The following is a 55,515-nucleotide window of genomic DNA, read 5'->3' on the forward strand; positions in this document are numbered from 1 at the left end:
TTCACATTGGCGATATCCACACCAGTCTGATCAGACTTGACGCGCACCTTGACGTTGTAGTCAACGACGCGCTTGACCGGCACCAGCACTTTCATGCAATAGCTCCTTGCTCAAATGAAACCCTGCCGTCACGGCGGCAGGGGGTAATTCCTCGATGCCGTTACCGGCATGCACACGGCGGGGCTAGGCCTCGCCTTCTTTCGATTCCGCCTGAAGCTCGGCCTGGATATCGCGCACCGTATTGGTCAGTATCTCGATCTTCTCTCGAAGAAAACTGCCTGCAAGACGCTTTCTCAAGGCCGAAATGCTCAATGCTCCGACGGGCAAGCCATGCCGGTCGAAGATCGGCATCGCCAGCGACAGGATTTCCTGCACTTCGAGCACTTCATTGATGAAGTAGCCCTTCTTGCGGGCATGCGCGATGTGCTCCCACATGGTGGCGACATCGAACCTGGGATAGTCGCGTTCCAGCCTTACCCTGTTGGCCTGGTAGATGCGTTCGATCTCGTCGTCCTCGAAACAGCTCAACAAGGCAATCGCCCCGCCGCCTATGTTCAAGGGCCGATGCCGGCCGACGTCCGTAACGAAGGCCTTGACCGGGTACGCGCCTTCGGCGCGCGCCGCGCAGACCCCGTCGAAGCCGGACCGTATGGTCAGGAAGACCGTATCGCCCGTGGCTTCGGCCACCCGTTGCAGGTAGGGAAGGCAGACGTCCCGCAGGTCGAACTGCGGCGCCGCCGCCAGACCCATTTCGTAGACGAGCGATCCCAGGAAGTACTTCTTGGTCCGGCTATCCTGGCGGACCAGGCGTTCGGTCACCAGGGCCTGCAAGATCCTGTGCGCGGTCGGACGCGAGAAATCCGCGGCCTTGTACAGATCCACCAGTCGCATTCCCGCGCGATTGTTCGTGGTGATCAGCGTCAGCAGCTTCGCGCAGCGATGAATCATCTGCGTGCCGGTGCGTCCCTCATCGGTGACGGCATTATCCTCGAACCTTGCCTCCATTGCACTCTCCTGAATCTCACTTTGTAGACTTTCGCTTGTGGTCAAAACCCGCGAAGCGCCTAGATAATGGTGGAACGATATCCAGTTTTCAAAAAATAGTCCACATTGAGGGAGATTGATCAGGTGGCAACCGATACCTTGGACACCAGCACATCCGGCATTTCAGCCGTGGTGGGGATAGGCCACACCGATTGGGTGGAAGACTACAAGCGCGTGCGCAACGGCGAGAAGCCGCATGACTCCTATGGCTACGCCGCCCAGGCGTTCAAGCGGGCGCTGGAAGACGCCGGCATTTCGCGCGACGATGTCGATGGTCTGATTGTCGGCCCCACGACGGCCTACGAGCGCATGGGAGAGATCCTGAACATCGATCCCCGTTGGGGTGGGCAGGCGGACGCCGTCCAGGCCGTGTTCCAGGCGGTCATGGCGATCAAGTCGGGCATGGCCGAAGTCGTGGCCCTGGTATACGGCAACGACCAGCGCTCGGCCGCGGTCCAGTACGGCGGGCCGGAAGCGATGGGCGGCGGGTCTTTCCTGTCGTACGTCTATCACAGCCCCTGGGGCCTGACGTCGCAGGGCGCGCTGTACGCGCTGATGTTCCAGCGCTACAAGCAACTGCACGGAATCGGCGACGGCGATCTGGGACAGGTCGCCGTGGGCCAGCGCCAGTGGGCCAGCCTGAATCCGAACGCGATCATGCGCAACAAGCCGCTCAGCCTGGACGACTACCTCGCCGCGCCGTACATCGCCGAGCCGCTGCGGATGAACGATTACTGCCTGATCAATGACGGCGGCGTCGCCCTCATCATCATGGAAGCGAGCCGCGCCCGGCGCCTCGCCAACAACAAGGCGGTGACGATCCATGGCCTGGGCCGCAGCGATCTCAACCATCATGCCACCAGCCTGGGCCCGCGCCTGATGGACTTCTATCTTCCCGCGCAACGCGGCGCGGCCGAGCAGGTGTACGCAGCGGCGGGCGTGGGTCCCAAGGACATCGATGCCCTGATGGTGTACGACAGCTTCAGCCCGCACATCTTCTTCGCGCTGGAGGGCTTCGGCTTCTGCAACCCCGGGGAGGCGGCCAGGTTCATCGCCGACAACGGCATCGGCGTGGGCGGCAAGCTGCCCGTCAATACGCACGGCGGCCACATCTCGGAATCGTACATGCAGGGCTGGAATCACCAGATCGAGGCGGTGCGGCAGGCGCGAGGAAACGAGGGAAAGCGGCAAGTGCCTGACTGCCGCTTCGTGCAGTATGTATCGGACGTCGCTGGCAAGGCCATGTCCATTATCTATGGACAGTGAAGGAGGCCCGTAGCATGAAAAAGAATCCCCGCTTGTACTCCCCCTACGACGCGCCCATGTGGGAAAGCATCGCCGAAGGCCGGATGAAGCTGCAGCGCTGCCCGGAATCCGGCGTATTCCGCTACCCGCCGGGCCCGATGTGCCCCGTCAGCCTCAGCATGGAGTATGAATGGACGCCCATCTCGGGCAACGCCAAGATCATCGCCTGGACGGTGTTCCATCGGCAATACCTGCCGGCTTATCCGGCGCCTCACCTGGTGGTCGCGGTGCAGCTCGAAGAGGGGCCCATCATGGTGTCTTACATGGACCATGCCGATCTGGACAGGATCAAGCTCGATGCCCCGGTCAAGATGATCTATGCCGACCATCCGGACGGCTACCGCGTGCCGAAGTTCACGCTGAACTGAGGGCGCGCCTCCAAACAAAAGCCCGCCACGCGTTTCGAACGCGTGGCGGGCTTTTCTTTCTTGCATGGAGGCGCCGGTACTCCTGCATGACGCCGCGGGATCAGGTCGATTCCAGAAGAATGGCCTGCAGCCGGTCCCGGTGCAGGCCGAGTTCGCGCTTGCGGTCGGCATTGAAGTTGAACAGCGAGGATGCCAGGGCCTGTTCGCGGTCCTGTTCCGACACGCCTTCCAGCCGATGGGGCAGGCCAAGCTCTCGCGTCAGCGATTGCAGCGCTTCGATCGCGCGTTCGGGCCGGGCAGCCTCGGCCGCCGGCAGGCCCAATGCCACGCCCATCTGTTCGATGGCATCCGGGCACAGGGCGGCGAAATGCCGGATCGCGGAAGCCGTCATCAGTACGTGGGTGGCGCCCTGGTCCAGGTGGGGAGCGCAATTGAACAGGGCCGCGCCCAATGCATAGACGGAACGGGCGACCCAGTGCGCGTCGAAAGGGCGTCCGCCGTCGTCCTCGTCCCGGTTCTGCAGCAGGGCCGCGGCGCACATGTCCAGGCGGGCCTGGACATCGGCGGGGTCCCGCAGGCGCGGCAAGGCGGCGCGGGACAGGGCGTACGCGTGCAGGCGCGAAGCCTGGACCAGCGGATTGGCCTGGCGGACCGCCCCGATATTCATCAAGGCGCGCCAGTAGACGCCCAGTCCGGTCGACAACGCCAGGGAGGGCGGCGCGCTGGACAGGGCCTGCGAGTCCCAGAAGATCGCGGCGGGACGGGTCTTGGGGTCGAAAAATTCCAGGCGCGGGCCGCCGTCGCCGCGCCGCAAGGCGGCGCCGGCCCGATTCTGGGCCGAGGTTGCGGCGGTCAGCACGTTGAAGATCGGCGGCTTGGGGCGCCGCAGCCGCGGGCTCACGGGCGCGCCCTGTTCGGGATACTGCGTGGCGAGCTGCGCGAGTTCTCCCCCTTCACCCAGCGCCATCGCGATAACCCGGGTGCCCTTGAGGACGCTGCCCGCGCCGATGGCGATGAGCAGGTCGGCCTGGCAGGCGGCGGCCTGCCGGACCGCTTCCTGCACGTCTTCCAGCGGCGCGTCCTTGCCCATCCGGGGGTATGCCCCCGCGTAGCGATCGCCCAGCAGGTCGCGGATCCGCGCGAGCAGGGGCGTGCGCGTCGCCACGGAGTTGCCGCACACGATGAAGGCGCGTTGCGCGCCCAGCCTGGCGGCCTCGCGCGGCAGCAAATCCAGCGCGGCGTCCCCCGCGTGGATGCGGACCGCGGGAGAAATGGAAGAAAACTCCGCCATGGCCGCCCCTTTTCCTATCAAGCCGCGGGAATGCCGTTGCGCAGCAGTTCGCGCGCCACCACCCAGCGGTGCACTTCGCTGGGACCTTCCACGATACGCATGACCCGGCACATCCGCGAGATGTATTCCAGCGGCAGCTCCTTCGATACGCCCATGCCGCCGAACAGCTGCATGGCGCGGTCCACCACCAGGGTGATCATCTCGGTGCCTTGCACCTTCACCATCGAGCCATCGAGGCGCACGTCCTTGCCGGAATCCATCTTCCAGGCCATCTGGTAGACCATCAGGCGGACCATCTCGATTTCCTGGTAGCTGTCCGAGATCCACCACTGCACGGCCTGCCGGTCGGCCAGCGGCGCGCCGAAAGTCTGGCGTGTATTGGCCTGCTCGATCATCATGTTCAGGCACCGGGTGGCCAGGCCCAGGCAGCGCGAGGCGATTTCAAGGCGGCGCACGCCCAGGCGCTTGGACAAGGGAGCGAACCCCGCGCCCACGTCGCCCAGCACCTGGCTGTCGTCCAGTTCGACGTTGTCGAACACCACCTCGTAGGGGTGGTATTCGCCGATCATCGGGAACGACGTCGGGATGCTCAGGCCGGGCGTGCCCTTGTCTACCAGGAATGCCGTGAACTTGGCGCGCTTGTCGGCCGCCGCGTCCGTCACGGCCATCACGATCATGAAATCGGCCCGGCGCGCGCCGCTGATCCACAGCTTGGTGCCGTTGAGCACCCATTTGCCATTCCGGCGCTCGGCGCGCGTCTTGATGGCGGCGGCGTCGGAGCCCGCTCCCGGTTCCGATAGGGCCAGGCAGCTCTTCTTTTCGCCACGCGAATAGGGCAGCAGATAGCGGTCCACCTGATCGCCCTTGCACAGTTCCTTGAGCATGAACAGATTCGGGCTTTCCGGCGGCAGCACGAACGGCACGATGCTGTTCTTGAGTTGCTCGATCACCAGGCACTTGGTCAGCATGCCGAGGTCCTGGCCGCCGAATTCCTCCGGCACGTCGATGCCCCAAAGGCCGATGTTGCGCGCCTTTTCCTGCAGCGATGCTTCGAGCTCGGGCGGAATGAGGGCGGTGTCGGCAAAGCCGCGTTCGGCTTCGCGGCGGATGATCAATGCTTCGTGGGGAACCAGCTCTTCCTGGACGAAGCGCGCGACGGTATCGCGCACCATGCGCGACGATTCGGGTAATTCAAAATCCAATTTCTTCTCCTGGTGCTCGTTGTTCTAGCGGCCTTGGTAGACGGGCGGGCGCTTTTCCTGGAAGGCGCGCCGTCCTTCGATGCGGTCTTCCGTATCGCGCAGCAGGCCAAAGACATAGCGTTCGTTGTCCAGCGCGGCGGGCAGGGGCATGTCGGCGCCGCTGGTGACCAGGCGCTTGATCGACCGCACCGACAAGGGCGCGTTTTGCGCAATGCGCAGCGCGATCTCGCGCGCCGTGGGCAGCAGTTCCTCGCGGCTGACCACCTTGCTGACCAGGCCCGTGCGCAGGGCCTCGGCCGCATCCACGCGGTCTCCGGTCAGCAGCATCAGCATCGCGTTGGACGCTCCGATCGCCCGCGGCAGGCGTTGCGTGCCGCCGGCCCCGGGAATGCTGCCGATGCGGACTTCGGACAGCGCGAAAACCGCGTTGTCCGAGGCGACGCGGATATCGCAGGCCAGCGCAAGCTCCATGCCGCCGCCCATCGCATAGCCGTTGATCGCGCAGATCAGGGGCTTATCGGTATCCAGGCCTTCCAGCAGATGGTCGGAGTACGCGCGGCCGAAGGTCAGCTCGGCGAAGCTCTCCTTGGGCGGCATGGTTTTCTTCAGGTCGGATCCGGTGCAAAAGGCCTTGTCTCCGGCGCCGGTCAGGATGGCGACCCGGATGTCATCGTCTTCCTTGATGCGTTTCCAGGCGGCATGCAACTGGTTCCGCATCTCCGGGTCGATGCTGTTCATGGCCTCGGGGCGATTCAAGGTCAGCGTGGCGACATGGTCCTGGACGGCAATATCTAATGCCATGGTCTATCCTTTTCGTGTGTGCGTTCAAATTCGGGGCGAGGCCTCAGGCCAGCACGCCTTCCGCGCTCAGTTTCTCGATCGTCGCGTCGTCCAGCCCCAGCAGGTCCCGGCAGATTTCGGCCGTGTGCTGGCCCAGCAGCGGGGCGGGCGACGACGGCTCGGAATGGGCGTGCGAAAAGCGGTAGGGCGGCGAGTTGTAGGTGCTGGGCCCCATTTCAGGATGGTCCAGGCTCACCCAGTGGCCGCGGGCCTCCAGCTGAGGGTCGTTCACCACATCGCGGGCGTCGTAGACCGCGCCGGCCGGCACGCCCGCGTCCTGCAGGGTCCGCATGAGAGCCGACATGTCGTGCGTCGCGGTGCGCTTCGCCACTTCGGCGTCGATGGCTTCGCGCTGCCGCAGGCGCCCCTGCATGGTGGCCCAGTCGGCCTGCGCGGCAAGGCCCAGCACCGTCGCCAGCTTTTCCCACTGGGCGTCGTCGCAGACCTCGATGGCGATCCAGCGATCGTCCCCCGCGCACGGATAGACGCCGCTGGGGGCATGGCCCGGCCTTGTATTGCCATGGCGGGAGTCGATGACGCCATTGACCAGGTAGTTCATCAGGGAAGGCCCGATGAACGCCAGGGTGGGCTCCATCTGCGCCAGATCTATGTACTGGCCGCGTCCGGTCCGGCGCTGATGGCGCAGCGCCGCCAGGATCGCGAACGCCGTGTGGCCGGGGTTGGGAATGTGGTCGGGATAGTTCGTGCCGGTTCCCGCCGGCTCGCGGTCGGGCAAGCCCGTCATATGCTGCAACCCCGTCAGCGCGGCGATCGTCAGGCCATAGCCCAGATCGGCTTTCTCGGGGCCCTCGGCTCCTTGCATGGACATCGAGGCGTAGACGATGCGCTCGGACAGCGACCGGACCGCGTCGTAGCCCAGTCCGAGCTTGTCCATTACGCCCGGGGTGAAATTGTTCGTCACCAGGTGGGCGTCGGCGATCAGGCGCTTGGCCATGTCCAGGCCGCGCGGGTCCTTGACGTTCAGGGTGATGCTGCGCTTGCTGGAGTTGCGGTCCGCGAAATAGCCGCTGCGGTTGACGCCGGGCTTGCCGTCCTTGAACGGCTTCGTGACCCGCAGCGTATCCAGGCGCTGGGAGGATTCGATCTTGATCACGTCCGCGCCCAGATCGGCCAGGATCTTGGTCGTATATGAACCCGCGCCTATCCACGAAAAATCGATGACGCGCACACCTGCCAATAACGATCTCATTGCACTGCTCCTTGCTGCCGCAGCGCCTGCTGCTGGTCCTGGGTGAATCCGGCCCAGGCCAGGACCTCCTGGGTATGCTCGCCAAGCCGGGGCGCCCGCTTGCGCAGCGCCCAGGGCGTTTCGGACAACTTATAAGGTGCTCCGGGCATGCGCAGCGTGGCGCCTTGGGCGTCCTTAACGTCCACGAAGTACCCCCGGTACTCGCGTTGCGGGCTCTGGCTGATATCCCGGGTATCGGAGATGGGCGCCAGGGGGATGCGGCGCTCACGTCCCTTGGCATGGAGTTCGGATTTCGTCAGCGAGCGCGCGAAGGGCGTGAAGATCGCGCCAAAGCGCTGCTTGGCTTCTTCCGTGACGAGGAACGCCTGGTCCAGCCAGCAGGGCTCCCGGAACTGTTCCGCGCCCGCCACGCCCTCGGCGACCAGCCAGTCTGTCGTCACGGCCCAGAACTTGTTGCTGCCCACGCCGCCGGCCATCAGGTAGATATAACCATCGCGGCATTCGAATACGCCGGTCCCCGCCAGGCGTTGCGTGCCGGCGTTGCGCTTGCGGATGGTGCCCTCCAGGTCATAGAACTGCACCGCGTTTTCCATGCCCAGGACCACGCATTCCTGCATCGACACATCGACGTGCTGGCCGGGGTTGCCCGCCTCGGCGTCGTACACCGCGGCCATCGAGGCGACGCCGGCGAAGACGTTGGCCGCGCCCACGGCCTGTTCGCCGCAAGCCACCATCGGCGCCGTGTCGGGGTAGCCGGCCAGGTACATCATGCCGCCCATGCCCATGGCGGTGAGGTCGGTCGCCAGCCAATGCGAGAACGGCCCCGACTGCCCGAACGCCGTAATGCTGGTCAGCGTCAGCGATGCATTGAGCTTGCTCAGCGCGGCAAAGTCCAGCCCGCGGCGGGCCATCACGCCGGGCTGCTCGCTTTCGATCACCAGGGAAGCCTGGCTGGCCAGCTTGCGGAATATTTCCTGGCCGGCTGCGGTGTCCAGATCGAGGGCGATGCTTTCCTTGTTCGTATTCTGGTACTGGAAGGTCAAGCTGGAATCCGGGTCGTTGCGGCCGGCGATCCGAGGCTCCAGGTGCCGGGTGGGCGCGCCTTCCGGCGGTTCGACCAGGATGACCCGGGCCCCCAGGTCAGCAAACAGCTTGCCGCAGTAATTCCCCAGGGGGCCCGCGACGTCAAGTACGGTGATGCCCGCCAGCGCGGCGGCATTTGGCGTCGATGTCATGTGATGTGTCCAGCTATGCGGAGGTCGTGCTTAAGCGCGTGGAATGAATCATTGAACGTGGTAGATGCCGGCCTTCTTGGCGACGTCCGCCCATTTCGTGAGGTTGGTCTGGATGTTCTTGCGCTGTTCCTCGGGCGAGCTCGCAACGACGTCGTAGCCCAGTTCCTCGAGTTGCGTCTGGCGTTTCTTCAGGGACCTGACGATGGCCGCGCTCAGGGTGTCGACGATCTTCGGATCGGCGTTGGCGGGCATGTTGAAGCCATACCAGGTATCGGAGTCGTAGCCCTTGAGGCCGATTTCGTCGAGGGTGGGGACGTCGGGGAATTGCTTGTTGCGCTGCGGGCTGCCGATGGCCAGGATGCGGATTTTCCCGGCGTCGACGAGTTGCTTGGCGGAGGCGGACTGGACGAACATCATGCTGATCTGACCGCCGAGCAGGTCCGTCATGGCGGGTTCGCCGCCGCGATAGGGCACGTGGAGGATGTTCACGCCGGCCATGCTTTTCAGCAGTTCTCCCGCCATGTGCTGGGAGCTTCCCAGGCCGGCCGATCCATAGCTCAGGCCTTCGGGGTTCGCCTTGGCGTGGGCGATCAGCTCCTGGGCCGTCTTGAAGGGGGAGTCCGAGCGGACGACCAGCACGATGGGCGCGTTGACGGCGATCGACAGCGGTGTGAAGTCCTTCAGCGAGTCGTAGTTCAGCTTCTTGTAGATGGCCGGATTGACCGCCATGATGCCGTCGGTCGTGAATCCGAACGTATAGCCGTCGGCGGGCTGGCGGCGCAGGAAGTCGGCGGCGATCGTTCCGCCCGCGCCGGGGCGGTTCTCGATGATCACGGGCTTCTTGAATTCCTCGCCCAGATCCTTGCCCACCATGCGCGCAAGAGAGTCGGTGCTGGCGCCCGCGACGTACGGCACGATCAGTTTGATCGGTTCGGTGGGATAGGCGTCGGCCGCGACAGCCTGGGCGGCGGACGCCAGGCAAACCGATCCGAACAAACATTTCATCCAGTGCTTGATGGAAAACATCAATGTCTCCTGTTTTTCTGTTGAATTCACAAATCCACTGCTTATGACGATTGCACGCTCAGGCGCGAGCCGCGAAGCGTATAGATGTTAGGTAGACATCAACCCACAAGCAATGATTAAACGACCACAATATGAACTAACGGCTAAGCGTTGCGACAGCGGCATAGGAGAGGAACGGGTTTTTAATCTCACATAGCAGACTAAATAAGCCGAAGGAAGATGGACTCCGGGACGGGTTCTCGCTCAGAATCGAGGCCTTCTCCATCAAGACTTCCACCACGGAAACAGACATGCCCAAGCCCGTCCTCTCCTCGAAATCCCGTGTGCTGGTTTCGGCGCACATCAAAGACAGGGAGGGCGAGGCGATTGCCGCGCTGGCCGCCGCCAATGGTGGCGAGATAACGCTCGTCGCGGCGGCGCCCGACCTCGGGCCGCAAGAACTGGACGGCATCGACGCGGCTTTTTTCAGCCGGGATATACACGCGATGCCCGGACGTCCGCCGTCCAATGACGACACCCGCATTTTCTTCCGCCTGCTGGATGCGTGCCCGAACCTGAAATGGCTGCATATTTTTTCCGCCGGTTCGGACGGAAAGGCATACCGGAAACTCCAGGCCCGGGGCGTGGCGGTATCGACCAGCCCGGCCGCCAGCGGCACGGCGGTGGCCACCAGCGCCCTGGCCGGCATCCTGGCGTTGAACAAGCGCTTGCCCTGGCACCATGCCAATCAACAGGCGCGGGCGTGGCGGGCCATGCCGGACGAACTCAGCCCTCTTGCGTTGGACCGCCAGACCGCCGTGCTCGTCGGCACGGGGCACGTCGGCGCGGCGCTGGCCTCGTGCCTGCAGGCGCTGGGCATGCGCACCGTCGGCGTCAACCGCAGCGGCAGGGCGGTGGCGGGGTTCGACGAAACAATGCCTCTGGCACAGCTGGACGGCCTCATCGGCCTGGCGGACTGGCTGGTCATCTGCTGCCCCTTGACGGACGAAACGCGCAACCTCGTCGACGCCCGCAGGCTGGGCCGGCTGCGGCGCGAGGCGCACCTCGTCAATGTCGGACGAGGCGGCATCGTGGACGAATCCGCGCTGATTGCCGCCTTGCGCGAGAAGCGCATCGCGGGCGCCTATCTCGACGTTTTCGAGCACGAGCCGTTGCCGGCCGAATCCGAAATCTGGACGTTGGACAACGTCATCGTGACGCCGCATTCCGCGGCCCGGATTTCGGACTTCAACGACCGGGTGGTCTCCTGTTTCCTGGACAACCTGCAGCGCTGGCTGGCCGGTCGGCCGCTGGCGAACATCGCGGGCTGAGCCGGGAACGCAGGGACGCGAAAGGCGCGGCCGCCTTCCGGCCCGGATCAGTTGTCCAGCGAGATGTTCTTGAGCTTGATCACGTCGGCCCACATCTTCCGGTCGGCCTGGATCAGCGACGCATAATCCTGCGGGCTGCTCTTCTGGGGAAGTACGAATCCCAGGTCGCCGAATTTCTGCCGGAACCCCGGATCGGCCAAGGCCTTGTTCATCGCGCCCGACAGGGTGGAGATGCGGTCGGCCGGCGTTGCCGCGGGCGCCATGAACCCGTAGCGGACCGTCACGACGAAGCTGGGATAGCCGAGTTCCGCGAAGGTCGGGACATCCGGCAACAGGGCCAGCCTTTCCTTGGATGCAACGGCCAGGGCCCGCACGTTGCCGGCCTTGATCTGCGGCAGCGCCGACCCGACCACGCCGAACAGCGCCTGCACCTCCTTGGACACCAGAGCCTGCATGGCGGGCGCCCCGCCCTTGTAAGGCACGTGGGTCATCTGCACGCCGGCCATCTGGCTGAACAGCTCGCCCGATAGATGGAACGTGCCGCCGGTGCCCGTGGAAGAGAAGTTCAGCTTGCCGGGATGCGCGCGCGCATATTCCACGAACTCCTTGAGATTCTTCGCCGGCAGCGCAGCGTTGACCAGCATCACCAGCGGCAAGTCGCTCACCAGGCCGATGGGCGTCAGGTCCTTGTCCGGGTCGTAGGAAAGCTTTTTGTATAGCAAGGGATTCAGCACCGCCGTGGAATCCGAGGCCAGCATGAACGAATACCCATCGGGTTTGGAACGTGAAACATGGAGCGCGGCGATAATGCCGTTCCCTCCGGTTCTGTTTTCCACCACGACGGGGGAATCCAGTTCGCGCGCCATGCGTTCGCCCATGGCGCGCGAGATCAGGTCCGTCGTCGCGCCCGGTTCGTAGGGCACGGTCAACGTTATGGGACGGCTGGGGAACGTGTCGGCGATTGCCGAGGCCACGCACCCATATCCAAGCGCCACGCCGGCGGCCACGCCCGCCAGCCGCCGCATCCCCCGGGATTGCCAGGACCACTTCTTATGCATTGTTGTCTCCTTCAAAACGTGGCCGCCGCAGGCCTGCGCCGCGGAAGGCCGCCAAAAAGCCGCGAGGCGAGAGGCCCGTCTTTATTGTTGGGGAAGGCCGTTACGCAGCAGGTCCCGCGCAATCACCCAACGATGCACTTCGCTGGGCCCTTCGACGATGCGCAACACCCGGCACATGCGGGCGATGTACTCCAGCGGCAGTTCCTTGGACAGGCCCATGCCGCCGAAAAGCTGGATGGCCCGGTCGGAAACGCGCTGGATCAACTCGGTGGCCTGCACCTTGACCATGGAACCGTCGCGCCGGAAATCGGCCACGCCCTGATCGATCTTCCAGGCCAGGCGGTGGATCAGCAGGCGGACCATCTCGATTTCCTGGTAGCTATCGGAGATCCACCATTGGATCGCCTGCTTGTCCGCCAGGGGAGATCCGAAGGTCTGGCGCGTGTTGGCCTGTTCGATCATCATTTCCAGGCAGCGGCTGGCCAGTCCCACGCAACGCGACGCGATATCCAGGCGGCGGATGCCCAGCCGGTTGGTCAGCGGCACGAATATGTTCCCCACGTCGCCCAGGACCTGGCTGTCTTCCAGCTCCACGTCATCGAAGAACACCTGGTAAGGATGGAATTCGCCGATCATGGGATAGGACACCGGGATGCTGACCCCGGGAGTCCCTTTATCGACCAGGAAGGCCGTCATGCCGCCCCGGGATCCGAGCTTCGGATCCGTGACGGCCACGACGATCATGAAGTCGGCGCGGCGAGCGTGGCTGATCCACATCTTGGCGCCATTGAGCACCCACTTTCCGTTCTTCCGTTCCGCCCGCATCTTGATGTTGGCCGCGTCGGAGCCGGCGCCGGCCTCCGACAACGCGATGCAGCTCTTTTTCTCGCCGTTGGCGTAGGGCAGCAGGTACTTATCGATCTGCGGGCCTTTGCACAGCGCTTTCAATAGATGGAGGTTGGGGCTGTCGGGGGGCGGCACGAAAGGCACGATCGAATGCTTGAGCTGTTCGATCACCACGCACTTGGCCAGCATGCCGAACTCCTGGCCGCCGAATTCCTCGGGCACGTCTATGCCCCACAGGCCCACCTCGCGCGCCTTCTGCTGAAGCGTGGCTTCCAGCTCGGGCGGGATCAGCGGATCGTCTCCCATGCCGCGCTCGGCTTCGCGGCGGATGATCAGGGCCTCATGCGGGATCAGTTCGCGCTGGGTAAAGTTCCGGACCGTTTCTTGAATCATCCGGGTGGTGTCGGGCAACGTGAAATCCATATTCGTTCCTAGCTCCATGCCTCATGCTTGAATGGGTTCTTCGCGGCGCCCGATCGAGAGAAAATCCTCGATCCGCGCCTTCGGGTCCGATGCGATCGCCAACTGGGACTCCGCATCGGCTTGCACGCCCGCCCAGCCGTAGCAGTCCCTGGCCTTGGCCACGAGCGCCCCGTCAGTCAAAGGCAGCGCCGCCGAGCCGCGCAACGCCTCGACTTTGCGTTCGATGCATTTGCCGTCGCGGGTGTAGAGGCGCACCAGCGCCCAACGCGGAAGGATCGAGTCGCCAGGCGTGCTGCATCCCCGCACGTGGGGCAGGAATTCCTGGATCGCGGGGCGCCGCACGCTTTCGTCCGTGAACGTGGCCAGGCCGATGCGGCCGTCCAGCAGCGCCGCGGCAACGGCGTATTCGAGGCTGAACTTGCCCTGCAGCCCCGTCGTGGGCCGATGGTGGATAAGCGGGACCAGCGCGCCAGGGCTGGTTTCGATTTCCACGCGCTCCACGTCCGGCAGCGTGATGCCAAGCTCGGCATGCAGATCGAGCAGGCCGTCCAGCGTCCTGTGGGTCGCGTAGCACAAGGGGTACTTCTTGACCTCCAATCCGCTGGAAGCCAGCTCCAGCGGCGCCTCGCCGAGCGCCGCCAGCGCCGTCGAGAGATCCTGCCCCTGTCCGTAGAGCGCGGCATAGCCCTGCTGGGCGTCCATGGCGTCGGGCGACGAGGTGAAGCCCGCCTGCGCCAGCCGGGCGGCGCGTATCGCGGCCGCGTTGGCGTGCCCGGCCTGGAAGGATTTCGCATCCGAGCCGAAATTCGCGCGCGTGCCGGCGGCCTGGGCGACCGCGATGCCGATGGCGTGCGCCGTCTGTTCCGCGTCCAGCCCCAGCAGATGGGCGCACGCGGCCGCCGCGCCGATGACGCCGATGCTGGCGGTAACGTGCCAGCCCTTCGCGTAGGCGTCGACGGCGGCGGCCTTGGCCAGCTTGCACATCACTTCGAAGCCCACCACGTAGGCGGCGTGCAGGCGTCCCATGCCGATGCCATCGGCTTGCGCCAAGGCGGTCAGCGCGGGCCACAGGACCACGCTGGGATGGCCGCGCAGAGGCGAGGTCACATCGTCGTAATCCAGCACATGGGCGGCGACGCCGTTGTAGAACGCGGCCGCTTCCGGATTGGCGCGTCCGGCGCATCCCCAAAGCGATGCGCCGTCGCCTGATCCGAGCGTCGCGAGATACGACAGGGCGCGCACAGAGGCGGGCTCGTTCCTGCCGGCCACGCCCACCGCATAGGTGTCCAAGAGGGAGCGCGCGCAATCATGGCGCAGCGCCGGGCTCAGGGCTTCGGCGTCGAAGGCCGCGGAAAATGCCCCAATCTGTTCAGAAGGCGTCATGCAGGTCTTCCTGGTGTTCAAGCTTCCGGCCGGGGCTGGGCTTGTTTGAAAAGTCCATAATTTGGACTTCTTTCGCGTGTCAAAGCATTTACTCTACCCAATCCCTGCATATCGGTCGCATAATTGCTTCGCCATAAGGTCCATATAGTGAAAAATGTCGAACCGTACCGAGCGCGGCGCCAGCAGTGGAACCCAGGTCCTGCAACGGGCCGCCTCGCTGTTGCGCCTGATCGCGGCGAATAACCGCCTGGGAATGCGCCTGACGGATCTGCATGGCTTGAGCGCGATAGAAAAGCCCACGGCACATCGCATCCTGCAGGGGCTCATCGCCGAACAGATGGTGCGGCAGGACAACACGAATAAGCGCTACTACCTGGGCCCGGCCATGTATGAAATGGGGCTCGTCGCGGCTCCCAGGGTGGCGCTGCGCGACATCTGCCTGCCCCATCTGCAGGCGATCGCGGAGCAGACCGGCGACACGGCGTTCCTGACGATACGTTCGGGATTCGATGGCTTGTGCATCGATCGGGCCGAAGGCGGCTTTCCGATCAAGGCGTTCGTGCTGGACATAGGCCGGCGGCGTCCCTTGAACGTGGGCGGAGGCAGCCTGGCCATACTGTCGACGCTGCCCGAGGCCGAAATCCAGCGCATATGCAGCGCCAACGCCGATCGCGTCAAAGCGAACTTCCCCCGCTACAGCACCGCGGATCTGTTGCGCGACATCGCCGCCTCGCGCGCGCGCGGCTACGCGCTCAAGGATGTGCTGGAAATACCCGAGGTGCGCTCCGTCGCCGTGCCGATCTGCGGGCGGGATGGAGAAGCGATCGCCGCCATCAGCGTGGCCACCCTCAGGGCGCGGCTCGACGATGCCCGCGCTGCCACCGTGGCGGCCTGCATTGCGCAGGCCGTCGCGCAGATCGAAAGGCGGCTAGACGACAGGCACGCATGAAACGGCGAAAAAATGGCGCGGGCGACCGTGCTGAATTCGCACTATTTATTTCGTAGTTTTGTTAATTGTGACGACTTTGCAATTGTTTGCATTGTCTGAGGAAGTAATCCTAGCGTTTTAAGAATAGTCCTATGGTTTGCGTACTACGCGGCCAGCACCATGAAGACTACTGCAACGTACTGCTGCCATCCGGTACGTACATAGTCCATCTCAGGTTGTTCTGGATTTGTATGGGCACGGCTCGGATGGGAGCCAAGGAAACCCTCCATGCAAATCAAGCTCAGCCCCATCATGATGGGCCTGCTCGCTGCTGCGCTGCCTTCGGCGCTCTGGGCGGCGGAGCGAGGCCAGATCGTTGTTTCGGATCCCGCCGGCGCGGCTCACGTCACGCTGGACCCCGGCGATACCGTCACCTACGCCGACACCGGCGCGGCCATCGACGTCTCCGTGGCCGGCAATACCGTGAGCGGCGACCAGGTCACGATCACGGCCGGTTCGGCATCGAAAAATACCGTGGGCGCGCGGGCGACGTCGGGGGGATCCATCCGGCTGACGAAGAGCGTCGTCAAGACCCTGGGCACCGGCCAGTATGCTCACGCCCTGCACGCCAAGGGGGCGGGCAGCCTGATCGAGGCCGTGGATTCCCGGATTTCGACGCAGGGCCAATACTCCTACGGCGCCTATGCGCAGGACGGCGGCCAGATCGTCCTGGATGGAGGCAGTATTACGACGGCCAGCCTCGGTGGCTATGGCCTCAGCGCCGACGGCGCGAACGCCGCCATCACGGCCAGGAACTTGAGCATTACCGCAGGCAAGAACGCCAATGCCGTATACGTGGGCAAGGGCGGAACCGTGACGCTCGAGAATTCCACGGTCAAGTCGGATCCCGCCGGGTCCGGAGCCGGCTTGTATGCGTCCGGAGCGGGCTCGCTCATCTCCATCCGCAACACCGACGTCGAGGTCGGCACGGGCATTGCCGCCAACATCAATGGCGGGCGCTTCGAAATGGACGGCGGTTCGTTACGGGTCAATGGCGGATACGCCGCCGTCCAGCTCGGCGCGCTCTACGGCGCGCCCGCGTCCACGGCGGACATCCGCAACGCCACGCTCACCACCACCGGAACCTACATCTACGGCATCAACATCAATACCGAGAACACGTCCGCCGTGCTGGACAACGTTTCCATCGACGTCCGGGGCACCACGGGCGCCACCGGCGTCTGGCTGCCTTCTGTCGGCACGTCCCTGACGGCGCGGCATTTCGATATCTATTCCTCCGATCTGGGCATCGACACTCGCGCGGGAAAAGTCGTGCTTGAGGACGGAACCGTCACCACGAAAAACCACCACGGATTGTATGTGTCTCGCGAATACGGCAGTTCGGCGTCGGTCAAGGCCACCAGGGTGCAGGTCGAAACCTCGGGCGCGGGCGCGGTCGGCGCGCTGGCGCGCGCTTCGGGCGCCGAAATCGTCCTGGAAGATTCGTCCGTGAAGACGCACGGCGACACGGCCTATGGATTGTTCGCCAGCGGCAGCGGCGCCCGGTTGTCTACGATCAACACTTCCGTCACCACCGAAGGCGCCTCCGCGACCGGTCTGTCGATGAGCAACCGCGCGGCGGTTACGCTGGACAACACCCGCGTTTCCGTTTCCGGCGCCGACGCGCGCGGCATCTGGAGCTACACCACTGGCGCGGGCATAAGCAATGCGGTCACGCTGAAGAACGGCACGCAGATCAGCACCCAGGACGGCGCGGGCCTGCTTGCCAGCGGCGGCGCGCATACGTTCACGATCGAGAATTCAGGCGTCACCGCGCGCGCGGGCGGCATGGAGGAAGGCGGCATGCTGTTGCACGGGCGAGCCGTCACCATCACCAGCGGCGGCGTTTCCACCGTCCTCGAAACCGAGCAGGTCAACCTGGATGCTACCCGCTCCGTGCTGACGGGCGACGTCGTCATGGATAGCGGCATCGCGGACATCGCCCTCAAGAGCGGTTCGGTGCTGACCGGCGCCACGCTTGAACGCGGCGCCGGCCGAGTCAACAGCCTGTCGCTGGATGGCTCCAGTTCCTGGAACGTGCGCGGCGATTCGTCGCTGGGCACGCTGAACAATGCGGGCACCGTGGCGTTTTCCGCGCCGGCGGGCGGCGTCTTCAAGACACTGACCGTCAACAACTATGTGGGCGGCGGCACGCTGGTGCTGAACACGCGTCTGGGCGACGACAGCTCGCCCACGGACAAGCTCGTGATCGACGGCGGATCGGCCACCGGCAATACCGCGCTGCGCATCCTGAACGCAGGCGGCGCGGGTGGGCAGACCCAGCAGGGCATTCGCGTGGTCGAGACCATCAATGGCGGCACCACGGCGTCGGACTCGTTCCGGCTGGATGCGGGGTCGACCGGCTACCGTTCCAGCTCCGCCACCCTGGCCCTGAACGGCTACGACTACAGTCTGGTGCGCGGCGGCAACGGCGGAGCGGAACCCGACTGGTACCTGACGTCGGAATACACGCCGCCCGTGGAACCGCCGGTAGAGCCGCCGGTGGAACCGCCGGTGACGCCTCCGGTGAAACCTCCCGTCACGCCTCCGGTCGACCCCATCGCTCCGCCGGAAATCCTGCCGCCGCCGGTGGCGCCGGCCTTTCAGAACGTGTCGCCGGAAAGCGGCGCCTATCTGGGCAACCAGCGCGCCAGCACCCGCCTGTTTACGCACAGCCTGCGCGACCGCGCGTCGGCCTATCGCGCCGCGCCCGATGCGGCGTCCGACGGGCGGGGCGTCTGGGCGCGGGCGGAAGGCCGTCATGACGGCGGGATGAGCATGCGGCAGGGCAAGGTCGATATCGATACCGACAGCGGCATCCTGCAACTGGGCGGCGATTTGTTGCGGGCGCCTGTCGGGCAGAGCGGCGCGGCTTACGCGGGGGTCATGGCGGGCTATGGCGAAGCGCGCAGCCGGTCCACGTCCACGCTGATGCTGCCGGGTTCGGGCGTCAAGACGCACGCCCGGGCGCGCGGAAAGGTGTCGGGATACTCCGTGGGCGTGTACGCGACCGTATACCAGGATGATGCGAGCCGCCTGGGCGCCTATGCGGACACGTGGCTGCAGTACGGCCGCTATTCCAACCAGGTCAGCAGCGAACTGGGCTCCGCGCGCTATCACTCCGATGTGTGGTCGGCGTCGCTGGAATCGGGCTACGCGCTGGCTCCCTTTCCCAAGGACTCCGCCCTGGGCGGCCTGGTGGTGGTGCCCAACGCGCAGGTGGTCTATAGCCGCTATGACGCGAACGACGCCACGCTCCAGGGCACGCGCATGCGCAGCGGCAACGACAACGCCTGGACCACGCGGGTGGGCGTGCGCCTGACCCCGGGAACGAAGCCCGGCGAGGCCCCGCCCGCGGTGCGCCCGTTCCTGGAAACCAACTGGCTGCATAGCAACAGCGGCGCGTCGGTCCGCATGGGAACCAGCACGCTGGACGCGGTGCCGTCGAGAAACGCGCTGGAGCTCAAGCTGGGCGCGGAGGGCCAGGTCGGCAAGGCGGTGCAGGTGTCGGGTCACATCTTTGGCCAGGCCGGCAATGACAGCCAGCGCGGCTATGGCGGCATGTTGAACGTGCGCTACAGCTGGTAGCGCGGGCTGGCGTCGGCCCCGCTAGGGATAGCGGGCGCCGACCCGGAACGCGCGCCAGTTGTCTCCGCCGAGCGTGAGCAAGGCCTTCAGGCTGTTTGCGCCCATCGCTGGCGACAGCACGCTGCCCTGGAAGCGCAGGTCCGGGAACACGCGCATCCAATGCAGGTCGTGCGCGTGGTTCACGTTGGAAACCAGCACGGGAAGCTTGGCGAGTTCGGCGCGTTGCACCAATTCGATGAAGCGGCTGCGCAAGGAGGAGAACTCGGAAAAATCCGAAGGGACCTTGATGTGCAGGCCGGTGACCTGCACGGCGCCGTGCGAGCTCGGCCCGCCTCGGGCCATAGTGGGAGTGAGCCTGACCCGCAGGCCGATATTGAATTCGGCGTAGCAGGAAAACAGGTGCGCGCGCGCATGCAGATGGGCAACCAGCGGCGCATGGAAGGTGACGAGCCTTGCGGGATACGCGGTATCGAAACCGCAGCGTTCCGTCTGCGCGGGGTCGGGAGTGGCAAGAAGTTCGGTGCCGTCGAGCACCAGGCCGCTCGATGCACATAGTTCGGCCGCGGACCAGCCGATGCTGGGAAGATCGGTGCCGTAATCCAGTGTGAAGGGGATGTGTTCGCGGAAAGGCCGAAAGAAGGCGAGGGCCTCGCGCGTGAGGCGGGCGGGCCTGCCGGGGGCATGGCGCCGCAACGCATGGCGGCCAGGGCCGGCGACCGCGTATTCGAGCACCAGGCCATCGGCGGAGAATATCGGTTGGAAACTCGGCCCTTCCGTGGCCGGGCGTGCCGGGGGCTCCGCCGTGGCGGCATTGTGGTGCACTAGGGATTCCATTGATCGCATCTGTCAGCAACCGATCGGTTATGGACGATGCCGCTACCGCGGCACGCATGCGAGACAGGAGGCTGAGCAATTGGCAAATGAAAATTCTAGTGACCGTGAGATTGTCCTTCTATGGGAATATTCTCAATCTGATGCCGGGCATGACGGCGCGCGGGATCAAACCGCCGCCAGCATGGCTTTCATGTCCGCGATCAGCGCCGCCAGGTTCTGTTGTGCCGCGGCGCTCAGGCCGTCATTGCGCAATTGATTCTCCACGCGCTCGGACTGGTTCTGCAATTCGGTGAGCTCGACCGCGGCCAGGCCGCCGCGCATGCGATGCAGCACGGCGCGCAGATCGCGTTCGCTCGCTTCGCGGGCCGCCTTCTCCAGCTTGTCCAGATCCTGGTTCATGGTTTCGAGGAAGATCGCCCGATATCTGGCGGGGATGGCGGGCGCCTTGCCCGGGGCGCCGCCGGCGGGCGTCTCGGACGTTTCCGCCGCCTGCGGCGGCGCGGAGGGCTGGGGCTGCGCATCGGCGTGCGGGCGCAGGCGGCGCCACAGCGCGCGCAGTTCGATCGGCTTGACCAGCCAGCTGTTCATGCCGGCCGCCATGCAGCGCGTTTCCTCTTCCTTCATGGCGTTGGCCGTCACGCCGATGATGGGCACGGTGACGCCTCGCGAGCGCAGCGTGCCGGCCAGGTCGTAGCCGTTCATGCGGGGCATGTTTACGTCGGTCAGCACCAGGTCGAACGGCTCGATGCTCCACATGGCAAGCGCCTCGGCCCCGTCCGGCGCGATCACCACCCGGCAGCCCAGCTGTTCCAGCTGGTCGCGGATCGTCACCTGGTTGATGGGGTTGTCCTCGGCCACCAGCACGCGCAGGTTGAGGGCCGTGTAGGCGGCCGGACCGGAATCCTGCGGCACCTCGGCGGCGCCGGACATCAGGCGTTCGATGGCCTGGCCGATGCTCAGCATCGAGTGCCGGTCCACTTGCGGACGGTGCTTGGCCAACGTATCCGCGCCGCCCGCGACGATGAGCGGGCCCGCCCAGTCCGCGGGCTTGGCGTGGCTGGTCAGGAGCACGTCGACGAGCACGCCGTCCAGGCCGCCGTCGGGGTGGCCGTCGGCGGGCACGATCGTCGTGTGCGCTCCCCAGCATGCCAGCCATTGGCAGACGTTCTCGCTCAATTCCTTGCGAGGGCTGCGCACGTGGACGTTGAGGCCTTGCAGCTGGGGCGGGGTGGCGGCGGGCGCCTCCGCTTTTTCCAACTCGATGTCCACGGAGAAGCTGCTTCCCAGTCCGGGCTCGCTGGTGACGTGGATCGTGCTGCCCATGAGTTCCGCCAGCTTGGCGCAGATGGACAGGCCGATGCCGGCCCCCCGGACGGTGTGCGAGCCGCTGTCGATCTGGTAGAAGGGTTCGAACAGGCGGACCTGCTCCGCGGGGCCGATGCCCACGCCGCTGTCGACCACCTGCAGCGCCAGCCGGACCTTGCCGCCGGGACGGTCCTCGGCCCGCAGCCGGGCAATGACGTGGCCGGATTCCGTGAACTTGATGGCGTTGCTCAGCAGGTTGCTGAGGATCTGCCGTATCCGGCCGCCGTCGCCCTTTACGCATTCCGGCACCGCGGTGTCCACGCAGCTGTAGATGATCAGGCCTTTCTGCTCGGCCATGCTGGCATAGGACGCGACCGTGCCCTGGAAGAGCTCGCGCGGGTCGAAGGTATCGATTTCCAGGGCGAGCTGGCCGGATTCGATCTTGGTGATGTCCAGGATGTCGCTGATGAGTTGCTGGAGGATCACGGAGGATGTCTGTATGCGGTCGACGTGACGGCGCTGTTCGTCGCTCAGCGGCGTCATGGCCAGCACCTCCAGCGTACCCAGCACGCCGTACAACGGGGTGCGGATCTCGTGGCTCATCGTGGCCAGGAACGTGGATTTCGCCTCGCTGGCCTTATCGGCCTGCTCCTTGGCCAGAGCCAGGGTGCGCTCCATTTCGGCGCGCGCGCTGATGTCGGCGAACGCGCACAGCACCACGTCCTGCTTCTTGTAGCGGGTGGGCGCGAAGGTGACGAACAGCGGCCGGCCGTCGTATGCGAGAAAGGTTTCGATGGTGCCCGCCGCGCCGGATCCCAGCGCCTGGCGCAGCAGCTGGTTGGCGTCGGGCGAATTGTGCAGTTCTCCGCCCGGCTCGATGCCCAGCCATTGGGAGGCCAGCGCATTGCTGAACACCACTTTGCCGTCGGGACGGGAAAGCACGCAGAGCGCGACGGGAGCGGTGCCCAGCACCGCGCGATTGAATTCCTCGTTCTCGACGATCTCGCGATGGGCTGCCTCGGCCGGCTGGATCACCCGCCGGTTGTACCAGCGCAGGTAGGCCACGCCCAGGCCCAGCCCAAGGATCGGCAGCAGCAGGACGCCGATGGGCAGCCACATATTGGCTCCGAAGAAACTGCCGTACTTCAGCTTGTAGTAGCCCGTCCAGGTTCCGGTCCTGTCGGTGATCTTGAGGACGAGGCCGTCGGAGAAGTAATGCAGGCCGGCGCCCTCGGCCTGGGGCGGCGGGGTGTCGCCTATCAGCAAGCCGGTGCCTTGCCGGGCCAGCCAGAACTGGTCGTACAGCGGTTCGTTCAGGACCTTCTCGGAGATGTTGATGCGATCCCTGTTGAGCAGCGTCGCGGCGTATACGTTGCGGCGGGTTCCCGGCGCCTCGTTCGCCAGGCCCAGCGGCAGGCTGCTGGGGAGCAGGCCTATCATGGAATTGGGCAGGCCCGGATCCTGGATCCATTCGACCTGGCCCGGCGTATCGAGCAACGATTCGTCGGGGTCCGTGCCGCCCGCCTTGGTCATGACCGCGTCGACCACGGTCATGAAGGCGCGGCGGGTGAGAGGCTCGTAGCCCGAGTCCGTGGCCACCGCGGGAACGCTGAGGCTCACTTTCCGGCTGGGCGAGATGACGAACACCGGCGCCGCGGGGAAATACGACGCGGCCCAGTGGCTGGAGTAGAAATCGGACAGGTAGGGGCCGATGCCTTGGAAAACGCCGTTGCTGACGGGACAGGCGTCCGGCCGCTGGCACAGCAGCGAGAACGGCATGGACGCGAGCGCGTGCTGGCCCTCGAAGAAGCGCCAGTCGGGAGGATCGAACCCCACGGCCTCGCTGACGCTGGCGTAAGACACCAGGTCATGGGAATCGGGGCGCCGCGTCTGGGTATGCAGCACACGCAGCATCCGTTCCTGGGCGTTGATGTAGCCGACGAGAATCGAGAAGTCGATGCGGAACTTGTCTTTTTCTTCCTGCAGGATGCGCTGGCCGCCCCAGTAAAGGGCGCCGGCCAGCACCATCACGAGCGGCAGGATGCCGAACAGCGCGGTATTCAGGCGGCGGGAAGCACGCGTCACCTTTCTCAGCGGCGTATCCAGTTTCATAGACGATGTGGGCCGATCTCGCGCTAGGGTTTAGTGGGGCGGAGTGCAAGTGGAAAAATAAGGGCTGGGTTCGTTGGCCAGCAAACGGCTGAAAGCCGAGACATCCACGGCGGCGGAGATCAGGTAGCCCTGGGCGCAATCGCAGCCGATCTGGCGCACGAATTGCAGGTCCTGCATGGTTTCCACGCCTTCCGCCGTGACTTGCAGGCCCAACTGCCTGCCCAGCTGCACGGAGGATACCAGCGCGGCCGCCCTGACTTCATCCTTTGCCGCCCCGCAAACGAACGCGCGATCTATTTTCAGCTCCGTAAAGGGGGTTGAGATAAGGCTGTACATCGTACTGTAGCCTTTGCCGAAATCGTCTTGAGACAGCCCGAATCCCTTCAGCCGCAGGCGGCTGGTGCCCATATAGTATTGCCCGGGGCCGACCGTCATGTCGTCTTCCAGAAGTTCGAAGGTCACGTCTTCGGCCGGCAGCCCGGAATTGGTGACCATATAGTAGAGCTCGTCGGGCAGCTGCGGCCTGTCGAGCAGGGAAGTGGGAAGATTGACGGAAATGGGGATGCGATGCCCCTGGCCGCGCCAGATGCGATAGGCCTTCAGCCCGTCTTCCAGCATGCGGATCAGCAGTTCGTGGTCCAGGCCGTAGTCGCGCAAGGCCTTCAGGAACGACGAAGGCATCATCAGCCCCAGTTCCTGGTGCTGCCAGCGCACCAGCGCCTCGGCGCCCACGATCTGCCCCGACGACAATGATTTCTTGGGCTGGAACCATGCCCGGATGCTGCCGTCGCGTAGCGCGCTTTCCAGGCTTTTCCTGTCGAGCAGGCTGCTGGCACAGTCGGCCAGGGGGGCGCTGGATGCGGCGTCGGCGGCGGGCTTGCGCAGCAGGCCGGCGGCAAGGCTGTCGATCTGCTCGTGCGAAACGGGCTTGACGAAGGCGCCCAGCACGGCAAGGCCTCTTTCCTTCGCCATCAGGCTGATGCTGTTGGCCATGCGCCGCGAGCAGCCCGTCACGATGGCGAGCATGGGGTTCAAGTCCTGGCGGGCGAGCTCGTGGATGAACTGGGCGCCGTCCATGACCGGCATGTTCACGTCCATGACGACGAGGTTGTAGCCGTCGTCCCGGATGCTCCGCAAGGCGTCGCCCGCGCTTTGCTGGGTGTCCACGTGGTTGAACCCCGCCTCTTCCAGCATGTCCTTCAGGTGCGCGCACTGAAAAGCATGGTCGTCCAGAACGAGCACTTTGTAGGCAGACAACATATTCAGTTCAGATCCTCTGCTAGGTCATGCAATGTTTGCGCCAGGGCCAGGATGGGCAAGGGCTTGAGGAGCACCCGGTCCATGCCCGCGTCCAGGCCCAGGCGGGCGGCTTCTGGCGCCGCGCTGGCGGTCAGGCCCAGGATGGCCCCGGCGTAGCCGAGCTTGCGCAGCGAGCGCGCGAGTTCGTAGCCGCCCATCATCGGCATGTTGAGGTCCGTGAGGACGACGTCATGGTCCAGGGCGTTCCAGTGCCTCAGGGCTTCGTTGCCGTTGGAGACCATCGTCGCAGTGCAGCCGAGGTGCTCGAGCTGTTCGCGCAGGATGATCTGGTTGATGACGTTGTCTTCGACCACCATCACGCGCAGCCCTAGCGAAATGCGCTGCACGTGGGCCTGGCCCAGCGCGGGCCGTTCGATGCCGTCCTGGGCCGTGCGCACGGCCCGCCCGATGCTGACCGGATTGAAGGTGCTTGCGATGCCGGTCTTGGACACCGCGGCGACGAGGGTCTCGTGGCCCGAGCCCGGCGCCAGCACGCGCACCCGGCCATGCTTCCAGCGGGGTTCCTGCGGCGCGGGAGGCCAGGCCTGCACGAGCACGGCATCCTCGCATTCGAGCGTGTCCGCGTATCCGCGGTAGGGCATGGCCACCGCGCCCCATTGGTTCAGCCAGGCGCACAGGTTGGCGACGACCTCGGGAACGGCTCCGTCGACATAGACCGGACGCCGGCGCAAGGCGACGGCCGCCGCCGCCGAGGCCGGCGCGTCGAGCGTCACGGTGAAGACGATGCTGGTGCCCAGGCCTTCCTCGCTGACGACGGAGAGGGAGCCCCCCATGAGATCGGACAGCCGCCTGCAGATCGCCAGCCCCAGGCCGGTGCCCGAGATGTCGTGCTCGAGGCCGGCATGCGCGCGGAAATAGGGCTCGAAGAGCTGGGCCTGGGACGCCGCGGGAATGCCCACGCCGGTGTCCGCGACCTGGAACCGGAGCGAGATGCGGCCATGGCCCGGGGTCGCCGCGGACGCCCGGACCACCACGCGGCCGGCTTCGGTGAACTTCACCGCATTGCTGACGAGATTGTTCAGGACCTGGAGGATCCGGGTGGGGTCTCCGAGGACGGTCATGGGCACGTCGATGTCGGTGACGGCATAGATGAGCAGCCCCTTGCCTTGCGCCCGCGCAGCGTAGTTGGCGACGACGCGCTCCAGGATGTCGGCGGGCGAGAACTCGGCGATGTCCAGTTCCTGGCGCCCGGCTTCGATGCGCGACAGGTCCAGGGTGTCGTTGATGGTGCGCAGCAAGGTCGAGGAGGATTGCTGGATGGTGTTCAGGTACTGCTGCTGCTGCTGGCCGCTCAGGCCCGTCAGCGCCAGGAGCTCCAGCGTGCCGACGATGCCGTACAGGGGCGTGCGGATTTCATGGCTGATCGTGGCGAAGAACATGGTTTTCGCCTCGCTGGCCTTGTCGGCCGCCTGCTTGGCCTTCCTGAGCGTGCGCTCGATCTCCTTCTGGCTGGTGATGTCGCTGATGCCGCAGAGCACGACGTCCTCGGATTGGTAGGACATGGCGGCGAACGTCAGGCAGACGCTGCGCCCGTCTGCCAGCGTGTACTCGCGGCCGCCCGTTGCGGTGGTGGCGTGGCGGATGTCCTCGCGCCAGCCGTCGTGCTCGTCGAGCAGGCGCCGGGCGGCTTCGTTGGACATGATCAATTCGCCGTCCGCGCGGCGGACCAGGCTGAGCCCGACCGGCGCGACCTCGATGATCTTGTCGTTGAGCGCGACGCTGTCGGCCAGGGCCTGGTACTGCCGCAAGGCGGGCTGGACGAGCTTTTTCTTGATGTGCCGGACCGCCAGCAACACCACGGCGATCAGCAGCAGACAGACGGCGCCCGAGGTCCAGAATGAGGCCGCGCCATGGCGCAGGACGTCGAGCAGCGGCACGTAGTAGGCGAGCTTCCAGCCGGCTTCGCCCACCGCCTTGACCAGGACCAGGTTTTCGGGGAACCAGGTTCCGCCCTGGAATCCGAACGAATCCTGGCCCAGGCGCGACGCCATGGGGGCGATCATGGTTGGCAGCGGGCCGCCATGCAGGGCCACGCGGCTGTTGCTGTCGTAGAGCGCATAGCTGCCGCTGTCGCTCGCGCATTCGGCCGCGATGACCGCGGCGATGCCGTCGACCTCCAGGCCGACCCAGCTGCGCTCCTGGCCCGTGGTGTCGAGCGGGGTATAGAGGAAAAAGCGGTCCACGTCGTCCATGGGGGGGCGCAGCCAGACGATGGGCGCGCGGCCGTCGGGACCGGGGACGGGATCGCGCATGGCGAGGGTTTCCGACAGCCAGCGTTCGGTGCTGTGCGAGATGGGCGCCGCCCGCCGCCGCGTTTCCAGGGGCAGGCGCTGCGCGGCGGCCTCCTCGGCCGGCGCGTAGACGATGCGCGCGTTGGCAGCGGCCACGTCGGCGCGATCCCGGGGCGTCAGGATGAGCGCCCATTCATAGCTGTCGTCCTGTTTCGGGAGCGGCGTGACGCTGATCTGCCGGGTTTCTCCGAAGGTGTCCGGCGTGCGTTCGGCCGGCATGCGGTCGGTGTTGCGCACCGACGAGCCGGCGACCGACCTCAGCAGCCCTTCGCGCTGGTCGAAAAAGACCTGCGCGTTGTAGGCGGCGGCATTCATCCGCCGCCGGTACCTGGAGACTTCGTCGCTGAACGACCAGTACAGGGATAGCGCGGTCCCCACCAGGATGCACGCAAGCAATGCTACGGCAAACAGGTGCAGCAGAAGCATGGGCAGGCCGGGCGCGGCGGGCCCCGGCTTCCGGAAGAGGCGGGGAGCGACAATCATGTAACGATGATAGGAGTCGCATCCGTCTCAAAAAACCAGAGGATTCTTAAAAGTGAGGCCGCGGCGAGAGCCGCGCGCATGGCCGGCCCCGGGGCCTATTGGAACAGCCCGCTTTCCATGCAGAAGGCAACCAGCTCCTGATCTGTCTGCACGTTCAGCTTGCGCATGGCGGAGGCTTTCTGGCCGCTGATGGTCTTCACGCTGCGTTTCAGGTTTTCGGCGATTAGCGTGACCGTTTCCCCGCGCACGAAATGCCGGAGCACCTCGAATTCCTTGGGCGACAGGCTATTGATGCAATCGCCGATGGGGTTGCGCTGGACGCCCGCCAGGTGGTCGCGCCCGAATCCGGGCGGATAGTATTTTCTTCCAAGGCGCAGCATGGACAGCGCGGTGACGATTTCGGCCAGGTTGTCGCGCTTGAGGACCACGGCGGCAACGCCCGCGTCGTAGAGGGCCGAGATGATCATCGGATTGGACACCATGGTCAGCACGACTATCTGCAGGTCGGGGTGCCGACGTACCAGATATTTGATCAGGCGCATGCCATCGCCGTAGGCATCGTCGCCCGGCATGGAATAGTCCGTGATCACCACGTTGGAGTGGTTTTTTTCCAGGTGCGAGATGAGATCGGTCGAGCTGGAGACGGCTCCCGTGACCTCGACGTTAAGGACCGTGTCCAGGAGATCGCGTATGCCCACCAGAACGAGGGGATGGTCGTCCGCGAGGACAATTCGAAGTTTATCCATTGAGGAAGCAGAAAAGCGGCGTGCAATGGGACGCCTGGCCCATCGCAAATTCTGCATCAAGACGTGGACTTAAGCTAGGAGCGCTACGGCGGAAGGGCCGCCCGGGAGGGCGGCCCTTCCGCTTTCAGTCGTCCAGCGCGGGCACGGTTCCGATCTGGGCGAGGATGCGCGGCGATTCCATGTCGCCGGTTTCCTTGTCGATCAGGACCTCGTAGGCGGCGACGCCCGCGAATTTGGAGGCCATGGAATTCGCGATCCGGATGGCTCCGAATTCGCTGCTGGCGGGGCGGATTTCGCCAGGAGCCACGCCATTGGCGGCGGCACGATAGGGAACGACGATGTATTGGACGAGATGAGCAGCTTCTGACACAGGATTCTCCTGGACGGCAGTTTTTTCGGGCGAGCGAAATGTATCACAAGGTACTGTATTTTTGTACAGTATTTTTTAGCGCGATTTTCGACCGCCCTGGGAAAACCCCTAGCGCCCGCTCGTTGCCCGATTTTCCGCTCGCCCCTATTATTTTCGAAAATACGTGAATTTTTATAAAAGAGGCAAGGGATGGAAGCGAACCGCTACGATGCGTACCGCGAGGAAACCATAGGCCGCGCCAATGTGGCCGACTCGCCCGAGCTGGTTGCCTACTACAAGGAGCTGGCTCGCCTCGAAACCGGCGCCCTGTGGACGGTGGCGAACAAAATCGAGCCGTGGGCGCCGCGTTCGGCGTCGGTGCCGGTGGTGTGGCGCTACCAGGACCTGCGCGCCCATGTCTTGCGTTCCGCCGAGCTGGTTTCCCCCGAAGAGGCGGGCCGGCGCGTCATCTACCTGAACAACCCCGGCCGGCGCGACGTAGCCGCAGCCGTGGGCTGGCTGTATTCGGGCCTGCAGGTGATGAAGCCCGGCGAACTGGCTTCCGCCCACAAACATTCGCATTCGGCGCTGCGCTTCATCATGGAAGGGCGCGGCGCATTCACCGTGGTGGACGGCCACAAGATGACGCTGGGCGCGAACGATTTCGTGCTGACGCCCAACGGCACCTGGCACGAACACGGCGTGGCCGAGGACGGTACCACCTGCATCTGGCAGGACGGCCTGGACATTCCGCTGGTCAACGCGATGGAAGCGGGCTTCTACGCCGTGCATCCCGAGCTGAACCAGACCGTGACCTACCCGGTGGACGACACCAGCGCCGCCTGGGGCAATGCGGCCCTCAAGCCGCAGGTGTCCGGTTGGACCAAGCCGTATTCGCCGCTGTTCAAGTACGAATGGGAGCCCACCTACGAGGCGCTGCGCCGTTATGCGCGCACCACCGCCGGCAGCCTCTACGATGGCATCCTGCTCGAATACGTCAACCCCGCCACGGGCGGCCCGGTCATGCCCACCATCGGCGCCAGCATGCAGTTGCTGCGGGCCGGCGAGCACACCAAGGCCCATCGCCATACCGGCAGCTTCATCTACCAGGTGGCCAAGGGCAGCGGCTACTCCATCATCGACGGCAAGCGCTATGACTGGACCGAGCGCGACATCTTCTGCGTGCCTTCCTGGGCGATCCACGAACACGTCAACCTCTCTTCCAACGACGACGCCTGCCTGTTCAGTTTCAACGACCTGCCCGTGATGCGTTCGCTGGCGCTTTACCGCGAAGAAGCGGTCAAGGAAAACGACGGCCACCAAGTGCTGATCTAGCGCCGCCTGTTCCCTTATTGAATCTTTTCCGCCGCGCGGGCCTCGTCCGCGCGCTTGACTCAACTCGTCCTGAATTTATGGAGTTCCTATGCGCTTGGTGACTTTTCGCGCTCATCCCACCGCCGCCGCCCGTCTGGGCGCGCTGGCCGAAGGCTATGTCATCGATCTGGCCCTGCTGGGCCGGGCCGGCGGCGTGGACCTGCCTGACGACATGCTCGCGTTCATCGACCTGGGGCCCGTGGCCGTGGCGCAGGCGAGCAAGCTGATGGAGGCCTATCGCGGCGCATGGCCCGTGGGCACCGCGCTGCCGCAGGAAAACGTCAAGCTGCTGGCGCCGATTCCGCGGCCGCGCAAGAACATCTTCGGCATCGGCCTGAACTACGTGGAACACGTGGCGGAATCCAGCCGCACGCTGGACACCTCGGCCGACCTGCCCAAGCAGCCGGTGATCTTCTCCAAACCGCCCACCTCCGTCATCGGTCCGGGCGATGCCATCGAGCACAACGCCAAGATTACGCAGCAGTTGGACTGGGAAGTGGAGCTGGCCGTGATCATGGGCCGCCGCGCCTCGCGCGTGGCCGAAGCCGATGCGTTGTCCTATGTCTTCGGCTACAGCGTGATGCTCGACATGAGCGCTCGCGATTGCCGCCGCGCCGGCCAGTGGATTTATTCCAAGGGCCAGGATACCTACGCGCCGTTCGGCCCCTGCATTGTGACCGCCGACGAGATCCCGGACCCGCAGGTGCTGGACCTGTGGCTGACGGTCAATGGCGAGAAGAAGCAGGGCTCCAACACGCGGCACATGCTGTTCAAGGTGCCGTTCCTGATTTCGGATATCAGCGCCGGCATCACGCTGGAACCGGGCGACATCATCGCCACCGGCACGCCGGAAGGCGTGGGCGCGGGCCGCAAGCCGCAGGAGTGGCTGTGGCCGGGCGACGTGGTGGTGGCCTGCGTGGAAGGCATCGGCACGTTGCGCCATCCGGTGGTGGCCGTTTAAAGCGCCCGGCCGCCGGGGCGGCGGGCAACGCAATCTCCTAGGGGAAAACATGATCAAGACACAGATACTGGGCGGCGCCGCCGCCGCGTTGTCCGTCGCGCTGGGCGCCGCGGCGTTCATGGGACCGGCACACGCCGCGGAACCGGTCAAGATCGGCTTCATCGCCACCTTGTCCACGCCGGCGGGCTACATCGGCGAAGACGAGCGCGATGCATTCAACCTGGCCATCAAGCAGGGCGGCGGCACGCTCGGCGGCGTGCCCGTGCAGCTGGTGATCGAAGACGACGGCCTGAAGCCCGCCAACGCCAAGCAGGCGGCCGATCGCCTCCTGCAATCCGGCGTCAGGCTCTATACCGGCGTGAACTTCTCCAACGTGCTGGCGGCGGTGGTGCCCAGCGTGGTGAAGTCGGGCGCATTCTATGTCAGCCTGAATCCCGGCCCGTCGAACTTCGCGGGCGAAAAGTGCGATCCCAATTATTTCGTGGCGTCCTACCAGAACGACGCCTTCCACACGGCCGGCGGCGTGGCGGCCAACGAACTGGGCTACAAGCGTGTCGTGCTGCTGGCGCCCAACTACCAGGCCGGGCGCGACGCGATCGAAGGTTTCAAGCGCACCTACAAGGGCGAGGTGGTCACCGAGATCTACACCAAGCTCGACCAATCGGACTTCTCGGTGGAGCTGGCGCGCCTGCGCTCGCTGGCGCCCGACGCCATCTACCAGTTCCATCCGGGCGGCACGGGGATCAACTTCGTCAAACAGTATGCGGCGGCCGGACTGAGCAAGAGCATCCCGATGCTGATGCCCAGTTTTTCGATGGACGCGCGCATGATCAAGGCCACGGGCGATGCCTCCGCTGGCGCCTACATCACCGGTATCTGGTCGCAGGACTTCGACAATGCGCAATCCAAGGCCTTCGTGCAGGCGTTCAAGGATGCCTACGGCCGCGCGCCGACGGATTACGCGATGCAGGCCTACGATACCGCGCAGTTGATCGGGGCGGGCCTGAAGGCCACGGGCGGCGACCTGTCCAAGGCGGCGGAGTTCCGTGCCGCGCTGCGCAAGCCCGAGTTCGCGTCCCTGCGCGGCAAGTTCAGTATGAACACCAACCAGCATCCGATCCAGGACCTTTACCTGATGCGCATCGAGAAGGGCAGCGACGGCACCCTGTCGCCGCACCTGGTCCGCAAGCTGGTGTCCGATGACAAGGACGCGTACGCGCAACGCTGCAAGATGCCGTCATGACGCTCCTGTTCGAACAGCTGCTCAATGGGCTGCAGTTCGGCGCCATGCTATTCATGCTGGCCGCCGGACTGACGCTGATCTTCGGCATCATGGGCGTGGTCAACCTGACGCACGGGTCTTTCTACATGGTGGGGGCCTACTGCGCGGCCTATGCCATCGGCACCACCGGCTCATTCCTGGCCGGTGTGCTGGCGGCGCTGCTGGGGGCAGGCCTGTATGGCATATCGGTCGAAGTGGTGGTGATACGCAAGCTGTACAAGCGGGACCACCTGTACCAGGTCCTTGCCACCTTCGGCTTGCTGCTGTTTTCCAACGAGGCGGTCAGCCTGATATTCGGCCGGCGCCCGCCGCTGGTGGGCATTCCCACGTTCCTGGAGGGCGCAGTGACCCTGGCGCCGGGATTCCAGTATCCATTGATCCGTCTGTCGTTCATCGCCATCGGCGCGCTGGTCGCCGTGGGGTTGTGGTGGCTGGTCAATCGCACTCGGATAGGCATGCTGATCCGAGCGGGCGCCGATGACCGCGAAATGGTCGACGCGCTGGGGGTGGACATCCGCAAGCTCTATACGCTGGTGTTCGGCCTGGGCGCATTGCTGTGCGGACTGGCCGGCGTCATGGCCGCGCCGCTGCTGGCGGTGGAAATCGGCATGGGCGAACGCATCCTGATCACCACCTTCGTGGTCATCGTGATCGGCGGGGTGGGTTCGGTGCGCGGCGCATTGGCCGGCGCGCTGCTGGTGGGCATGGTGGACAGCATGGGACGGGCCTTTCTGCCGCAGTTGCTGTCGACCATGTTCTCGCCGGCGACAGCGGACCCGCTGGCGGCGGGCCTGGCTTCGGCCAGCATTTATGTGTTGATGGCGATCGTGCTGATCGCCAGGCCGGGCGGCTTGTTCCCGGCGCGAGGATGAAGATGGCATACACACTCACGAACCGCGCCCGCTGGGGGCTGGGCGGGCTGGCGGTGCTGATCCTGCTGCCGGCTGCGGCGCTGGCCTCGGGCTCGCCATTCCTGATCGGCGTGGTGACGCGCTTCCTGATCTACGGGCTGGCCGCGGTCAGCCTGGACCTGGTGATCGGCTACGGCGCCATGGTCAGTTTCGGCCACGCCATGTTCTTCGGGCTGGGCGGCTACGCGGTCGGCATCATCGCCTTCCACACCGCTGAGGCCGGCCCTATTTTCGGCTGGGCGGGCAGCAACGCGGCGCTGGTGGTGTGGCCCATCGCGCTGGCCGTGTGCGCGCTGGCTGGCTGGTTGTTCGGCTATCTGGCGCTGCGCACGCGAGGCGTGCAGTTCATCATGATCACTCTGGCGTTCGGGCAGATGGTGTACTTCGTCCTGGTGTCCCTGCAGTTCTATGGCGGTGACGACGGCTTGATGATTTCGCAGCGCAACGAATTGCCGGGCATCGATCTGGAAAGCCCCATGGTCTTCTACTACCTGTGCCTGGCGGTGCTGACCTTGTGGACGCTGCTGTGCATCCGCGTGACCAACTCGCGCTTCGGCATGGTGCTTCAGGCGCTGCGCCAGAGCGAGCGGCGCGCGGTGAACCTGGGCGTGGCGCCCACGCCCTATCGGCTCAGCGCATTCGTGCTGTCGGCGGTGGGCACGGGCCTCGCCGGCGTGCTGTGGGCCAATTACGCCGGGCTGGTGACGCCCGACATGGCGGCCTGGACCAAGTCCGGAGAACTCATGGCCATCGTGATCCTGGGGGGCGTGGGCACTCTGCTCGGGCCGATCGCGGGCGCGGCGGTGTTCTTGGGGCTGGAGCAGATGCTGTCTTCGCTGACCGAGCACTGGCTGCTGTACATGGGACCCATCCTGGTGCTGGTGGTGCTGTGGGGCCAGAAGGGATTGTTCGGAAAATTGCTGGAGACGCGCCATGCGGACTGATGCGGGGGCAAGCCTGCTGCGGCTGACGCAGCTGCGCAAGGCCTTTGACGCGGTGGTGGCGACCAACGGCGTGGACCTGGACGTGCGCGCGGGCGAGATCCACGCCATCATCGGCCCCAACGGCGCGGGCAAGTCCACCTTGATCGCGCAGATCTGCGGCGAGATCCGGCCGGATTCGGGCACCATCCACCTGAACGGACAGGACGTGACTGCGTTGCGCGCCTTCGAGCGCGCGCGCCTGGGGCTGGGCCGCTCGTTCCAGATCACCGAGTTGTGCCAGGAGTACACCGCGCTGGAAAACGTGATCCTGTCGCGCATGCTCAAGGGCGGCCGCGCTTTCCAGGCCTGGTCCGATCCGCGCCACGACGCGGCGCTGAAGGCCGAGGCCATGCGCTGGCTGGCGCACGTGGGGCTGGAAGACCGCCGCCACGCGCGTTCGGCGGACCTGGCGCATGGCGAAAAGCGGCAATTGGAGCTGGCGGTGGCGCTGGCGCGTTCGCCGCGGCTGTTGCTGCTGGATGAGCCCATGGCGGGCATGGGGCCCGAGGAATCGGCGCGCATGACACGGCTCTTGCAAGGCATGAAGGGCGACTACGGCATCCTGCTCGTGGAACACGACATGGATGCGGTGTTCGCGCTGGCCGACCGCATCAGCGTGCTGGTGTACGGCCGCGTGGTGTTCAGCGGCTCGCCCGAGGAAGTGCGCCGCCATCCGGAGGTGCGCGCGGCCTATCTGGGAGAAGAACATGTTGAAGGTTGAAGGGCTGACCGGCGGCTACGGCTCCAGCAAGGTCCTGTTCGGCATGTCGTTCGAGGCGAATGAAGGCGAAGTGATTTCGCTGATCGGGCGCAACGGCATGGGCAAGACCACCACGATCAAGACCTTGATGGGCATGTTGCCCGCCACCGGCGGCGCGATGCAGTTCCGCGGCCGGACGCTGGGCCGGTCCGCGCCCAGCGGCGTGGCCAGGCTGGGAGTGGGGCTGGTGCCGGAGGGGCGGCGCGTGTTCGGTTCCCTGACGGTGCAGGAGAACCTGGTGGCGACCTCGCGCGCCGCGCCGGGCGGATGGGACCTGGAACGCGTCTACACGCTGTTTCCGCGGCTGAAGGAACGCCGCGGGCAGTCGTCGCGGACCCTGTCCGGCGGCGAGCAGCAGATGCTGGTGGTGGGCCGCGCGCTCATGACCAATCCCAAGCTCTTGATCCTGGACGAAGCGACCGAAGGACTGGCGCCGCTGATCCGCCAGGAGATCTGGCGTTGCCTGCGGGCATTGAAGGCCGAGGGCCAGACCATTCTGGTCATCGACAAGAACCTGCCTGAAATGGCGACGCTGGTGGACCGCCACTACATCGTCGACAAGGGCCGGGTGGCCTGGTCGGGCCAGCCGGCCGAGTTGTCCGCCCAGCCCGAGCTGGCGCAGCGCTACCTGGGCATATGAGCGGGCCGGACGGCGCGAGTAGAATGGGCCGCCTGCGCGCGGATCGGCGCCTTGGCCGCTGACATCTGGAGACCATCTTGAAGCCTAGAATCAAAGCTTCCCGCCAGGACGATCCCGGATCGGACGGGAGCGCCGGCGTCGAGGAAATTACGCTGTCCGAGCAGGTCTACCGCCTGCTGCGGCGCGACATCATGCGCGGCGCTTTCGCGCCGGGCCAATCCCTGCGGCTGGAATTGCTGAAACAGCGCTACGGCAGCAGTTTTTCGCCCATCCGCGAGGCGCTCAACCGGCTGCGCAGCGAACGCATGGTCATCAGCACGACCTCGCGCGGCTTCAGCATTGCGCCCTTATCGGTCGAGGAAATGTGGGATGCCTGCGAAACGCGCATCCTGATCGACTGCGACGCGTTGCGCCGTTCGCTCGCCAACGCGGATGACGCCTGGGAAACGCGCCTGGTGGGCGCCTATCACGCGTTGACGCTGGCCGCGCAGCGCGCCGACGGAGCCTCCGAACCCTCGGAAGAGCTGGAAGAGTTGCTGGAGGCGCGCCACCTGGAGTTCCACCATGCCCTGATCGGCGCGTGCCGCTCCAATTGGCTGCTGGACCTGTCCACCCAGCTCTACGCGCAGACCGAACGCTACCGGCGGCCCGCGCGGGCCGGCGCCACGGCCTACGGGCCGGAGCGCAACGTCGACGACGAGCACCGCCAGTTGCTGGACGCCGCGATTTCGCGCGACGTCGAAGGTTCGGTCGCCATGCTGGCTGCGCACTACCGCAAGACCGCGCAGTTCATCGAACGCATCATTTCCCAGCCCCAATCGCAGGCCCGGCATGCATAACCACGACATCGACCTTTTCTTCCCCACCATCGCCGAGCGCGAGGTGCAGTACAACGCGCGCGAATCGGTGCCTGATTTCGATGCCTGCGTGCGCCGCTATGCCGAATCGTCTGCCCGGGTGCGCACGCGCCGCCCCGGTGTGCTGGACCTGCGCTACGGCATGGGCCAGGACGAAAGGCTGGACCTGTTCCTGCCGGCGGCCTCGCGGGCGCCGGCGCCGCTGTTCGTGTTCATCCACGGCGGCTACTGGCGCGCGCAGCGCAAGGAAGACGCACCCGTCATGGCCGAGGCCTTCAACGCCGCGGGCGCTGCGGTGGCTACCCTGGAATACACGCTGGTGCCCGAAGCGACGCTGGGCGAGGTGGTGCGGGAAGTGCGTTCCGCCGTGGCCTGGCTATACCGCAACGTGGCGGCCTACGGGGTGGATCCCGACCGGATCTACGTCAGCGGGAGCTCGGCGGGCGGACATCTGGCGGGCATGCTGGTCACGCCCGGCTGGCCGGCGCGCTATGGCGTGCCCGACGACGTGATCAAGGGCACCCTGGCCCTCAGCGGGCTGTTCGACCTGCGGCCCCTGTGCGACATCCTGCCGAACACCTGGCTGCAACTGACGCCCGAACAGGCGGCGCACCAAAGCCCGATCTTCCATCTGCCCGAACGCGCGGGTCCGATGCTGCTGGCGGTGGGCGGATTGGAGACCCAGGGCTTCAAGAACCAGACGGCCGCGTACGAGTCCGCCTGGAATGCCGCGGGGCTGGCATCTGCCCGCATTCCCACGCCGCACTGCAATCACTTCGACCTGGTCAACGAACTGGAAGACCCGGACAGCGACCTGACCCGCGCCACCCTGGCGATGATGGGGCTGGGCGCCAGGTGAACGGCGGGCCGATGGCGTAAGCTCTACGTCCATGGCCGACCTGAAACTCCTAGAAGACCTGATAGCCCTGGCGCGCACCGGCAGCTTCGTGCGCGCTGCCGAGCTGCGCCATGTGACCCATCCCGCTTTCGGCCGGCGCATCCGCGCGCTGGAGGCCTGGGCCGGCGCCCCGCTGGTCGAGCGCCAGCGCCAACCGGTGGTCCTGACGCCCGAGGGTGAAGCCTTGCTGAAGACGGCGGCCCAGGTGGTGGAGCAGATGGGGCAGGTGCGCCACCGCATCCGCAGTTCGAGCGCGGGGGGCGAGGCCGTGCTGCGCATCGCCACCGGCCGCAGCCTGGCCCGCACGCTGGTGGCGGACTGGATCGCGCGCTTGCGGCTCCGGGCGCCCAAGGTGCTGGCCGAGGGCACCCAGGTTGAACTGTCCACCGGCATGATGCAGGACATGGCGGCGCGCCTGGAACAGGGCAGGGTGGACCTGTTGTGCTGCTACGAGCACCCCGCGCTGTCGGTGCAGCTGAGCCCCGGCAGGTACCGATACATGACGCTGGGGACCGACAAGCTGGTGCCCGTGAGCCAGACGGATTCGCGCGGGCGCGCGCGCTACGTCCTGCAGGAAGGCGGACTGGCCGCGCCGCTGATCACCTATGCGGGCGGGCTGGCCATGGAACGCATCGTGGGCGACCGCCTGGAAACCACGCCGTATTCGCTGACACCGTTCCTGCGCAGCGATTCGCTGGACGCCGCGCACGGCGCGGTCGCCAAGGGGCTGGGCGTGGCGTGGCTGCCCTGGTCCATGGTGGCGGCGGACTGCCGCCGTGGCGCGCTGGCCGCCCTGGGCGGGCGCAGCGATGAAATTGCCTTCGAGGTGCGGCTGTACCGTTCGCGCGCCCGCCTGGCGGACCTGGCCGAAGCGGTCTGGGAAGCCACGGCGAACCGCAAGGCCTGAGTGGCCCGTAGGCAAGCGCAATCCCGCCCTGGGCTGAATTGGCACTGGAATGTGTCGATTCGGCACGGGCTGGTCCGCCCGGGAGGCCGAGAATAGCTCCCGACACTTCAAACGAGACGGCGACGCCGTCCAGACCAGCACCCCAGGGAGAAAGCCATGAAATCCGTCCAGCATCCGCTGCGCGGCGCGCTCGCCGCGCTCTGCGCCACCGCGGCCCTCGCCGCCTCGCCGTCCGCCTTCGCCGACTACCCCGACCGCGCCATTTCGCTGGTGGTGGGCTATCCGGCGGGCGGCAGCGTGGACCTCACCGCCCGCCTGTTCGGCGAAGAGCTGGCCAAGCGCATGGGCCAGAGCGTGGTGGTGGAGAACGTGGGCGGCGCCGGCGGCACCATCGGCGCGCAGCGCGTGGCGCGCGCCGCGCCCGACGGCTACACGCTGCTGCTCGGCTCCACCAATGAAATGGTGATCGCCCGCATGATCAACAATGCCGTCAAGTACGACAGCGCGAAGGACTTCTCGGCGCTGGGCGTGATCGCCTCGCAGCCCATGCTGCTGGCCGCCAGCAAGAACTCCGGCGTGAAGACCGCTGCCGAGTATCTGCAAAAGCTGCGCGCCGCCGCGCCTGGCAGCTTCAACTACGGCTCCTCGGGCGTGGGCACGACCCTGCACCTGGCGGGCGAAATGATCAACCAGTCGACCGCGACGCGCGCCGAACACGTGCCGTACCGTGGCGTGGCGCCGCTGGTGACCGACCTGATGAGCGGCCAGCTCGACTACGGCATGCTGGTGCTGTCCTCGGGACTGCCCCAGGTCCGCGCCGACAAGATCGTCGCGCTGGGCGTGACCGAGAAGAAGCGTTCGCCGGTGGCGCCGGATCTGCCGGCCCTGGCCGAGACGCCGGGATTCGAGTCGGTCGACATCAGCGTCTGGTTCGCGCTGTACGGCCCGGCGGGCCTGCCCGAGCCGGTCGCGGCCAAGTTGCGCACCGCGCTGGCGGAAACGCTGAAGTCGGAACAGTTCCGCGCGAAGATGCAGGAAGCCGGCGGCCAGCTGGCGCAGCCCGGCCTGGATCCGGTGGCCTACCAGGCCGAAGAAACCAAGAAATACGGCGCCCTGGTCAAGGCCGCCAAGATCGAAGCCCAGTAAGCGCGGCACGGCACGCGGCGCAGCAAATCAGCGGAAGACGTTTCATGGAATTCAAGCTTTCCACTCCCGACCTGGGCGCCGAGCGCGCCGGCAATACCGGCACCCCGGGCGTATGGCATTTCGATTCGGGAGTGCCGGGGCGGGCCCTGATGGTGTCCGCGCTGGTGCATGGCAATGAGCTGTGCGGCGCCTGGGCCCTGAAGGACCTGCTGGCGGCAGGCCTGCGGCCGCGCCGCGGCAGCCTGACGCTGGCTTTCTGCAACCTGGAGGCGTTCGACCGTTTCGACCCCTCCAGCCACGACGCCTCGCGCTTCGTGCAGGAGGATATGAATCGCGTCTGGAGCGCCGAGCGCCTGGACGATCCGGCCACGGCCGACCGCCGCCGCGCGCTTGAACTGCGGCCGTGGGTCGAGCGCGCGGATTGGCTCTTGGACCTGCATTCCATGCACGAACCGGGCGAGCCGCTGCTGCTGACCGGGGTTTTGCCGCGCAACATCGCGCTGGCGCGGCGCTTGAAGGCGCCGCAGCACGTGATCGTGGACGCGGGCCACAAGGACGGCGTGCGCATGCGCGATTTCGCCCAGTTCGGCGACCCCGCGCGCGAGGACGCCTGCGCCTTGCTGATCGAATGCGGGTTCCATGGCGATCCGGCATCGCGCGGCGTCGCGCGCGATATGGTGGCGCGCATGCTGGTCGAGTCCGGGGTGGCCGACGCGGCGGACCTGCCGTCCGGATGGCTGCTCCCCGACCCCGCGGAGCAACGCGTGCTGGAAGTAACGGATGCCGTGGTGGCGCCGTCCATGGATCTGCGCTTCTCGGAGCCCTGGACGGGGCTGGAGACGCTGGAGCGGGCCGGAACCGTCCTCGGCTGGGCGGATGGCAAGCCCATCGCCACGCCCTACGACCGCTGCACGCTGGTCATGCCCTCGCTGCGCCAGCTCAAGCCGGGCGTGACGGTGGTGCGCCTGGCGCGGGACTACGCGGCCTGATACCCCTCGGGGGGCAGCGAGCGCACGCAGTGCGCGCGGCGTGGGGGCTACTTTTGCGGTGTATACCGCAGTTCGTCCAGCTGGTAGCCCTGCGCCTTCGCCGCCGCGAGCGCCTTGTCGAGTTCTTCCTTCGGCAATTGCGGCGAGCGGGACAGGATCCACAGGTATTTCCGGTCGGGCGTCCCTACGACCGCCCAGCGGTAGTCCGGGTCCAGGCCGATCACCCAGTAGTCGCCCTTGAACGGCTTGAAGAACGAGACTTCGAGCTTGGCATTGTTGCTGCCCTCCAGGACCGTGGCGGTGCCCGAGGCGGAATCGATATCGCCGTCCTTGGTGCGGCAGCGATTATTGACGCCCACGGTGCCGTCGGAATGCAGGGTGTATTCGGCGGTCGTGTCTCCCACGCAGTCGCGTTGGTAGAACATGGGGAAATTCGCGATCTCGTACCACATGCCGGCGTAGCGTTTCAGGTCCACCGATTCCACGGTCTGCATGGGCGGTGCGGCATGAACGATCCCCGCCACGCTGGTGGCCAAGGCCAACAGGAATGTTGCTGTGCGGCGCATGGGGAAAACCTCCTGAGGTGACAAAGCGCTCCGCGCCGCCCCGGAGGGGGCGCGGACCAAAACCCTAACGATACGCCTTAATCGACGCGCCTTATCCGCGGGGCGCCTTCAGCGCCGCGTGGTAGCGGGCGACGTAGGTATCGAAATCCTCCGTATCCGATTGCTCCAGGCGCTGCTGTTCCGCCACGGACTGCGCGGCGGCCTGCTCGTAGGCCGAGGCCAGGTCCGCCGGCAAGGCCTGCGAACGCAGCGTGTCCGCATGCTTGCGGCTGAGGTCCAGCGAATAGTCGTGGAAGGACAGGCCGCTTTCGGTCAGGGAGGCCAGCAGGCGGGCGGAGGGCGTGGCGTCCGGGTGGTCCAGCTTGGCGCGCTGCGCCGCCAGCGCCTCGGCGTAGGCGCTGCCGCCCAGGGCGGAGTCGAACAGGGCGGCATAGGGCGCGATCTGGTCCAGCAATTCATGGCCCCATTGGGCCAGGCCGATGGATTGGCCTTCGCGATCGAGCGTCAGGCCGGGCTTGCGGCCTTCCTTCACGACGGTCGAGAAGTTGTCGGCGCTGCGCTGACAGTAGCCGTTGGCGGGGAAGAAGGGGCTGTCGGATGCGGCGCAGAACAGCAGGAAGGCATCGACGAAGCGGCTGGTGGCCGCCTCGATGCCGACGGGCGAATTCGGGTCGATGTCCAGGCAGCGGACTTCCACGTATTGCACGCCGCGCTCGGCCAGGGCGGTGATGGGACGCTCGCACCGGCCGGTGGCGCGCTTGGGCCGGATGCTCGAGTAGTACTCGTTTTCGATCTGCAGCACGTTGGTGTTGAGCTGGATCCATTCGCCATCGCGGTGGGTGCCGATCTTCTGGTAGTCGGGCCAGGGCTGCGTCACGGCGTCGTACAGGCGGCCCAGGAACGTGTCCAGGTCGTTGTAGCAGAGCTTGAGCTGCGACTGCGCCTTGTTCTGGTAGCCCAGGTCGCTCATGCGCAGGCTGGTGGCATAGGGCAGGTACAGCGTGCTGTCGTCCAGCTTGCGCAGCGGATGCTCGCGCCCGCGCAGGAAGTCGCTGGACAGCGCCGGGGCGGCGCCGAACAGGTACATCAGCAGCCAGGAATAGCGGGTGAAGTTGCGGATCAGGCCGATGTAGCCGCGCGAGCGGCGGTCCTGGACGGTGCCGGGCTGCGTATCGAGCACGGACCACAGGTCTTCGGCCAGCGAGAAGTTGTAGTGCACGCCGGCGATGCATTGCATCGTCTTGCCGTAGCGCACGGCCAGGCCGCGCCGGTATACGTGCTTGAGCATGCCCGTATTGGACTTGCCGTACCAGGCGATGGGAATGTCGGCCTCGGGCGGCAGCGTGGCGGGCATGGACTGGTTCCAGATCAGTTCATGGTCCAGCACGCCGTAGACGTGGCGGTGGGTGTTCGTCAGCTCGGCCAGCAGCGCGTCGACGTCCGTATGCGTGCCAGTGATGAGTTCGAGCAGCGATTCGGAATAGTCGGTGGTGACGTGCTCGTTGGTCAGCGCGGAGCCCAGTCCGGCGGGATGCGGGGTGCGGGCCAGCAGGCCTTGCTCGTCCACGCGCAGGCCTTCCTTCTCGATGCCCCGGAGGGTCTGGGTCAGCAGCGAGCGGTTGGCCTCTAGGCGGGAGAGTCGGTTGGCGGCGGTATCGGTCACGGATTCTTCTCGTTTGGGTCTGTCCGCGGATTTTACGGGGTGCCAGCCTCCTGTGCCGAGGGAGTCAATACTGGGGACAGGGACAATGCCTGCGCGGTACGCGCCAGCCATTCGTCCAGGTCGGCATAGACCGGATCGGCGATGGGCGCGGTTTCGTTGAAAATCTCGTGCCAGGCGGTGTCGTACCAGCGCAGCGTCAGCAGTTCGGCCGGCGCGCGCTGGGCGAACTGCCGGCTCCCTTCGGCGGCCACGATCGAGTCGTCCCCGGCCACCATCAGCAGGGTGCGGCAGGGCAGCGCCGGGGCTTCCTGCAGGGCTGCCCGGCCTTCTTCGTCCACGAAGCGGGCCAGGCGGCCCGTCATGCGGCGGCGCACCAGGGGATCGGAACGGTAGGCCTGCACCACGGCCCGGTCGTGGGAGATCCGGGCCGGGGCCAGGCCGTGCGGCACCCGCAAGTCGGGCGCGTGCAGCGACATCCAGGTCAAGGTGCGGCGGACCCACAGGGGCACATTGACCACGAACGGCGGCGAACTGAGTACCAGCGCGTCGATGTCGGCCAGGCCCCGCTGGGCCATCCGCACGGCGACCAGGGCGCCCAGGCTGTGCGCCAGCACGATGGGCGGGCGCCCCTGGACTTGTGTCCAGGCCTGGATCCGGTCGACCGCGTCGGCCACCAGGTCGTCCTGCCGTTTCAGGGTTGCGGGCCGCCCGCCCGAATGGCCATGGCCCCGATGGTCATGGGCGCCGACGATCCAGCCGCGGGCGGTCAGCCAGCGCGCCAGACGGTCGTAGCGTCCTGCATGTTCGCTCAGCCCGTGCAAGAGGTAGATACTGGGAGTGCCCGGCCCGGCGATGGGCGGGGTCACATTGGGGGCGGCCTGCCAGACATAATTGGCCAATGGCGTGCCGTCGGGCGCGGGGGTCATGGAAATCGGCGACAATTTCTGGCTTCCTCGAAATGAATAGACCATCGGGTCCTCGGTAATGACGATTTCATCGCTGTTTCGTTTCATGTTCAAGAAAGCCGGCGCTGCCGTGGGGCTGGTCCTGCTGGCGGCCGCCTGCTCGCCCAGTTACAACTGGCGTGAAGTGGACGTGGCCGACGGGCACGTGCGCGCGGCCTTCCCCGACCGGGTCATGACCGACACCCGGGATTTGAAGCTGGATTCCCATACCCTGCGCTTCACCCTGGCCAGCGCCAGCGTGGGCGAGGCGGTCTTCGCCGTGGGGTCGGCGCCCCTGCCGCCGGACATCGCGGCGGACCCGGTGGCCCGGCGCGCGCTGGGCATGGCGCTGATGCGTTCGCTCTACACCAACATGCAGGCCTTGCCGCCTATGGAATGGCCCGCCTATGGCGAAGTGATCGAAGTGCACGGCAAGGCCGTGGGCAAGCCGGGATGGCTGCAGGCCAAGGTCTGGGTGACCGACACGATGCTGATCGAGGCCGTGGCGGCGGGCACGCAGGAAAGCCTGCCGGCCGAACGGGCGCGCGAATTCCTGCGCTCGGTCGTCGTCAAGCCGTGAGGGGTTCGAGCAGCCCGCGTTGCAGGGCCTCGACCACCGCGGCGCGCCGGCCCCGCACGCCGAGCCGGGCGCAGGCGTTGCGCAAGTGGAAGTTCACCGTGCTTTCGCTGACGCCCAGGATGCGGGCGGTTTCCCAGCTGGTCTTGCCCAGCGCGGCCCATCTCAGGCAGGCGGCTTGGCGCGCCGACAGGGGCGCGTTGTTGGGCGTGGCGGCGGACATGGCGGCTGGGGCTGGGAGCTTTGCAGTTGTCGGGGCGTCCCATGCTGCGGTGCGCGCCGCCGGGCCGGCAAGCAACCATGCCTTGACGCATCAGTTCGCCTATCTTTGACGGAATAGTCGTATGCCTGCCATCGCGCAGTTCTATTTTTCGGCCATCGTGCTGATGCTGCCTCTGCTGTCCTGCGTGGGGGTGGGGGTGTTCTGGGCCAAGCGCGATTTGCCGTTCGGCGGCGCCTTCGTCACCACGCTGGTCACGTCGGTGACCACGCCCGCGCTGGTGTTCCACACCTTCGTCACGACCCACCTTGACGATCGCGCGCTGGCGGACGTGGCCGTCGCGACCCTGCTCGCGCTGTTGCTGTGCGCGGCGGGATGCGCGCTGTGGCTGAAGGCTTGGAAGCTGCCGGTGCGCACCCTGCTGCCCACGGCCTTCCTGCCCAACGCCGGCAACCTGGGCCTGCCGATTTCGCAGATGGCGTTCGGCGACGCGGGCCTGTCGGTGGCGGTGGCGTTCTTTGCCGTGAACTCCTTCGTGATGCACACCATCGCCGTCCGGCTGCTGCCGGGGGTGAACACCAAGGGCAGCTGGAAAAGCCCGATCCTGCTGGCTTCGGTGGTGGCGGTGGCGATGCGGATGCTGCACGTGCCCGTGCCCGAATGGGTGGTCGAGACGTCCCGCATGCTGGGCGCGGTGACGGTGCCGCTGATGCTGCTGAGCCTGGGCCATGCGCTGGCGCTGATACCGTCCAACGGCCTGCGCGATGGCGCCAAGGTCGCCGTCGTCCGGCTGGCGGTCGGATTGGCCGCTGGCCTGGCGGTGGTGTGGGCGCTGGACCTGGAACCGGTGCTGGCGGGCGCGCTGAGCCTGCAGATGGCCATGCCTTGCGCGGTGGTCAGCTATATGTACGTGAAGCGCTACACACCCCTAGGCGACACGGCCGCCGGCGCGGTGCTGGTGTCGACCGTTGCGTTCCTGCTGCTGGCGCCGGTGATGCTGTGGCTGTCGCGGACGGCATGAGAGGCGGCGCGCGGGATGCGGCGCGGGAACCCGATACCCCGCGCGCAATGCCGCGGCCTTTCCCGTTCAGCCCGCCCCGGCCATTTCCCTGAGCTGGGCCATCAGCGCGTCCGGCAGATCCACCCCGTGCTTGAGGGCCGCGTCGCGCAGTTTGCGGCGGCGGTCGCCGGGCAGGCGCACCCCTTCGTCCTCCAGCATGGCCTCGACCAGCGTCTCGACCCGGTCCAGATAGGCGTTGTTGCCGGCCAGCGCGCCTGGATCGATGGCGAGGAAGGCCTGGCCCAGCCGCGCCGGGCCGCCGTCGTCCACGAAGAACGATTCCGTTTCGAATCCAAAATGCGCGCCGGTCAGCGCGCAGACCAGCAGCTCGACGATGAGCGCCAGCATCGCGCCCTTTACGCCGCCGGCGGGCAGCATGCTGCCCGCCAGGCCGGCCTTGGGATCGGTGGTGGGCTGGCCTTCGGCGTCCAGCGCCCAGCCCAGGGGGATGGGCTGGTTGTCGCGGGCGGCGATCATGAGCTTGCCGCGCGCGACCTGCGATAGCGACAGGTCGATCACGAGCCGCCCGCCGCCGCGGCGCGGGAAGACCGCGGCGATGGGATTGGTGCCGAACAAGGGGCGCTTGCCGCCCCAGGCAGGCATGGCTGCCGGCGAATTGCTCAGCGCCAGCGCCACCAGGCCGGCGTCCGCCAAGGCTTCCAGATGATAGGCCGCAGCGCCGAAATGGTGGCTGTTGGTGACGCCGATGAAGGCCACGCCGTGTTCGCGGGCCCGTAGCTCCGCCTGCTCCGCGGCCAGCGCGCATGCGGGGAACGCCAAGCCCGAGCCGGCGTCGATCAGCGCCGCCCCGCCCCGCTCGTGCACGATGCGCGGCACGGCCGAACCGATGGCGCGGCCCGCGCGCAGGTGGCCGGCGTAGAACGGGACGCGCGACAGGCCGTGGGAGCCCAGGCCCTGGCTTTCGGCATGGACCAGCGCGCGGGCGGTGCTGTCCGCCATCGCAGGGTTGGCGCCAGCGGCCGCCAGCCCTGCCGCCGCGAGGTGTTGGAGTTCGTCCAGATAGATGTGAGCCATGTCCTTCCTGTCAGGGAGCGGTGTCCGCCGCAGCCGCGGCGCCGCCGGTAAGGGCTATTGTCACACCGGCGGCCACCATGTCGGAAACCCGGGTGTTGGCTTCCTGCGTCAGTCCGGCGATGTGCGGCGTGAGGATCAGGTTCGGCGCTCCGGCCAGGGGGCTGCCGGCGGGCAGGGGCTCTTCGCCGAACACGTCCAGCGCCGCGCCCCGCAGCAGGCCGGCGCGCAGCGCCCGGGCCAGCGCGGCTTCGTCCACGATGCCTCCGCGCGAGGTGTTGATCAGCACGGCGCCACGCCGCAAGCGCGCGATGCGGCCCGCGTCCAGCAGATGCCGGGTGTCCGGCGTGAGCGGCAGGTGCAGCGTGACGGCGTCGGCCTGCGCCAGCAATTCGTCCAGCGGCATGGCGGCGACGCCGGCCTCCTTCCAGACGGGGTTGCCGGGCGGCAGCGCCGCGTCGCAGCCGATCACCCGCATGTCCAATCCGCGCGCCAGCCGCGCGGTCAGCCGGCCGATGCCGCCAAAGCCCACGATGCCGAGCGTCCGCCCCTGCGCTTCCAGGCCCTGCGACAGCGCGGTGCGCGGCCATTCCCCCGCCGCGACCGCGGCCGATGAAAAGTAGGCGCCGCGCAACAGCGCCAGCGTCGTCCCGATCACGTATTCGGCGACGGCGCGCGCATTGGCGCCGGTGGCCGGCACCACCGCGATGCCACGCGCGGCGCAGCCGTCCAGGTCGATGTTGTCCAGCCCCACGCCCAGGCGGCCCACGGCCCGCAGCCGTGGCGCCGCCCCGAGCAGGGCGGCGTCCACCTTGCTGCGGTTGCGGACGATGAGGCCGTCGGCATCGCCGACGGCCTGGAGCAGCGCGTCGCGCTGGTCCACCAGTTCCGGGGCGTAGCGCACATCGAACCGCTGGCGTAGCGCTTCGACCGCGGGCATATCCATGAATTCCGAAATGACTATGCGCATTGTCTTTTCCCGACTCAAGCGACCTGGATGTTGGCGTCACGGATGATTTTTGCCCAGCGGTCGACCTCCGATTTCAGGTATTTGCCGAACTCCTCCGGCCCACGCGGCTGCGGTATGAATCCCAGTTGCAGCAGGGCCTGCTTCATCGCCGGCTGCGAGATCTGGGTGACGATGGCGCCGCCGATGCGCTTGACCAGTTCGGCAGGCGTGCCCGCCGGCGCCAGCACGCCGGTGAAGTTCTCCACGATCAGGTCGGGCAGGCCGGCCTCTTTCACCGTGGGCACGTCGGGCAGTTCCGCGCTGCGTTCATGGGTGGTGATGGCGAGCGCGCGCAGCGTGCCGTTCTTCACATGGGACAGCGATTCGGGATAGTTGGAGAACACCACGTCCAGGTGGCCGCCGATCAGGTCCGTGAGGGACGGCGCGCCGCCCTTGTACGGGATGTGCATCATGGGCAGGCCGGTGAGTTTCTGATAAAGCGCCAGGGTCAGGTGCGGCGGCGTGCCGTTGCCGCTGGAGCCGGCCGACAGCGATTTCGCGCGGGCGGCCTTCGCCAGGTCGGCCATGCTCTTGATGTCGCTCTTGGCGTTCACCACCACCATGATGGGGGACGAGGCCAGGCCCGCCAGGGGCGTCAGGTCGCGGGTCAGGTCGTAGCCGGCCTTGCCGGCGAAGAGCGTGACGTTGGCCGCGTGCGTGAGCGTGATCGCCAGCCACGAGTAGCCGTCGGGCGCGGCATGGGCGACGTGGGCCGCGCCGATGTTCGCGCTGCCGCCGGGCTTGTTCTCCACGACCACGTTCCAGCGCTCGGCGTCGCCCAGGGCCTTGCCCACCTGGCGCGCGGCCACGTCGGTGAGCCCGCCGGGAGGAAAGGGAACCACATAGTTGATCGGCCGTTCCGGCCAGGCGTTTTTCTGCGCCAGCGCCCGCTCCCAGGGCGCCAGGGCGCAGAGCCCCGCGGCGCCGAGGGCGCCAAGCAGGCGCCGGCGTTGCGCGGCGTCGGGGGTGAGATCGTGTTCGCTACTCATCTGTCTTCCTCCTTGGGTGGCGCCCGGGTAGGAATGCAACCGCCTGTGCCGCCGTGGCGGAAATCGCCCGGGTCTGCTGGTGTTGTTGCGATGGTGCTGCGGGGAGTGCGGGTTGATGCCGCGTGCGGGACGGCGCGTCCGCCATCCTTCCTGCGGACGCGCCTGGGGGATGCACGCCTGGTCAGGCGCTTTCGAAGATCCGCGTCAGGACGAACTCGCGATGGCCCAGCGCCTCGGCCGCGGTCCAGCGGCCATTGGCGGTGGCCAGCATGCATTCCAGCAGCTTGTCGCCCGCCTGGCCCAGGTCGATTTCGCGCTGCAGCAAGCCGCTGGTGTCCACGTCGATGTGTTCGGACATGGTGCGCACCGTGCGCGGGTTGGCGCAGATCTTGATGACGGGCAGGATGGGGTTGCCGATCACGTTGCCCTGGCCCGTCGGGAAGAAGTGCACCGCGTAGCCCGAGGCCGCGCACAGGGTCACCATTTCGGCCGCCGCGGAAGACGAATCCATGAACCACAGGCCGGGACCGTCGGGAATCTCGGCCTTGTCGAGCACGCCGTCCACGCGGCATTGCTTGCCGATCTTCTGGATATTGCCCAGCGCCTTTTCCTCGATGGTGGTCAGGCCGCCCGCGATATTGCCCTTGGTGGGCTGGGATTCGGACAGGTCGCTCGTTTTCCAGCGGTCGATCATGTCCTGGTAGCGGTTGAACATGAACATGAAGCGTTCGCGCACGGCATCGTTGGCGCAGCGCTCGGCCACGATGTGCTCGCCGCCGGTCAGTTCCGAGGTTTCGCCGAACACCAGCGTGGAGCCCAGCGCGTAGAGCTTGTCGAAGGCATTGCCGACGGTGGGGTTGGCGCCGCAGCCCGAGGTGGTGTCGGACTCGCCGCATTTGGTGGAGACCCACAGATCGGCGATGGGGCATTCGGCGCGCCCGAGCGCGGTGGCGTAGTGCACGAATTCCTTGGCGCAGCGCGATGCGCGCATGATGGTGTCGTGATCGCCATGCAGTTCGATGCTGAATCCCATGACGGGCTTGCCGGTGGCGGCGATCCCGTCCACGACGCGCTTGGTCCAGCCCTCCTCGATGCCGATCACCACCACGGCCGCGACGTTGGGATTGCAGCCGGTGCCGATGAGCGTGCGGAAGTGCAGTTCCAGGTCCTCGCCGAACTGCAGCCGCCCGTAGGGGTGGGGCAGGGCGAGGGTGCCCTTGATGTTGTTGGCCACGGCTTCGGCCGCGGCGTTGGAAATGTCGTCCACGGGCAGGACGATGACGTGGTTGCGGACGCCGACGCGGCCATTGTCGCGGCGGTAGCCCTGGAAGGTGGTCGAGGCGTTGATGACGGACATGGTGGGTTCCTGTGCGGGAGGGGGGGCTTACCAGCGCTTGGTCTTGATGTTGTGCACATGGGCGTGCTGGCCGGCCTGGATGGGCTCCACCACGCGGCCGATATCGACGCCGTACTTGAAGACCGTGTCGCCGACAGCCATGTCTTTCATCGCCACCTTGTGGCCGATCGGAATGTCCTGCGTCGCGCGCACGTGGATGATCTTGTCTTCATCCATGATCCAGGCGTTCAGTTCCGTTCCGGCGGTGACGCCTTCCACCACGGCGACCGCCACCGTGTCCTTCGCATCGTGCAATACGGCGTGAATCATTTGTCTTCCTCTCTTGGGCTTGGGCGCCGGCCGGACGGGGCGGGCGCGGATCGCTACGGCCAGGAAATCTTAGGACCCGATTTCATGCATGTCAACTAAATCATATATATGAATTGTATGACTTGAGCAGGTTCCGTCCCCGCCGCTACACTGTGGGCTCCCGATTTTTGCGATGCACCCATGAACACTAGCCTGTCATCGACTGTGCCTCTTGGCAGTCCCCTGTACGCGCAGGTCAAGCAGGCCGTGCTGGCCGCGCTGGCGCAAGGCGAGTGGAAGCAGGGCGAGGCGATCCCGCCCGAAAAGCTCCTGGCGGAACGCTTCGGCGTATCCATCGGCACGCTGCGCAAGGCGATCGACGAACTGGCCGCGGAAAACATCCTGGTGCGCCACCAGGGCCGCGGCACCTATGTGGCGGTGCATACGCGCAACCACCATTTCTTCAAGTTCTTCCGCATCGTGCGGCAGGACGGGAACAAGTCCTACCCCACCACCGAGTTGCTGCGCTTTCGGCGGCAGCGGGCATCGGCCGTGGCGCGCGAAAAGCTGGACCTGCCCGCGGGCGCGATGGTGTTCGAGTTCACCAATGTGTTGTCGCTCAACGGCGACGTCGTCATGGTGGACGAGCTGTGCCTGCCGGAATCGTGCTTTCCGGGCATGACGGAGGCGCTCCTGCGGGAACGCGCGAGCACCCTGTACGCCTTGTACCAGGACGTTTTCGGGGTGAACGTGATCGCGACCGACGAGCGGCTGCGGACCTGCCTGGCCGAACGCGTGCAGGCGCGGGCGCTGGGCGTGGCCGAAGGCAGCCCCTTGCTGGAGATCCGCCGCGTCGCGTTTTCGTACAAGCGGCAGCCCGTCGAATGGCGGATTTCGCGCGTGAACACCGAACGCTACGAGTACCTGGGCCAGGAGCCCTGGGTGACGGGCGCATGATCCGTCGGGGCGAGGCCGCGCGGGCAGGGCGGGGCGGGTCCCGCCACGGCGCCCCGCGCAAGCAGTGCTAGAATTCCTGCCGCAGTACCCAAATTTTCGGCGCCGATTTGCCTGATCCGCTTGCGGGCGCCTTCCAATAAATCCAGCTAAAGAGGTCCGTATGACCACTCCTGCCCAGAATTTGGCCGGTGATTCGGCCAGCGGGTTCGTTCCCGCAACCATCACGACTTCCGCTGCCGCTGATCCCGGCTCCGTCGGTCTCGTCGCTCCCACCTTCATCCGATTCGATGAGCCGCTGCCGCTGTCCAGCGGCCAGTCGCTGGCCGCCTACGAGCTCGCCGTGGAAACCTACGGCACGCTCAATGCGGAGCGCAGCAACGCCGTCCTCATCTGCCATGCGCTGAACGCCTCGCACCACGTGGCCGGGCGGGCGGCGGACAACCCCTCCGACGTGGGCTGGTGGGACAACATGGTCGGCCCCGGCAAGCCGGTGGACACCGACATCTTCTTCGTGATCGGGGTCAACAACCTGGGCTCCTGCTTCGGTTCTACCGGCCCGGCCAGCATCAACCCGGAAACCGGCAAGCCCTGGGGAGCCGCCTTCCCGGTGCTCACCGTGGAAGACTGGGTGCGCGCGCAGGCCCGGGTCGCCGACCATTTCGGCATCGAACGCTTCGCCGCCGTGATGGGCGGATCCCTGGGCGGCATGCAGGCGCTGAGCTGGGCCATCACCTTGCCCGAACGCGTGGCCCATTGCGTGGTGATCGCCAGCACGCCGCGGCTCTCGGCGCAGAACATCGGCTTCAACGAGGTGGCGCGCCGCGCCATCATCACCGACCCGGATTTCCACGGCGGCGACTATTACGCGCAGGATGCCGTGCCGCGCCGCGGCCTGTCGGTGGCGCGCATGATCGGGCACATCACCTACCTGTCCGACGACGACATGGCCGAGAAATTCGGCCGCGCGCAACGCGCGCCCGCCGAGAACGGCGCCTACCGCTACGGCTACGACGTCGAATTCGAAGTGGAGTCCTACCTGCGCTACCAGGGCGAGAAATTCACCCGCTATTTCGACGCCAACACCTATCTGCTGATCACCCGCGCGCTGGACTATTTCGATCCGGCCCGCAACACCGGCGGCGACCTGGCCCGGGCGCTGGCGCCGGCCCAGGCCGACTTCCTGCTGGTGTCGTTTTCGACCGATTGGCGCTTTCCGCCCGAGCGTTCCCGCGAGATCGTGCGGGCGCTGCTGAAGAACGCCAGCCCCGTCACCTACGCCGAGATCGACGCCCCGCACGGCCACGACGCCTTCCTGCTCGAAGACGCCCGCTACCACGCCGTGGTTCGCGGCTACTACGAACGCATCGCGCGCGAGCTGGGCCTCGGCGCCGCGGCCCAGACCGAAGGACGCTCCGAATGACTCCCGTGACTCCCCGCCATGCGCACAGCGTCCTGCGGCCCGACCTGGCGCGCATCGCAAGCTGGATCGAGCCCGGCAGCCGCGTGCTGGACCTGGGCTGTGGCGACGGGGCGCTGCTGGCGCACCTGCGCGACCACCGCCAGGTACGCGGCGCGGGCGTGGAACTGGACGACACCTGCGTGATCGCCTGCGTGCGGCGCGGCGTCGAAGTCATCCAGCAGAACCTCGAGGACGGCCTCGCCCTGTTCGACGACAAACAATTCGACACGGTGGTGCTGTCGCAGACCCTGCAGTCCATGCACCGCACCGAGCACATCCTGCGCGAAATGGCGCGCGTGGCGCGCTTCGGCGTGGTGTCGTTCCCCAACTTCGGCTACTGGCCTCACGGCTGGTCCATCCTGCGCGGCCGCATGCCGGTGACCGGACAGATGCCGTACCAGTGGTACAACACGCCGAACATCCACCTGTGCACGCTGCGCGACTTCGAACAGCTGGCCGGCGAACTGCGCCTGGACATTCTTGAGCGCGCCACCTTCAACGAGGGGCGCGAAGTGAAGCGGTTCCCGAGCTGGCGCAGCACCCTGGCGGTGTACCGTTTCGCGTCGCCCTGACATTCCGACACGCATCCTCCCGGCGGCGCGGGCGAACAGGCCCTAAAATGCCGCAAGCCCGCGGCGCCCGCCTGTAGCGCCGCGCCGCAGCGTTACAGGAGACCGTCATTACCGCAGCATCCAACGTCTACACCAGCCCCCGCGTGGCTCCCCTGCTGGTCCTGGGCTTTGCCAGCGGATTGCCTCTGGCCCTGACCAGCGGCACCTTGCAGGCCTGGGCCACCGTGGAAGGCGTGCCGCTGCAGCAGATCGGTTTCCTGACCCTGGTCGGAACGGCATACACCCTCAAGTTCCTGTGGGCCCCCTTCGTGGACCGGTACGTGCCGCCGCTGCTGGGCCGGCGGCGCGGCTGGATGCTGCTGACCCAATTGCTGCTGGCCGCCGCCATCATGGCGATGGGCGTGCTGTCGCCGTCGTCCGCGCTGCAGCCGCTGGCCCTGCTGGCCGTGCTGGTGGCCTTCCTGTCCGCCACCCAGGACATCGCTTTCGACGCCTACTGCACAGACGTGTTGCGCAAAGAGGAGCGGGGCGCGGGCGCCGCCATCAAGGTCATGGGATACCGGCTGGCCATGATCGTGTCGGGCGGGCTGGCGCTGATCCTCGCGGACCAGTGGATCGGCTGGGGCAATACCTACGTGCTGATGGGCGGCCTGATGCTGCTGTGCGCCCTGGCCACGCTGTGGGCCCCGGAACCCGAGCACGTCGCCAGCGCGCCGCGCAACCTGCGGGCGGCCGTGGGCGAGCCGCTGCGCGAGTTCTTTACGCGCCGGGGGGCGCTGGCCGTCCTGCTGCTGATCGTGCTGTACAAGCTGGGCGACGCTTTCGCCGGCGCCTTGTCGACCACCTTCCTGATCCGCGGCGCGGGATTCTCCCCCACCGAAGTGGGGACCGTGAACAAAGTGCTGGGGCTGGCCGCGACCATCATCGGCGCGCTGGCCGGCGGATCGCTCATGTCGCGCTGGGGCCTGTACCGTTCGCTGATGGCCTTCGGCCTGCTCCAGGCGGTGTCGAACATGGCGTACTGGCTGATTGCCGTCAGTCCGAAGAGCATCTGGCTGATGGCCACGGGCGTGGGGATCGAGAACCTCTGCGGCGGCCTGGGCACGGCTTCTTTCGTGGGGCTGCTGATGGCGCTGTGCCGCCAGCGGTTCTCCGCGACCCAGTTCGCCCTGTTGTCGGCGCTGTCGGCCGTGGGCCGCACCTATCTGGCCGGCCCGCTTACGCCGCCGCTGGTCGAGCACCTGGGCTGGCCGGGCTTTTTCCTGCTGACCGTGGTGATCGCCTTGCCCGGCCTGGTGCTGCTGCACTTGCTGCGCGGCACCATAGAAACCATGGAAAAGCAGGGCGAGGAAGCCTAGGAAAAAGCGGCGCCGGAGCGCCGCTTTTTTTCATGGCCTGGCGTTACTCTTCGCCGACCAGCCGGACGATGAGTACGTCGCTGGGCAGCGACTCCAGCAGCCGCTCGGCCACGCTGCCGATGGCGGTGCGCAGGATGCCGGTGCGGCCGTGCGTGCCCGTCACGACCAGGTCGGAGCGGTGGTTGAACGAGTATTCCGACAACACGGTCTCAGGCTGGCCGCATTCCAGCACCACCTTGGGCGGGGCCACGTTGGCCAATTCAGGCGTTTCGGCGGTGAACTCCCGGGCGCTCTGCTCGGCGGCCTTGTAGAAGTTGCGCGTGACGGCCTCGTCCGGCACGTTCTTGCCCTGGAACGGCACGTCGTAGGCGTGGAAAAGCGTCAGGTTGGCATTGGGCACCAGCTGCAGCGCGGCGCGCAGGGCCTGGCGCGAACCCGCGGAGAAGTCGGTGGCCACGAGGACGTCGCGATACGGCCTGCGCGGACGGGTCTTGACCACGAGCACCGGATGGCGGGCCTGGCGGGCCAGCTTTTCGACGGTGGTGCCCAGCAGCAGCCGGCCCAGCGTTTCGTCGCGCGCGATGCCGGTGACGATCAGCGAGCAGCCGTAGCTGTCGGCCGTTTCCATGATGCGCGCCAGAGGATCCCCGCTGACCACCACGACTTCGGTCTGCACTTCCGCGGCGGCCAGGTCCTCGGCCAGCTCGCGCTCCGCCAGGGCCTTGTGGTCGCTCGACAGGCGGCGCCAGACCGGCGTGGTCAGGCGTGCCGGCGTGGCATGGGATTCCATGACATGCAGGACGACGAGCTTGGTATTGAGTTCCTTGGCCAGCTGCAGCGCGCGGTCCAGGGCGCGGTCGCCGCGCGCGCTGAGGTCCGTTGCCAACAGGATGGGGCCGATTTGCTGTGTCATTACGTTATCTCCCGGGTGTGGCCGGGCCGACGGCTCCCGTATCCGCGCGTTCCGGCCGTTCCGCCCTCGCGGGCATGTTCCCATTGTCTCGCCGCTTGCCGGACCGGGGCTTGATCGATATCAACGCAATGCCTAGCGTAAGGGAGGACGAGCACTCAGGCAATGGCCGCCTGCCGGGGCCAGGCTCAATACAATGGAGCCTGCCCAATTTCCGGCCGCCCCATGTTCTCCGATATTTCCCCCGTCCTGCTGCATACGCTGTACCTCGTCGCCATCGTGGCCGAAG

The 55,515-nt window shown here is 66.5% G+C and carries 50 protein-coding genes, 1 pseudogene and 1 riboswitch (1 of these 52 only partly in view); of the genes and pseudogenes, 24 read left to right on the forward strand and 27 right to left on the reverse strand.

The window, feature by feature from the left end; all coding sequences use genetic code 11:
- A pseudogene (locus tag ACN6PJ_RS13105) lies at nt 1–95 on the reverse strand (electron transfer flavoprotein subunit beta/FixA family protein); the annotation flags it as partial.
- Nucleotides 96–183: 88 nt separating this feature from the next.
- Nucleotides 184–1,005 (reverse strand): IclR family transcriptional regulator, encoded by an 822-nt coding sequence (locus ACN6PJ_RS13110; protein WP_427996305.1) that lies wholly within the window; start codon nt 1,003–1,005, stop codon nt 184–186.
- Between the two features lie 123 nt (nt 1,006–1,128).
- On the opposite strand from ACN6PJ_RS13110, the gene ACN6PJ_RS13115 reads away from it, so the two are divergent.
- Nucleotides 1,129–2,310 carry a thiolase family protein gene (locus ACN6PJ_RS13115; RefSeq protein WP_427996306.1) on the forward strand — a complete coding sequence of 394 codons (1,182 nt, stop codon included), beginning with the start codon at nt 1,129–1,131 and terminating at the stop codon, nt 2,308–2,310.
- A gap of 14 nt (nt 2,311–2,324) precedes the next feature.
- Nucleotides 2,325–2,717: a Zn-ribbon domain-containing OB-fold protein gene (locus ACN6PJ_RS13120; protein WP_427996307.1), complete on the forward strand. Its 393-nt coding sequence runs from the start codon at nt 2,325–2,327 to the stop codon at nt 2,715–2,717.
- Nucleotides 2,718–2,817: 100 nt separating this feature from the next.
- On the opposite strand, the gene ACN6PJ_RS13125 is transcribed toward ACN6PJ_RS13120, so the two are convergent.
- Genes ACN6PJ_RS13125 through ACN6PJ_RS13150 form a run of 6 tightly spaced genes read right to left on the reverse strand, consistent with a single transcriptional unit; the run spans nt 2,818 to nt 9,521 of the window.
- Nucleotides 2,818–4,008 (reverse strand): iron-containing alcohol dehydrogenase, encoded by a 1,191-nt coding sequence (locus tag ACN6PJ_RS13125; RefSeq protein WP_427996308.1) that lies wholly within the window; start codon nt 4,006–4,008, stop codon nt 2,818–2,820.
- A gap of 17 nt (nt 4,009–4,025) precedes the next feature.
- Nucleotides 4,026–5,210 carry an acyl-CoA dehydrogenase family protein gene (locus ACN6PJ_RS13130; protein ID WP_427996309.1) on the reverse strand — a complete coding sequence of 395 codons (1,185 nt, stop codon included), beginning with the start codon at nt 5,208–5,210 and terminating at the stop codon, nt 4,026–4,028.
- 24 nt (nt 5,211–5,234) lie between these two features.
- Nucleotides 5,235–6,011 (reverse strand): enoyl-CoA hydratase/isomerase family protein, encoded by a 777-nt coding sequence (locus tag ACN6PJ_RS13135; RefSeq protein WP_427996310.1) that lies wholly within the window; start codon nt 6,009–6,011, stop codon nt 5,235–5,237.
- Nucleotides 6,012–6,054: 43 nt separating this feature from the next.
- A complete protein-coding gene (locus tag ACN6PJ_RS13140) occupies nt 6,055–7,260 on the reverse strand; it encodes a CaiB/BaiF CoA transferase family protein (RefSeq protein ID WP_427996311.1) in 1,206 nt (401 codons plus the stop codon).
- Complete coding sequence (locus ACN6PJ_RS13145; RefSeq protein ID WP_427996312.1) at nt 7,257–8,495, reverse strand: CaiB/BaiF CoA transferase family protein; 1,239 nt, start codon at nt 8,493–8,495, stop codon at nt 7,257–7,259. The genes ACN6PJ_RS13140 and ACN6PJ_RS13145 overlap by 4 nt, the downstream gene beginning before the upstream one ends.
- A gap of 48 nt (nt 8,496–8,543) precedes the next feature.
- Nucleotides 8,544–9,521 carry a Bug family tripartite tricarboxylate transporter substrate binding protein gene (locus ACN6PJ_RS13150; RefSeq protein ID WP_427996313.1) on the reverse strand — a complete coding sequence of 326 codons (978 nt, stop codon included), beginning with the start codon at nt 9,519–9,521 and terminating at the stop codon, nt 8,544–8,546.
- Between the two features lie 290 nt (nt 9,522–9,811).
- On the opposite strand from ACN6PJ_RS13150, the gene ACN6PJ_RS13155 reads away from it, so the two are divergent.
- Entirely contained in the window at nt 9,812–10,831 is a 1,020-nt protein-coding gene (locus tag ACN6PJ_RS13155; protein ID WP_427996314.1) for a D-2-hydroxyacid dehydrogenase, read from the forward strand.
- Between the two features lie 47 nt (nt 10,832–10,878).
- On the opposite strand, the gene ACN6PJ_RS13160 is transcribed toward ACN6PJ_RS13155, so the two are convergent.
- The 3 genes from ACN6PJ_RS13160 to ACN6PJ_RS13170 all read right to left on the reverse strand — a co-directional run bounded on the left by ACN6PJ_RS13160 (nt 10,879) and on the right by ACN6PJ_RS13170 (nt 14,541).
- Nucleotides 10,879–11,889: a Bug family tripartite tricarboxylate transporter substrate binding protein gene (locus tag ACN6PJ_RS13160; protein ID WP_427996315.1), complete on the reverse strand. Its 1,011-nt coding sequence runs from the start codon at nt 11,887–11,889 to the stop codon at nt 10,879–10,881.
- 81 nt (nt 11,890–11,970) lie between these two features.
- Nucleotides 11,971–13,158 (reverse strand): acyl-CoA dehydrogenase family protein, encoded by a 1,188-nt coding sequence (locus ACN6PJ_RS13165; protein ID WP_427996316.1) that lies wholly within the window; start codon nt 13,156–13,158, stop codon nt 11,971–11,973.
- Between the two features lie 21 nt (nt 13,159–13,179).
- Nucleotides 13,180–14,541, reverse strand: coding sequence for an MmgE/PrpD family protein (locus tag ACN6PJ_RS13170; RefSeq protein WP_427996317.1), 1,362 nt, complete (start codon nt 14,539–14,541; stop codon nt 13,180–13,182).
- Between the two features lie 154 nt (nt 14,542–14,695).
- Between ACN6PJ_RS13170 and ACN6PJ_RS13175 the strand changes: the two genes are divergently transcribed.
- Together ACN6PJ_RS13175 and ACN6PJ_RS13180 are read left to right on the forward strand one after the other, a co-directional pair.
- Nucleotides 14,696–15,490, forward strand: a complete 795-nt coding sequence (locus tag ACN6PJ_RS13175; RefSeq protein WP_427996318.1) for an IclR family transcriptional regulator — start codon at nt 14,696–14,698, stop codon at nt 15,488–15,490.
- 267 nt (nt 15,491–15,757) lie between these two features.
- Nucleotides 15,758–19,117 carry an autotransporter outer membrane beta-barrel domain-containing protein gene (locus ACN6PJ_RS13180; RefSeq protein WP_427996319.1) on the forward strand — a complete coding sequence of 1,120 codons (3,360 nt, stop codon included), beginning with the start codon at nt 15,758–15,760 and terminating at the stop codon, nt 19,115–19,117.
- A gap of 21 nt (nt 19,118–19,138) precedes the next feature.
- Here the strand turns inward: ACN6PJ_RS13180 and ACN6PJ_RS13185 are convergent, their stop codons facing one another.
- The 6 genes from ACN6PJ_RS13185 to ACN6PJ_RS13210 form a co-directional block, all read right to left on the reverse strand.
- The gene (locus ACN6PJ_RS13185; RefSeq protein ID WP_427996320.1) at nt 19,139–19,951 is read right to left on the reverse strand and encodes a hypothetical protein; all 813 of its coding nucleotides are present in this window, start codon (nt 19,949–19,951) and stop codon (nt 19,139–19,141) included.
- A gap of 165 nt (nt 19,952–20,116) precedes the next feature.
- Nucleotides 20,117–23,341 carry a response regulator gene (locus ACN6PJ_RS13190; RefSeq protein WP_427996321.1) on the reverse strand — a complete coding sequence of 1,075 codons (3,225 nt, stop codon included), beginning with the start codon at nt 23,339–23,341 and terminating at the stop codon, nt 20,117–20,119.
- A gap of 57 nt (nt 23,342–23,398) precedes the next feature.
- Nucleotides 23,399–24,628 carry an EAL domain-containing response regulator gene (locus ACN6PJ_RS13195; protein WP_427996322.1) on the reverse strand — a complete coding sequence of 410 codons (1,230 nt, stop codon included), beginning with the start codon at nt 24,626–24,628 and terminating at the stop codon, nt 23,399–23,401.
- Between the two features lie 2 nt (nt 24,629–24,630).
- Nucleotides 24,631–27,462, reverse strand: a complete 2,832-nt coding sequence (locus tag ACN6PJ_RS13200; protein WP_427996323.1) for an ATP-binding protein — start codon at nt 27,460–27,462, stop codon at nt 24,631–24,633.
- Nucleotides 27,463–27,557: 95 nt separating this feature from the next.
- Nucleotides 27,558–28,208: a response regulator gene (locus ACN6PJ_RS13205; protein ID WP_427996324.1), complete on the reverse strand. Its 651-nt coding sequence runs from the start codon at nt 28,206–28,208 to the stop codon at nt 27,558–27,560.
- A gap of 124 nt (nt 28,209–28,332) precedes the next feature.
- Nucleotides 28,333–28,578 (reverse strand): hypothetical protein, encoded by a 246-nt coding sequence (locus tag ACN6PJ_RS13210; protein ID WP_043544623.1) that lies wholly within the window; start codon nt 28,576–28,578, stop codon nt 28,333–28,335.
- A 189-nt stretch (nt 28,579–28,767) separates the two neighbouring features.
- On the opposite strand from ACN6PJ_RS13210, the gene ACN6PJ_RS13215 reads away from it, so the two are divergent.
- The 12 genes from ACN6PJ_RS13215 (at nt 28,768) to ACN6PJ_RS13270 (ending at nt 40,265) form a co-directional block, all read left to right on the forward strand.
- Nucleotides 28,768–29,892: a cupin domain-containing protein gene (locus tag ACN6PJ_RS13215; protein WP_427996325.1), complete on the forward strand. Its 1,125-nt coding sequence runs from the start codon at nt 28,768–28,770 to the stop codon at nt 29,890–29,892.
- Nucleotides 29,893–29,980: 88 nt separating this feature from the next.
- Nucleotides 29,981–30,892: a fumarylacetoacetate hydrolase family protein gene (locus ACN6PJ_RS13220; RefSeq protein WP_427996326.1), complete on the forward strand. Its 912-nt coding sequence runs from the start codon at nt 29,981–29,983 to the stop codon at nt 30,890–30,892.
- A gap of 49 nt (nt 30,893–30,941) precedes the next feature.
- Nucleotides 30,942–32,135: an ABC transporter substrate-binding protein gene (locus ACN6PJ_RS13225; RefSeq protein ID WP_427996327.1), complete on the forward strand. Its 1,194-nt coding sequence runs from the start codon at nt 30,942–30,944 to the stop codon at nt 32,133–32,135.
- Nucleotides 32,132–33,046, forward strand: coding sequence for a branched-chain amino acid ABC transporter permease (locus ACN6PJ_RS13230; protein ID WP_427996328.1), 915 nt, complete (start codon nt 32,132–32,134; stop codon nt 33,044–33,046). The genes ACN6PJ_RS13225 and ACN6PJ_RS13230 overlap by 4 nt, the downstream gene beginning before the upstream one ends.
- Nucleotides 33,043–34,029, forward strand: a complete 987-nt coding sequence (locus ACN6PJ_RS13235; protein WP_427996329.1) for a branched-chain amino acid ABC transporter permease — start codon at nt 33,043–33,045, stop codon at nt 34,027–34,029. The genes ACN6PJ_RS13230 and ACN6PJ_RS13235 overlap by 4 nt, the downstream gene beginning before the upstream one ends.
- Nucleotides 34,019–34,789, forward strand: coding sequence for an ABC transporter ATP-binding protein (locus tag ACN6PJ_RS13240; RefSeq protein WP_427996330.1), 771 nt, complete (start codon nt 34,019–34,021; stop codon nt 34,787–34,789). Before ACN6PJ_RS13235 ends, ACN6PJ_RS13240 begins: the two co-directional genes overlap by 11 nt.
- Nucleotides 34,776–35,468, forward strand: coding sequence for an ABC transporter ATP-binding protein (locus ACN6PJ_RS13245; RefSeq protein WP_427996331.1), 693 nt, complete (start codon nt 34,776–34,778; stop codon nt 35,466–35,468). Before ACN6PJ_RS13240 ends, ACN6PJ_RS13245 begins: the two co-directional genes overlap by 14 nt.
- 77 nt (nt 35,469–35,545) lie before the next feature.
- Nucleotides 35,546–36,307, forward strand: coding sequence for a GntR family transcriptional regulator (locus ACN6PJ_RS13250; RefSeq protein WP_427996332.1), 762 nt, complete (start codon nt 35,546–35,548; stop codon nt 36,305–36,307).
- Nucleotides 36,300–37,184, forward strand: a complete 885-nt coding sequence (locus tag ACN6PJ_RS13255) for an alpha/beta hydrolase (RefSeq protein ID WP_427996333.1) — start codon at nt 36,300–36,302, stop codon at nt 37,182–37,184. Before ACN6PJ_RS13250 ends, ACN6PJ_RS13255 begins: the two co-directional genes overlap by 8 nt.
- Before the next feature lie 31 nt (nt 37,185–37,215).
- Nucleotides 37,216–38,130 carry a LysR family transcriptional regulator gene (locus ACN6PJ_RS13260; RefSeq protein WP_427996334.1) on the forward strand — a complete coding sequence of 305 codons (915 nt, stop codon included), beginning with the start codon at nt 37,216–37,218 and terminating at the stop codon, nt 38,128–38,130.
- A 156-nt stretch (nt 38,131–38,286) separates the two neighbouring features.
- Nucleotides 38,287–39,276, forward strand: a complete 990-nt coding sequence (locus ACN6PJ_RS13265; RefSeq protein WP_427996335.1) for a Bug family tripartite tricarboxylate transporter substrate binding protein — start codon at nt 38,287–38,289, stop codon at nt 39,274–39,276.
- A gap of 44 nt (nt 39,277–39,320) precedes the next feature.
- Complete coding sequence (locus ACN6PJ_RS13270) at nt 39,321–40,265, forward strand: succinylglutamate desuccinylase (RefSeq protein WP_427996336.1); 945 nt, start codon at nt 39,321–39,323, stop codon at nt 40,263–40,265.
- A gap of 47 nt (nt 40,266–40,312) precedes the next feature.
- Here the strand turns inward: ACN6PJ_RS13270 and ACN6PJ_RS13275 are convergent, their stop codons facing one another.
- The 3 genes from ACN6PJ_RS13275 to ACN6PJ_RS13285 form a co-directional block, all read right to left on the reverse strand.
- Nucleotides 40,313–40,831, reverse strand: a complete 519-nt coding sequence (locus ACN6PJ_RS13275; RefSeq protein WP_427996337.1) for a lipocalin family protein — start codon at nt 40,829–40,831, stop codon at nt 40,313–40,315.
- Nucleotides 40,832–40,922: 91 nt separating this feature from the next.
- Nucleotides 40,923–42,494, reverse strand: coding sequence for a glutamate--cysteine ligase (gene gshA, locus ACN6PJ_RS13280; protein ID WP_427996338.1), 1,572 nt, complete (start codon nt 42,492–42,494; stop codon nt 40,923–40,925).
- A gap of 32 nt (nt 42,495–42,526) precedes the next feature.
- Nucleotides 42,527–43,435, reverse strand: a complete 909-nt coding sequence (locus tag ACN6PJ_RS13285; protein ID WP_427996508.1) for an alpha/beta hydrolase — start codon at nt 43,433–43,435, stop codon at nt 42,527–42,529.
- Between the two features lie 43 nt (nt 43,436–43,478).
- Here ACN6PJ_RS13285 and ACN6PJ_RS13290 point away from each other — a divergent pair, with 43 nt between their 5' ends.
- Nucleotides 43,479–44,018: a hypothetical protein gene (locus tag ACN6PJ_RS13290; RefSeq protein WP_427996339.1), complete on the forward strand. Its 540-nt coding sequence runs from the start codon at nt 43,479–43,481 to the stop codon at nt 44,016–44,018.
- Here ACN6PJ_RS13290 and ACN6PJ_RS13295 read toward each other — a convergent pair.
- Nucleotides 44,008–44,238 carry a helix-turn-helix domain-containing protein gene (locus ACN6PJ_RS13295; RefSeq protein ID WP_427996340.1) on the reverse strand — a complete coding sequence of 77 codons (231 nt, stop codon included), beginning with the start codon at nt 44,236–44,238 and terminating at the stop codon, nt 44,008–44,010. The genes ACN6PJ_RS13290 and ACN6PJ_RS13295 overlap by 11 nt on opposite strands.
- A 121-nt stretch (nt 44,239–44,359) precedes the next feature.
- On the opposite strand from ACN6PJ_RS13295, the gene ACN6PJ_RS13300 reads away from it, so the two are divergent.
- Entirely contained in the window at nt 44,360–45,256 is an 897-nt protein-coding gene (locus tag ACN6PJ_RS13300) for an AEC family transporter (protein ID WP_427996341.1), read from the forward strand.
- A gap of 66 nt (nt 45,257–45,322) precedes the next feature.
- Here ACN6PJ_RS13300 and ACN6PJ_RS13305 read toward each other — a convergent pair whose 3' ends face one another.
- From ACN6PJ_RS13305 to ACN6PJ_RS13325, 5 genes are all read right to left on the reverse strand, one after another.
- A complete protein-coding gene (locus ACN6PJ_RS13305; RefSeq protein WP_427996342.1) occupies nt 45,323–46,330 on the reverse strand; it encodes an Ldh family oxidoreductase in 1,008 nt (335 codons plus the stop codon).
- Between the two features lie 10 nt (nt 46,331–46,340).
- Complete coding sequence (locus ACN6PJ_RS13310) at nt 46,341–47,297, reverse strand: hydroxyacid dehydrogenase (RefSeq protein WP_427996343.1); 957 nt, start codon at nt 47,295–47,297, stop codon at nt 46,341–46,343.
- Nucleotides 47,298–47,311: 14 nt separating this feature from the next.
- On the reverse strand, nt 47,312–48,325 hold the full coding sequence (locus ACN6PJ_RS13315; RefSeq protein ID WP_427996344.1) for a Bug family tripartite tricarboxylate transporter substrate binding protein: 1,014 nt from the start codon (nt 48,323–48,325) through the stop codon (nt 47,312–47,314).
- 181 nt (nt 48,326–48,506) lie between these two features.
- On the reverse strand, nt 48,507–49,682 hold the full coding sequence (locus ACN6PJ_RS13320; RefSeq protein ID WP_427996345.1) for a UxaA family hydrolase: 1,176 nt from the start codon (nt 49,680–49,682) through the stop codon (nt 48,507–48,509).
- A gap of 27 nt (nt 49,683–49,709) precedes the next feature.
- Complete coding sequence (locus ACN6PJ_RS13325; protein WP_427996346.1) at nt 49,710–49,991, reverse strand: UxaA family hydrolase; 282 nt, start codon at nt 49,989–49,991, stop codon at nt 49,710–49,712.
- A 180-nt stretch (nt 49,992–50,171) separates the two neighbouring features.
- Between ACN6PJ_RS13325 and ACN6PJ_RS13330 the strand changes: the two genes are divergently transcribed.
- The 4 genes from ACN6PJ_RS13330 (at nt 50,172) to ACN6PJ_RS13345 (ending at nt 54,316) form a co-directional block, all read left to right on the forward strand.
- Entirely contained in the window at nt 50,172–50,927 is a 756-nt protein-coding gene (locus tag ACN6PJ_RS13330) for a GntR family transcriptional regulator (protein ID WP_427996347.1), read from the forward strand.
- Between the two features lie 89 nt (nt 50,928–51,016).
- Nucleotides 51,017–51,098, forward strand: a riboswitch (SAM riboswitch).
- On the forward strand, nt 51,088–52,347 hold the full coding sequence (gene metX / locus ACN6PJ_RS13335; RefSeq protein WP_427996348.1) for a homoserine O-succinyltransferase MetX: 1,260 nt from the start codon (nt 51,088–51,090) through the stop codon (nt 52,345–52,347). It overlaps the preceding riboswitch by 11 nt.
- Nucleotides 52,344–52,958: a methionine biosynthesis protein MetW gene (gene metW / locus ACN6PJ_RS13340; protein WP_427996349.1), complete on the forward strand. Its 615-nt coding sequence runs from the start codon at nt 52,344–52,346 to the stop codon at nt 52,956–52,958. Before metX ends, metW begins: the two co-directional genes overlap by 4 nt.
- Before the next feature lie 107 nt (nt 52,959–53,065).
- Complete coding sequence (locus ACN6PJ_RS13345) at nt 53,066–54,316, forward strand: muropeptide transporter (protein ID WP_427996509.1); 1,251 nt, start codon at nt 53,066–53,068, stop codon at nt 54,314–54,316.
- Nucleotides 54,317–54,359: 43 nt separating this feature from the next.
- On the opposite strand, the gene ACN6PJ_RS13350 is transcribed toward ACN6PJ_RS13345, so the two are convergent.
- A complete protein-coding gene (locus ACN6PJ_RS13350; protein ID WP_427996350.1) occupies nt 54,360–55,229 on the reverse strand; it encodes a universal stress protein in 870 nt (289 codons plus the stop codon).
- 222 nt (nt 55,230–55,451) lie between these two features.
- Between ACN6PJ_RS13350 and ACN6PJ_RS13355 the strand changes: the two genes are divergently transcribed.
- Nucleotides 55,452–55,515, forward strand: partial view of a trimeric intracellular cation channel family protein gene (locus tag ACN6PJ_RS13355; RefSeq protein ID WP_427996351.1) — the 5' end (the start) only. The gene runs 575 nt beyond the window's last position; 64 of the gene's 639 nt are visible here — the first part of the coding sequence; it begins with the start codon at nt 55,452–55,454; its stop codon lies off the right edge, out of view.

The sequence above is a fragment of the Achromobacter sp. genome, assembly GCF_050285585.1.
GTDB lineage: Bacteria > Pseudomonadota > Gammaproteobacteria > Burkholderiales > Burkholderiaceae_B > Achromobacter.

What these genes read in the sequence shown, in the direction of transcription:
- ACN6PJ_RS13270 (WP_427996336.1), top strand. Translation starts at nt 39,321, where the DNA reads ATGGAATTCAAGCTTTCCACTCCCGACCTGGGCGCCGAGCGCGCCGGC.
- ACN6PJ_RS13260 (WP_427996334.1), top strand. Translation starts at nt 37,216, where the DNA reads ATGGCCGACCTGAAACTCCTAGAAGACCTGATAGCCCTGGCGCGCACC.
- ACN6PJ_RS13165 (WP_427996316.1), bottom strand. Translation starts at nt 13,158, where the DNA reads ATGGATTTCACGTTGCCCGACACCACCCGGATGATTCAAGAAACGGTC.
- ACN6PJ_RS13185 (WP_427996320.1), bottom strand. Translation starts at nt 19,951, where the DNA reads ATGGAATCCCTAGTGCACCACAATGCCGCCACGGCGGAGCCCCCGGCA.
- ACN6PJ_RS13310 (WP_427996343.1), bottom strand. Translation starts at nt 47,297, where the DNA reads ATGCGCATAGTCATTTCGGAATTCATGGATATGCCCGCGGTCGAAGCG.
- ACN6PJ_RS13175 (WP_427996318.1), top strand. Translation starts at nt 14,696, where the DNA reads ATGTCGAACCGTACCGAGCGCGGCGCCAGCAGTGGAACCCAGGTCCTG.
- ACN6PJ_RS13290 (WP_427996339.1), top strand. Translation starts at nt 43,479, where the DNA reads ATGACGATTTCATCGCTGTTTCGTTTCATGTTCAAGAAAGCCGGCGCT.
- ACN6PJ_RS13315 (WP_427996344.1), bottom strand. Translation starts at nt 48,325, where the DNA reads ATGAGTAGCGAACACGATCTCACCCCCGACGCCGCGCAACGCCGGCGC.
- ACN6PJ_RS13240 (WP_427996330.1), top strand. Translation starts at nt 34,019, where the DNA reads ATGCGGACTGATGCGGGGGCAAGCCTGCTGCGGCTGACGCAGCTGCGC.
- ACN6PJ_RS13205 (WP_427996324.1), bottom strand. Translation starts at nt 28,208, where the DNA reads ATGGATAAACTTCGAATTGTCCTCGCGGACGACCATCCCCTCGTTCTG.
- ACN6PJ_RS13305 (WP_427996342.1), bottom strand. Translation starts at nt 46,330, where the DNA reads ATGGCTCACATCTATCTGGACGAACTCCAACACCTCGCGGCGGCAGGG.
- ACN6PJ_RS13140 (WP_427996311.1), bottom strand. Translation starts at nt 7,260, where the DNA reads ATGAGATCGTTATTGGCAGGTGTGCGCGTCATCGATTTTTCGTGGATA.
- ACN6PJ_RS13170 (WP_427996317.1), bottom strand. Translation starts at nt 14,541, where the DNA reads ATGACGCCTTCTGAACAGATTGGGGCATTTTCCGCGGCCTTCGACGCC.
- ACN6PJ_RS13145 (WP_427996312.1), bottom strand. Translation starts at nt 8,495, where the DNA reads ATGACATCGACGCCAAATGCCGCCGCGCTGGCGGGCATCACCGTACTT.
- ACN6PJ_RS13195 (WP_427996322.1), bottom strand. Translation starts at nt 24,628, where the DNA reads ATGTTGTCTGCCTACAAAGTGCTCGTTCTGGACGACCATGCTTTTCAG.
- ACN6PJ_RS13120 (WP_427996307.1), top strand. Translation starts at nt 2,325, where the DNA reads ATGAAAAAGAATCCCCGCTTGTACTCCCCCTACGACGCGCCCATGTGG.
- metW (WP_427996349.1), top strand. Translation starts at nt 52,344, where the DNA reads ATGACTCCCGTGACTCCCCGCCATGCGCACAGCGTCCTGCGGCCCGAC.
- ACN6PJ_RS13155 (WP_427996314.1), top strand. Translation starts at nt 9,812, where the DNA reads ATGCCCAAGCCCGTCCTCTCCTCGAAATCCCGTGTGCTGGTTTCGGCG.
- ACN6PJ_RS13220 (WP_427996326.1), top strand. Translation starts at nt 29,981, where the DNA reads ATGCGCTTGGTGACTTTTCGCGCTCATCCCACCGCCGCCGCCCGTCTG.
- ACN6PJ_RS13125 (WP_427996308.1), bottom strand. Translation starts at nt 4,008, where the DNA reads ATGGCGGAGTTTTCTTCCATTTCTCCCGCGGTCCGCATCCACGCGGGG.
- ACN6PJ_RS13255 (WP_427996333.1), top strand. Translation starts at nt 36,300, where the DNA reads ATGCATAACCACGACATCGACCTTTTCTTCCCCACCATCGCCGAGCGC.
- ACN6PJ_RS13320 (WP_427996345.1), bottom strand. Translation starts at nt 49,682, where the DNA reads ATGTCCGTCATCAACGCCTCGACCACCTTCCAGGGCTACCGCCGCGAC.
- ACN6PJ_RS13225 (WP_427996327.1), top strand. Translation starts at nt 30,942, where the DNA reads ATGATCAAGACACAGATACTGGGCGGCGCCGCCGCCGCGTTGTCCGTC.
- ACN6PJ_RS13150 (WP_427996313.1), bottom strand. Translation starts at nt 9,521, where the DNA reads ATGTTTTCCATCAAGCACTGGATGAAATGTTTGTTCGGATCGGTTTGC.
- ACN6PJ_RS13300 (WP_427996341.1), top strand. Translation starts at nt 44,360, where the DNA reads ATGCCTGCCATCGCGCAGTTCTATTTTTCGGCCATCGTGCTGATGCTG.
- ACN6PJ_RS13110 (WP_427996305.1), bottom strand. Translation starts at nt 1,005, where the DNA reads ATGGAGGCAAGGTTCGAGGATAATGCCGTCACCGATGAGGGACGCACC.
- ACN6PJ_RS13215 (WP_427996325.1), top strand. Translation starts at nt 28,768, where the DNA reads ATGGAAGCGAACCGCTACGATGCGTACCGCGAGGAAACCATAGGCCGC.
- ACN6PJ_RS13200 (WP_427996323.1), bottom strand. Translation starts at nt 27,462, where the DNA reads ATGATTGTCGCTCCCCGCCTCTTCCGGAAGCCGGGGCCCGCCGCGCCC.
- ACN6PJ_RS13160 (WP_427996315.1), bottom strand. Translation starts at nt 11,889, where the DNA reads ATGCATAAGAAGTGGTCCTGGCAATCCCGGGGGATGCGGCGGCTGGCG.
- ACN6PJ_RS13350 (WP_427996350.1), bottom strand. Translation starts at nt 55,229, where the DNA reads ATGACACAGCAAATCGGCCCCATCCTGTTGGCAACGGACCTCAGCGCG.
- ACN6PJ_RS13230 (WP_427996328.1), top strand. Translation starts at nt 32,132, where the DNA reads ATGACGCTCCTGTTCGAACAGCTGCTCAATGGGCTGCAGTTCGGCGCC.
- ACN6PJ_RS13245 (WP_427996331.1), top strand. Translation starts at nt 34,776, where the DNA reads ATGTTGAAGGTTGAAGGGCTGACCGGCGGCTACGGCTCCAGCAAGGTC.
- ACN6PJ_RS13235 (WP_427996329.1), top strand. Translation starts at nt 33,043, where the DNA reads ATGAAGATGGCATACACACTCACGAACCGCGCCCGCTGGGGGCTGGGC.
- metX (WP_427996348.1), top strand. Translation starts at nt 51,088, where the DNA reads ATGACCACTCCTGCCCAGAATTTGGCCGGTGATTCGGCCAGCGGGTTC.
- ACN6PJ_RS13135 (WP_427996310.1), bottom strand. Translation starts at nt 6,011, where the DNA reads ATGGCATTAGATATTGCCGTCCAGGACCATGTCGCCACGCTGACCTTG.
- ACN6PJ_RS13325 (WP_427996346.1), bottom strand. Translation starts at nt 49,991, where the DNA reads ATGATTCACGCCGTATTGCACGATGCGAAGGACACGGTGGCGGTCGCC.
- ACN6PJ_RS13180 (WP_427996319.1), top strand. Translation starts at nt 15,758, where the DNA reads ATGCAAATCAAGCTCAGCCCCATCATGATGGGCCTGCTCGCTGCTGCG.
- ACN6PJ_RS13330 (WP_427996347.1), top strand. Translation starts at nt 50,172, where the DNA reads ATGAACACTAGCCTGTCATCGACTGTGCCTCTTGGCAGTCCCCTGTAC.
- ACN6PJ_RS13275 (WP_427996337.1), bottom strand. Translation starts at nt 40,831, where the DNA reads ATGCGCCGCACAGCAACATTCCTGTTGGCCTTGGCCACCAGCGTGGCG.
- ACN6PJ_RS13295 (WP_427996340.1), bottom strand. Translation starts at nt 44,238, where the DNA reads ATGTCCGCCGCCACGCCCAACAACGCGCCCCTGTCGGCGCGCCAAGCC.
- ACN6PJ_RS13265 (WP_427996335.1), top strand. Translation starts at nt 38,287, where the DNA reads ATGAAATCCGTCCAGCATCCGCTGCGCGGCGCGCTCGCCGCGCTCTGC.